Source organism: Bradyrhizobium frederickii (genome assembly GCF_004570865.1).
Taxonomy (GTDB): domain Bacteria; phylum Pseudomonadota; class Alphaproteobacteria; order Rhizobiales; family Xanthobacteraceae; genus Bradyrhizobium; species Bradyrhizobium frederickii.
In genome coordinates, this window is sequence record NZ_SPQS01000037.1 from 1 (window position 1) to 52,029 (window position 52,029).

Genomic DNA, 52,029 nt, shown 5'->3' on the forward strand with positions numbered 1-52,029 from the left:
TGCCGGCCTGATGAACAAGCAGGTCGCCGCCGAGCTTGGGCTCGCCGAGATTACGGTCAAGATCTACCGGGGACACGTAATGAAAAAGATGCGTGCACGCTCGCTGGCCGACTTGATCAGAATGACTGAGACGCTGGGAGTTCGCACTAATCGTCCTGAACAAACCCAAGTATGATTTTACAATTTCATCAGTCGAGCCCACTTTTCGCGCAAGGTGGCTAATGCTTGCAGCCGCTATTTCCGCTCCAGGAGGGCTCGTCTTGTCCACGCCTTTGATTTCCGTCGTTGACGACGACGCCTCAGTCCGTGCGGCGACAGAGAATCTTTTGAAATCGCGTGGCTACATCGCCCAAATGTTTGCCTCGGCCAAACACAGAGGAGCCCGGAGCAGGCTGAAACGCTTTGAGAAGCCGTACGGTTGATTGCGATTGCTGCGGTTTGGAATAACCGGCTTGGTTCCGCGCTCATCGAGTTGTTCACGCAATTCGGCGCTATCATAGGCTTTGTCACCGAGCATCCGTTTCGGCCGCTTGACCCTGCGGATCAGGCGCTCTGCGATCGGACAGTCGAGCGCTTCGCCTCCAGTCAACAGAATGGCGATCAGGCGCCCCTTAGCATCTGCGAGTGCGTGTATCTTCGTGTTGCCCCTCCGCGCGAGCGACCAACAGCCTGCTTCTGCCCCCCTTTTCCGCCCGCTGCCGAGCGATGCGCTTTGACGTGCGTAGAGTCGATCATCTGGGTGTCCGTCGATCGACCGTTGCCGGCAAGCTCCCGGAACAGGTTTTCCCATATGCCGCGCCGCGCCCACCGGGCGAAGCGATTATAGATCGTCGTAGGAGGTCCGTAGGCGTCGGGACAATCGGACAACGGCAGCCGCTTTTCAGCACGAGTATGATGCCGCTGATAATGCGGCGATCGTCTTGCCGCTCGAAACCGCGCACTTCGGTTTGCAGATGAGGTTCGATCCGCTGCTACTGCTCGTCGCTCAGCAAAACGATCACGATCCCAATCCTTCCCCAAAGAGAATCAGTATCGTATTGTCACAGCAGAAAAATTAATGAGTTCTCACCCTAGCACTACTTTGGCAGATTGTTGATTTTGCCGCGCTTTAGAGGATTGGACGAAGCCGCTGTCGCGGCATGTAGGGAGGCATAGCAAGGATTGCCTCCTGTCTGAGAGGATTGCGGGTTTTCGAAGCCCAACCCTTCAGACAGGAGGTTTTCCGATGGCTGAGATCAGCCCACTTCGCCGCCGCATGATCGAGGACATGACGGTCCGCAATCTGTCACCGGCGACGCAGCAATCCTACCTCAACGCCGTAGCGAAGTTGAGCCGATATTTCGGTCGCTCTCCCGACCGCCTCGACCTGGAGGATATCCGTGCCTTCCAGGTTCATCTGGTTGCGACGGGGATGTCCTGGCCGGCGCTGAACCAGATCGTCTGCGCACTGCGGTTTTTCTACGGTGTGACGCTTGGTCATGACACCGTTCCGGAGCGCATCGCCTATGCACGCAACCGCGCAAACTTCCGGTCGTGCTGAGCGCCGACGAGGTCGTGCGCTTCCTGGAAGCAATCCCGAGCCTGAAGAGCCGTACCGCGCTGACCACGGTCTATGCCGCCGGACTGCGCGTATCGGAAGTGGTCCTCTTGAAGGTTGTCGACATCGACAGCCAACGGATGCTGATCCGGGTCGAGCACGGCAAGGGCGGCAAGGACCGTTACGTTATGCTCTCGCCGCAGCTTTTGAGGATTCTGCGGACGTATTGGCGGCTCACTCGGCCAAAGCGATGGTTGTTTCCCGGCCGCGACGACGAGCGTCCGCTCGTCCCGAACGTGCTACACGCCGCCTGCCGTTCAGCTTGTGCGGCGGCCGGCTTGAGCAAGTCGGTGACGGTGCACACGTTGCGGCACACATTCGCGACCCATCTCCTGGAGAACGGGGCCGACGTGCGCATCATCCAGGTGCTGCTCGGCCATGCCAGCCTGGCCAGCACGGCGCGCTATACCCAGGTCGCCACCAAGACCATCAGCAATACGCCAAGTCCGCTGGACCGGCTCCACCTGGAGGTCGTGCCGCCCGGCTGAGCGGGCGCCATGGCTCCGGTTCTGGAAGTGGCGGATATCTTCCGCCGCCACGGCGAAGCGTTTCGGCAAGCCCGTGCCGAGCATCTGGGCCGCATCGAGCGGCGCGTCATGGGCGCGATTACGGCCTGCCGGACGGCTGTGCTCGGCGGCCACGTCGAGCAGTGCGATGACTGCGGCGCCACACGCATCGCCTATAACTCCTGCCGCAATCGGCATTGCCCGAAGTGCCAGGGCGCGGCGCGCGCGCAATGGCTCACCGAACGGCAAGCTGAACTCCTTCCCGTACCGTATTTCCACGTCGTCTTCACCATGCCGGCGTCCGCCGGCGAGATCGCCTTCCAGAACAAGGCTGTCGTCTATGCCCATCCTGTTCCGCTGCGCGGCCGAGACGCTCGCCACCATCGCGGCCGATCCCAAGCATCTCGGCGCTCAGCTCGGCGTGACTGCCGTCCTCCATACCTGATGTGGTGGAACGGCCCGCTCCATCAGCATCAAAGTGCTAGAACGTGGTCGTTGTTCGAACGCCACAAAGGAGGGACCGTTCCGTGAAACAGGTTATCACCATCGGACTGGATCTGGCCAAGCACGTATTCCAGGTTCACGGGGCGGATGCCAAGGGCTCACCCGTGTTCAACCGGAAACTGCGGCGCAGCGAAGTTCTGCGTTTCTTTGAGAAGCTGCCAGCATGCCTGGTGGGGATGGAAGCATGCGGTAGCGCCCACTATTGGGCACGCGAGATCGCAGCTCTCGGTCATGAGGTGCGGCTCATTCCGCCGGCTTATGTCAAACCCTTCGTCAAGCACGGCAAAACGGATGCGGCGGACGCGGAGGCCATCAGCGAAGCGGTGACCCGAAAGACCATGCGCTTCGTGCCGATTAAGACGGCCGAGCAACAGGCTGCCGCGATGGTGCTCAAGACCCGCGCTCTTCTAGTGCGGCAGCGAACGCAGGCGGTCAACGCGTTGCGCGCGCACCTAGCAGAACTGGGCATCATCGCCACCGCCGGCCTGGCAAAGGTTGAGGCGCTGGTCGCGATCGTGCGGGACGAGACAGATGCTCGCGTGCCAATAGCGGCGCGCTTCGCCCTGAGGGCTATTGCCGATCAAATTGAAGCTTCAGCCGACCAGATCGACAGGCTTGAGCGCGCAATCGTCATGGAGGCCAAGCACGACGAGGACATGCGTCGGTTGACGACGATCACTGGCGTCGGTGCCATTACTGCGGCGACCATCAAGGCGCTTGTGCCGGATCCCGGCGGTTTCAAGTCGGCTCGCCACTTTGCCGCCTGGCTGGGATTGACGCCGCGGTCTCATTCAAGCGGAGGCAAAGAGCGGCTGGGACGAATATCGAAGATGGGAAATCCGGAACTCCGCACTCTCCTCGTCGTCGGGGCAACAGCCGTCTTGCGGGTCGCCCGAAACGACGCTCGGGCGCAACCGCGGCTGAAAGCGCTGCTCGCCAGACCGCCGTTCAAGGTTGCAGCGGTTGCGCAGGCCAACAAGACGGCGCGGATCATCTGGGCTCTTCTAAACAAGGGCGGAACTTATCGGCGTCCCGCCGTTACCGCGGTCGACGTCTGATGGACGAATGACCGCCAAAACGATCTGACCGGCGCAGGCCGGCGGAGGGCAAGGTGCAACAACAGGCGATGAACCCATGGGACGAAATCCCGAGACGAGTGAAGCTGCTGGCCCTAATGCGCTCAAGCGCGCATACCTGATTTAGCTCTTCGTTCCGCGGATCTCATCGAGGCCAGCGGCCATCGCCGCGCGCAAAGGCCGGACATATGACCGCACCGTTCCAATGTGTGAAATCGGCTGAAAAAGCTCTTGCCACGCGGGCCGTTCCACATATGGGGCCAGACCCTGCAACACCATCCGCATATCCACTGCGTCGTGCCGGGCGGTGGACCCTCGCTCGACGGCACACGCTGGGTCGCTTGCCGGCCCGGCTTCTTCCTGCCAGTGCGCGTCCTCTCCCGGCTGTTCCGCCGCCTGTTTCTGCAAGAGCTACAAGCTGCCTACGCGGCTGGCCAGCTGAGCTTCTTTGGCGCTCTCGCCCATCTCACCGATCCCGCTGCATTCGCCGCGCGCCTTAATCAACTTCGACAGACCAACTGGGTCGTCTATGCCAAGCCACCATTTGGCGGGCCCGAACAGGTGCTGGCTTATCTCGGCCGCTATACGCACCGCGTCGCCATCGCCAACAGTCGGCTGATCTCGCTTGCCGACGGCAAGGTGAGCTTTTCCTGGAAGGACTATCGGCAGAATCGCAAAGCCAAGGTGATGACGCTTGATGCCGGTGAGTTCATTCGTCGCTTTCTCCTGCACACCCTGCCGGACGGCTTCCACCGCATCCACCACTATGGCCTCCTCGCCAATGGCGGACGCAACGATAAAATCGCCCTCTGCCGTCAACTCCTTGCTGTCCGCAACGCTCCGGCTGATCAGGAAGCCAGCGGCGATCCTCTCGTCAAATGCGAGATCCCCGTCTGCCCACATTGCGGCGGCACCATGCGGCGCGTCGATGTCGTCCCGCGAGCCTGCGCACGCGACCATCCGCTTCGTTGTGATACGTCATGACCAGCGCCTGCACCATCCACCCCTTCCGGGATGACCCTCTCGGTGGCAACATCCGATGTCGCCGTGGCCGCGTTCGTCACCAATCACCCCGTCGTTCGTTCGGCCGCGCATCCCAGCACAGCAAATCGATCGCGGTATCGCGCCCCTGGCCAGATCAATGCGGCCGCTCGTATCAGCTGAATGTCTCGCCGACGCGCGGCGACCACAGGCGCGCCTTCTCCGCAGCCGCACTGGCTGCACTATCCCCATAGCGCCCACAACTCCGCGGCTTCGTTCAATCCGGCTTCTATGAGGTCGCAGCTACGACAGAGCGCGAGGCTGGCCTTTGCCCCGCGACCTCACAGAACCCTCAAGATTCCCGAATCAATTTTTCAATGATTCATGGGTGGTCGGCTCTTGGAGGGCTGACCATGCCGGGATGGGAAGACGAACTCGAACGCTGGCTGATGCCGTTCTTGGACCGGCTGGGTCATAAGACCCGGCAGCGGATGTGTCCTCTATATGTTGCGGGATTGATCGGTCCTGGCGACCGCAAGAGCGTTCAGCCGATGGCAGACCGCCTTGCCACGAGCAGCTACGACCAGTTGCACCATTTCATTGCGGACGGTGTCTGGGACCCGACGCCGCTGGAGACAGAGCTGCTCGATCAGGCGGACCGACTTGTCGGCGGCAGGGATGCGGTGCTGGTTATTGATGACACCTCACTGCCGAAGAAGGGCGAACGCTCGGTTGGTGTTGCGGCTCAATACGCGTCGGCTCTCGGCAAAACAGCAAATTGCCAAACGCTGGTGTCTTTGACGCTTGCGCGCGGCGAAGTGCCCGTGATGGTCGCGTTGCGCCTCTTTCTGCCCGACAGTTGGACAAGCAATATGTCTCGTTTGAAGCGCGCTCGCGTGCCAGCCGAATACCGAACGCCACGGTCCAAGCCGGAAATTGCTTTGGCCGAAATTGACCGCGCGATAGCAGCCAAACGTGCGCTTTGGATGTGTGTTGGCGGACGCAGGATACGGACTTAGCGCACCGTTTCGACAAGGGCTAACCGAGCGCGGGCTGGCCTGGGCTGTTGGCATCCCTCGGCACCTGAAGGTGTATCCGGTCGATGTGAAGCTCATTTGGCCGATTACCAAAGTCCGCGGGAAACCACGAAAGCACCACGTGCCCGATATCTTATCGATTGCGGCAGAACAAATGCTGGCCAGCGCCAAATGGAAAACCGTGAGTTGGCGCAGCGGGACGAAAGGTCGACTGAAAGCCCAATTTGCTGCTCTCCGCGTCCGGACCGCCGACGGCCCTCCACAGCGGATATGGGATAAAGGTCAGCAGCATCTCCCAGGCGACGAAGCCTGGCTCATTGGCGAGCAACGTGCCTCAGGGGAAAAGAAATACTATCTCGCCAATCTCCCTGCGGCGACGGATCTGCGCACACTGGCCGCCACCATCAAGGCACGGTGGATTGGCAGCAGGCCCATCAGCAGTTGAAGGAGGAGCTTGGACTTGATCACTTCGAAGGGCGATCATGGCAAGGTCTTCATCGCCACGCCTTGATGACAATGATTGCCTACGCCTTCCTGCAACATCGTCGCCTCGCATACGCGGGGCGGAAAAAAAAGAATCAACGGGCCTCCGCCCCAGCCAACCATGCCAGCCGTACGTCACGCCATCGTAGATCTCATCCTCCGGCCGCCACCTCAGCACTGCCCATATTGCCGAAAGCAAATCCTTGAAAAACAGCGGCGAAAGCACATTCTGCCAAAGTCGTGCTAGTCATCTGGAACGCAAGTTCGTCACATTAGTTGATAGCTCGAATCTCTATAGAGGAGAGTGCTCGTGGCGAATGCAGGTGAGCGAGGCCGGCCGATCGCGCCGCTGGTTCTTAGCCCGCAGGAGCGGGCGTACTTGGAGAGGCAGGTTCGTCGTCATTGCGTTGCCCGATCGCTACCTGAGCGCTGCCGCGCGATCCTGCGGTGTGCGGATGGCTTGCCAAGCAAGTCGGTAGCTGCCGAACTCGGCCTCCACGAACACACCGTGGCAAATGGCGCCGCCGATTTTTGAAGGACCGCTGTGATGGCCTGCTTGACGAAGCCCGCCCTGGCCGTCCTCGAACCATCAACGACGATCAAGTTCAGGCGGCATCAGGGACAGTTGCGCATCCTGCGTAGCAGGCTCGGCCCAATCATTCGCGACATCCGCCGCAACATCAAGGGCCAGCCGGCACTGGAGGAGGCCTTCGCCCTTCCGCTCGGCTGGGTCGCGCAGATTCATTCGCAGCAGCAGCGCCAGCGCGGCTGGAAGCTTTATTCCTTCTGTGGTTGCCGTCCGTGATGCAAGAAGATTTTTTACTTGCAAGCATGTGATCGAGTGCGCGCTTCTGTGAGGCCTTCATGTGCGGCCCTTCAGATGCCGCCGGCCGGGATGGTGATCTGCGGATCAAGTCCAAATCTTCCATTCGAGCTCGAAGCTCCAGGAATAAAGCTGGTTTTCCTGATCCAGATCTTTCGATCCTTTGCCCATGCAAGTAGTCGTCTTCTCACACTCCCCAACGTACCGGCGTTAGATTGAGACCCGCTGCGGACTGATCGTCATGCAGTGGCCTCCAGCGCCGGATCTCGATAGTTCTCCTTCTTCGTCCAGATGGCGCGTGCCATCTTGTTCGCGAGTGCGACCGCCACGAGCATACGCGGCTTCTTGAGCAGTATGCGGCCCAGCCAGGTTTTCTCGCTTATGGACTTTCGTCCCAGCCAGCTCAGGCGGGACATCGCGCCAATGATCAGGAGCTTACGTATGTCCAGTTGGCCGGCCTTCGACGCCCGGCCAAGCCGTTGCTTACCACCCGATGAATATTGCCGTGGGACAAGTCCCAGCCACGCGGCGAAATCCCGGCCGGATCTGAATGTCTCCATCGGCGGCCCGAAGGCCTCGATCGCCAGCGCGGTGATCGGGCCTACGCCGGGCATCGTCTGCAGGCGCTTTGCCGTTTCGGTCTTCGTAGCTAGCTCCTTGAGTCGCACCAGCATGGCCTGGATCCGAGCGGTCTTTTCAGCGATCTGCTGCAGCATATCGCGGCAGAGGTCGTGCACGAGCTTCGGCAAATCACTTTGCTCTTGGTCTAAGTCGTGAATCTGCTCATGCCTGGGTTTCCTTGCGGAGCGATGTAGCCGTATTCATAGAGATACGCACGCAAGGCATTCGTCAATTCGGTGCGCTGGCGGACCAATTGCTCGCGGTTTCGAAACAGAACCGCCCGCGTCTGCTGAGCCTCGGTCTTGATCTCGACAAAACGCATTTCCGGACGCTGCGCCGCGTCAACGATCGCCTCGGCGTCGGCCGCGTCATTCTTCTGACGCTTCAAGAACGGCTTGACGTAGCGCGGCGAGATCAATTTCACGTCGTGTCCCAGCTTAATCATCTGCCGAGCCCAACAATGGGCCCCGCCGCAAGCCTCCATCACCACTACGCTAGGCGCCTGCTCAGCCATGAATTTGCGAAATTGAGCTCGCGAGAGCTTCTTGCGAAACTTCACGTGCCCCGTCATCGACGCGCCATGGAGTTGGAAAACATTCTTTGCCAGATCCACGCCGATCATCGTATCTTTCGTCACGGTTGCCGTCCTTTGCGCTCAGTGGCTGTGAACCACCCTTATGGCACATTGCGATGCCGTCAGGGATGGACGGCAACCATCCCATCTTCCATGCTCCGGAGGTGGAATGCATCGGCAAAGCCCAGGCCCCCGCGCCTTACGAGTTCGGCGTGAAGGCCTCCGTCGTGACCAACAATCGCCCCGCTCCCGGCGGACTGCTCGTGCTGCACGCGAGCGCAATGCACGACAATCCGTATGATGGGCACACACCCTGCGGGACGCCATCGAGCGCACCGAGACGCTCACCGGCTGTCCGATCGAGCGGGCCTATGTCGACAAGGGGTACCGCGGCCGCCACGCGCAAAATCCCCGTCGCGTCTTCATCTCCGGCCATAAGCGCAGCGTCTTCGGTGTCATCAAGCGCGAGCTGCGCCGTCACTCTGCCATCGAGCCCATCATCGGGCACATGAAGGCCGAAGGCCACCTCGGCCGCTGCTACCTCAAAGGCCGCGCCGGCGACGCCGCCAATGTCGTCCTCTCAGCCGTCGGCCACAACTTCCGCCGCATCCTCGCCCGGTTCAGAGAACTCTTGGGCCTCTTCCTGGAGTTGCTAATGGCGAACGCTCGCCTCTCCAACAGCTCAATCCGGCTTCTTAGCTCAGGAGTTGGCGCCTGGAGCCCAAAGTGCGGTTCATTCGGCCACTGGATCCGGATGCGAAGAAGACCGATGCCGTACCACAAGCGGCGCTCTATCGAGTCGCTTAACTAGTCTCGTATCGAGTCACCTGCGTGCCCCGCGCTCCGTTCCGGCAAAAGGATACCCTGGATAGCCGCTAAAAGCGGAACCTAACAAGGACTTGCAGAACGCAGGCGTGAGCTTGCCGCGGTGGATCACGACGTCTTCGTGACCCGTTGCAGCTCGAGCGTTCTGCCAGAGGCGATTGTAGCCGCGCTGTTCGTTGGATTTCACGTGGCAAGCGGCGAATTCGGCGTCATCCAATGTCGTTAACTGCCACGCATAGACCGGCCGCTTCGTATGGATGTGCACCCACATCGGATTCACCGTACCACTGCGCAGTGGCGTAGGCTGCAGCTTGATCTCGAACAGCGTTCCTGGCTCACCCTTCAATGCGCGCGGTGACTCCAAGGGAGCCAACTCCTCGGCCGCCTGCAACCGTTCGAGGTACTTCTGCGAGGGAAACGCATAGGTCTTCATGCAATCGATCTCGATCGAAGCCTTTCGCGCCTTCAAAGCATGTGCCTGCCCCTGAACCTCCGACAACATCGCCTTGAGGCGGACTATTTTGTCGTGCACTTCGGGCAGTTGCATAGGCGTGAGTAGGCCGCGGCGGCGAGGTTCGTCCAGCGCGGCTACACAGGCCTCAATCTCCGCAGATTGGCTCTGCAGCCGCTCAACCACGATGTCCACGACGTGGTCGGCATCTTCGGGCTTCATGTGGCGCGCTTGCGAAATGGCTCTTTGCTCGCTGCGCAGATCGAATTGCAAGAGTTCGTCCAATCGCGCGAGCAGGCGCGTCAGTGTCTCCTTCGATGGCGGAGCCTGCCATATTGCCAAGTGTTCCCTCGCCGACGATGACATTCTCGTATGCGCCTCTTCCGCGCTCGCGAGTTTCTTCGTGCCCAGATCCGAGAGCACAATAACCTTGGTGGTTCGAGCCGTGTCGGATTCGGGCCTAGCGAGCTGCGGCTCGGGCTGCCCGGCAGCCGAACTCCCCGCACCTCCGGCCTGCCTCCGCTTGCCCTTCCCTTTCCTGCGCGTTGGACTGCCTTCGGCCGCCGGGTCCTTGCCGGCGGCGTCTGCCGGCAACGCAAGGCCAGCCTCCGTTGGCGCTGCGATGATGGCTGGTGTCTTCGGCTGCACTGCTAGGAGGCGCATGACCTCATGGGCAGTGACCCACGCTCCTTCCACGATCTGATCCAACAGATCCAACGGAAGCTCGGGACTTGCTCCCTTATGCCTTAGCTCGGCAACCATGTTGGGCAACGCCGACGCAAATTCCGATAGCCGCTCCATGACCCCTTCCAGAACGGCGCAGTGCTCTGCGTCGAGGGCTTGTCCTTTGCTGTGCAGAACAGCGTCGCCCGTTGAGAGGAATGCCGGAACAACATCGCCCATGAAGGTTCCGAGTAGACGTGCCCGACCGTTCTCACCCAAGAGGATTTGCCTGACGGCCGGGTCGAGCGTGCTCGCGTGCGACTCAATCATGACCCGCGCGAGAAGGACTTGCGATTGCAGATGCACGCACCTCGTATTCAGTGCCCAGCCGGTATGCAGCCTTAGTGTCGCCTGTTCGGTCTGTCGCATTTCGGCCGTTGCACTTGGCAAGCTGGCAGTGGCTGCGCAGACGGACTGCATCCGTTCAGAGCGCAATGCCTTCTTTTCCCACCACTCCGTGCAGGCCAAATAGTGTTTCGCCACACTGGAAGCCGCTCGGATCAGCTGGTCGGGCGGAGCATTGGATTGGCGCATCCGCTCGAGTATCTTTCCCGCATTCTCCCTACGCTGCTCCAAGGCGTAGATAATCGGTGCGGCCAGCGCGTTGCATTCGTTCCCCGCATCCAGAGTCCGGTCACGAACTCGGCGAGCCTGATCTTCGGACAGAATGCTGCGCGCCACATCTGGAGACAGGCTCGCGTAGTAGTCCAGAACTGCTGCGCCTGCTTTGACAACCTGATCGATCAGCTCTTGCGCCTCAGACGAGCTCTGAGCGCCCATGGCAGCACTGTGGCAAGCATCAAGTTCCTCAAGCAGGCCGTCCATATTTTGTTTCGCTGCGTTGATCCCCTCACCGCTTGAGGAAATGGGGACTGCCACACCCGAACCTGAGGGCAGGCTCGCGAGCGCCGCCATTCTATCTTCAGACGCTAAGCGCATCCGCTCCACGACAGAGTTGAAAACTCGGTGGCCTTCCGCAGGGACATTTGGCTCCGAATGCGCACTGCTCGATACCGACGTGGTGTCGGCTCCCGCAGCCCCAACGTGCGGTTCGCCAGGTCGGCCAATGCCCGTCATGTTCCATCTCCCATACGGTCAACAATGCGCAGCGTCCCTGGATAGGCCGCCTGGCTGACGGTTGGCTGACGAAGGATGCTCTCCGAATGCACAACCCGCCGTCCGAGTTCCAATTTCATGGAAGCTGTTGTGGTGCTGAGGCAGCAATAGGGGATGACCCATAAGGTGCGGGATAGTCGATTGTAGCGCCGGTCCGCATTCCGCTGGCTCGCCGTGACCAGTATGGAAATGTGCGCTGCCAGAAATAGCCCTGCCAAAGTCATTCCCGAATACCGAAAGCCGTCGAGCATGGCGAACCGCAGGGTCGATTGTCAGGCTTTCGGCAGCAGCAAAGCTCTTATTAACCGGGAGGAGATGCTATTGTCCGACCAAAGAGTTTCGGATTCAACAATGCGTAGATCTGGCTCGATGTGGAACGTTCCGTCAAGTCGACCTCCTCTTCTCGCGTTCGAGTGAGCAGAACCTACGCTGCGCAAGTCCTTTTCAGAATAGGCCCTCGCCGAGGAGGCTGCCCAGTTGAGCGCACTTACAATACGCTCATAAAAAGAGCGCAGTGAGCGTGCCAAGCACACCGAGCGCCAATCTGATATCGGCAAACTACCGTTAGCCCGTCTCGAAACAGCAGAAAGCGTGAGAATCGGTTCCACCACTAAAATTGCTCCCACCGATCTCACGATTATGCAGATAATTTCGAGCTGCATGTATCCCAGTGCATATATCCGAAGACGAGAAGGATACCGCCGAATGGTATCAGCAGAAACATCGGCAAGAGCGTTGTCAGGTCCCCGCCGGCCTTTCCAAACTGCTTTGAGGCAATCAACGCTGCGAAAGCGCTACTCCAAAGAAAATGGCGTCCACCGCTCAATCTTCAATGCTGAACTCATCGCCTGACGTATCGAAAGCGCTGTCAAGGTGGTTTCCAATCAATGGACAGCATCTCCTGGCTGCCTTGGACGGCTTGAGCGTCGATGTACAGGATGCATGCACATAATCCGAGGCTGGCGGCATGGGCCTGAACACGACCTCGGTCCGGATCAAGGTGGCCTCTCAAGGATGTGAAACCGGAGGTGACGCGATGCCTTGTCGTGCCGCTCACGCTGCGCCTTGATCGGCTGCATCTGACGCTTCAGGCGGCGTTTGGCCGGGCGAACAGCCATCTCTTCGAGTTCCTGGCCGGCGAAGGACGTCGGGGTATCCATGATCCCGGAGGAGATTTTGGCCCTCAGCCCATCGATGCATCGCAAGACGCAGCCCTTCAATATCGTTCTGGAGACCGGCGCGAAGACGATCCATTATCTCTATGACTTCGGTGACAGCTGAGGCCAAGTGATCAAACTCGAAAAATGGTTTGACACCACGTTAGAGGGACATCCCTCCTGCTCGAGGACGTCGGTGGTGCGCCCGGCTATGCCGAATACCTCGATGCCAGCGGCGACCCTACTCATCTGGAATATGAAAATATGCGCCTCTGGGGCCCGCACAGTTCGATCCCAACCTCGTCGCCCCGAGGATGCTCGAGGCCGCCGCCAGCGCATTGTCCAAATTTGGAAGCCGCGGCGTCGCGGCACGCGGCTCACAGATGTCAAGCGTCAATCATCAAAAGGGCCGCAGAGCTACGCTTACAGTCCGCTTCCCGGTCTGGCAAGCCAAGTCGGCAATGAAGAGGCGAGGAACTCAGCTCGCTCACTTCAGCCGGAGTGAGTTTCTGGCTGACGGACCGCAGCGCTTGTCTCGCCGCTTTGGGACCAACCCAGGCAAGCGCGCGCACGCTCGACGGCTTGCGAGGGATACCTGCCAACCGGGCGCATGCTTGACGGCTCCACCATCTGCTTGCCGATGTAGAGCTTACGAGAAGGACCGGACGTTAGATATAATCTAGTATCCAACGGAGCAATCGCGGTTGCTGCCACAGAGCAGATAGCAGCGGACCTCCTCAGCGTCCCGAGGTCCTCACTTAACGAGTAACGCACATTTGCTCTGTATGAAGTCCAACATCAGCGGAACAGGCAGCCGCAATAGTGTGGCCGGCACCGGCCAGAGGAATGACGTTCAGAACTGTCGAACAGCTCAGCTAAATGATCTCGAAGTATCTCCGACGTTCAAAGTCGGTGACCCGGTGTTGAACGGCTTCCCACTCCCAACGGCGCGAGCAAGAAAAAGCTTCAACAAACCTTTCTCCGAAGACATCACTTGCCGCTGCAGACTCTGCAAACCGAGAAGTTGCCTCTGATAGGCTTTGAGGCAGTCTCGCGGACGAACGACACATTTCCGCGCTTGCATCACCGACGATCGAAGCCGGCAGTGCCGGACCTGTCTCGACACCCAATATTCCCGAACCAATCGCACTTGCGAGCGCGAGATATGGGTTCAGGTCTGCGCCAGGCAGCCTATACTCCAGGCGATGGGCCGATGGCTCTCCCGGAATGGCGCGAATTGCGCAGGAGCGGTTGTCAACTCCCCAGCTTGGACAGATTGGTGCCCAGCAGCCAGGTACCAATCTCTTGTAACTGTTGAAGTTCGGCGCAGCGAGCACACAGAACTCATTCATGTATTCTAGTTGTCCGGCGATGAATTGCCTCATAAGCTTCGAGACGTTGCCGCACGCATCACTGTCATAAAACGCATTCTGATTATCCGAGGACATCGAGATGTGAATATGGCCAGACTGGCCGGGCCATTTCTCGGAAACCTTGGCCATGAATGTAGCCATCATGCCTCGCGTTTGCGCCCAGGCTTTAATCATCGACTTGAATATGGTTGCTCGATCGGCAGCTTCCAGCGCATCACAATGACGAAGTGACGCTTCGACCACGCCAGGTCCCGTTTCAAAGTGTAGTCCGCTGAGAGGTAGTCTAGCTTTCTCACAAAGCGCCAAGATCTCATCGAACAACTCATGTTGCGCGACCGAACGCGCAATCGAGTAGCCGAACGGGCCGCGTGTTAAAGGAGCCCATTCGCCGAACGACTTTTCTTCAATCGTGTCTGCGTTCTCCTTAAACAGCATAAATTCAAACTCGAACCCGACAGTGCAGTCGTATCCGTGGTCAGCAGCCCTTCGCAGGACCCTGCGCAGAACACCGCGCGGGCAAATGTTCTCATGTGGGCCCGTGAACTCCGCGAGGTAGAGATATTGATCGCCGAGATGAGACACCGAACGGCCGGTGCCTGACAGAATACGCAGGTCAGCGTCCCCGAACGCTGATAGCGGCTTTTGCGTAAAACTGGCCGGAATGACCCGGTCCGTACAATCCCACGCCAGCACCGCTTCAGAGAACTTGACGACTTTGTCTCCATCCGAGAGATCTTCACCTAAGACGTGTTTGCCTCGCAGAACGCCATCGAAGTCGCTTACGCCGACCATCGCCGCGCGGGCTGGATTCGCTCCGGTCAACCTGGGATCAGTTGGCATTAGTCGCGATCCTGCATCACTAACTCGAAGACCTGGTCCATCCGCATTGCTCGCAACTTGCGATAGTCATTCTCAAGCTGAGTCAAGTCGCTATTCACCAGATAAACGATGCCTGGTGTCGACACCAAGTCGATCGTGGGAACCAGCTCATGACCAATTGGAACAAATGCAATGGCATCCGCGAAGCTCGGGAGCTGGCGGATTGCTTCGAGTCCCGGGTAACCGGCAACGACACCGCCCATATCTGAGATCAGCGAGACGCAAAGTGCGTGAGCCTGCCGCCTGTAGGGCCCCCCGCGCAGCCTCATATATTCACCAAAGCCCTTGGGATCTGCGTAGCGCCAGGCCGTCAGGCTCATATGGTTGTGCCCCAACGCCATCGTTCGTGCTTTTGCCGACATGGTCCCTTGAAGCCTCGCTCCGAAGTCCACCAGAACCGGTCCCCGATGATCGACGATGATCTCTGCATGAGCCGGTCCGTCGACGATCTGTAGCGCCTGCAACGCACGCACCAAATAGTCGGATAGTTCCTGAACGATTGGTTCGCTGCCGTCCAACAATCTCTCAAGCGAGCAGACCGACGATGCCCCCGCAATAGGAACCGTGTCATAGGTCCAGGCCTCCGTAACGAAACCTTCCCCGCCGATCGAGACGGCATTTACGGTGTACTGCTGGCCGTTTATTTTTTCTTGCCCGAGGGCAAAACGATTCAACACTCCGACACGGTTCGTCTTCCCGACAATTGTGCTTAGAGCCCGCTGAATATCAGCATCTGTCGAGCAAAAGAATACATCCTCGGTACCCGTACTGTTCAGCGGCTTGATCACGATCTGATCGAACTTCGCTTCACGCTTCCAGCTCGCGATCTCTACAGGATTGTCGGACACGACTTGTCTGATGGATCGCACGCCTGCAGAGGTCAACGCGCAAGACAATCGCGCTTTGTCACGCCGAGCAGCGGATAGCGCGGTCCCATTTGAGGGCAAGCCCAGCCGCTCCGACAAAGAATCGGCGAGTTCAACTCCGGTCTCGCAGCCCGCGATAACGAACTCCAGTTCCCGGCCATGCAGAGCCTGAAGATGATATTCAACGGTTTCCTCATAGCCCATTCCCTCGCTGGGGCGAATGACTTCATCATAAAGATCCGCATTGAAATGCGATCGGAATATGGGCGCAATCTGTGCAGCCGACATCACATGCACCGTTCCAATTCCATAGCGCTTGAACTCTTCCGGTAGGTATCGACCGGTAGAGTATGCGTCTACGATTACACAATTCCGTTGTTTCATGCGGATCTCCGATACTGCAAGTAGATGTTGCCGACAGCGACAGCCGTAATGAGAGCGTTTCCAATGAACGTATGTGACGAAGGCACGATGCGAGAATCGAAGTACTGGAATAGGAAGGTGATGATAGGGGCGGTTGACAGGACCGTGTTGACGGTGAAGGGCTCTACGCGCCGAATGCCCTGCTGGATCAAGAGCAATGGAACAATGATCGTCGACAGCCCAATTGCTGCGATCGCAAACAAATGCTGCGAGATCTCAGGCACGATAGATGAATAGTCGACCAGTCCCAGCAGCAAGAGAATCGTTCCATAAAAGCGATGCGCCAGGACTTGTCGGCCAGAAAACCCATGGTCGAACAGCAGTTTGACGAGTATATTTGTAAGAGCCAGCGATAGCCCGGCCACGATCGCCAAGACGATGCCAAAGGACGATCGAGCCCCCCACTCCACACCTGCGTTGCCGCTGGCCGAGATCCAAATCATGTAACTGCCGATCGTTGCGATCGTAACGCTCACGACAATATCGGATGCTGGAGGGGCACCCTGGCGCCTGATCAGTGCGTTTAACCACACTGTCGCGGTGGGCCCCAGTGCGACCATGAAGGCGACGACGATCGCAGGTTCGGCGTATTTCAGTCCGATGAATAAGCCGATCCAGCTGATTGCTGTCACGACATTGAGCGCGACGAAGACCAGGAGCGACCATTTCGCCACCGTTGCCTCGTCTCCTTCGTGGCGAGCCAGGAGATTAAATATCAGACATACCGCGGCGAAGGACAGCAGGAGCGCGACGTACACATCCGCTTGCTGAAAGTACGACGCTGCATAAACCTCACCTGCCGCGCTCACGACGACATAAAGCGCCACAAGGAACACTCCCAGAGCGAAGCGAGTCGCCAATCGTCCAGTCTTCCTGTGCCCGCGAAGCGACGCGCGGCCCTCGCAGGACCGGACGCGTACGTTGGCTCCGAGGGAATGTCCTTTCGACGTGCACGGACCACGTTTGGTTTGAAATGTCACAATCCGCCTCTAGCTCTTCTTGGTCCGGTAGTACCCAACACACGCCTCTCCAAACGCCTTGAACAATTGCTTGCTGAGGAGATCGCTTGAGACGTGCCATTCGGGGTGCCATTGCACACCGATTTGCAGCGTCGGGGCGCCAATGACCGAAGCCGCCTCGACCAAACCGTCAGGCGCCCACGCCTCCCGCCTCAGCGCCGGGGCAAGCGCCTCGATGCCTTGATTGTGCAGCGAGTTGACTTGCGCTTCGATCGTCCGCGCGATTGGAAAGAGCGCGCCATCGGAACATATCTTGACGCTGTGGGCGGCGTCGTACTGGCGGTCTCTTGGACGATTTGGCTTCTCGGCATGCATCGCACCACTTTCCGGCCTCCACTCCGCAAGCGATGAGCGGAGCGTGCCGCCGAAATAGACGTTGAGTTCCTGAAGCCCACGGCAGATGCCTAGAATAGGCATTCCGAGCGCGATGGCGCTCTCTATAGTTACGGCAGAGAGCCTGTCCCGCGGACGGTCGAGGATCCCATCCTCAACGTCCTGCCGGTCATCCTCCGTCAAGGACGCGGGCGCTCTCAGGACGGCGGGGTCGATGTTCGATTCATCGCCTGTCAACACCAAGCCGTCGAGCCGGCGCATGATCGCCGGAACGACCTCCTCCCTCGCATCTTCGGCGTCGACCGTCGGCAATATGACGCAAGCCACGCCCGCATGACGATGGAGTGCCTGCAAGTACTTGCGCCGCAACCAGTCGCGATGCACAGCGTCGACCAGAAGACGGTTCGAAGTGACGCCTACCACGGCTCGGGTGATCTCTGGCCGTAGCAACGTCACGCCACCTGCCCTCGTGTGCGAACCTCGGCAACGGACTGCTCATACAACCGTCGATTTCGCTCTTTTAACTGATCTATGACGCTAGGTTGACCTTGAGGTCCCTTGACAAAGAGCCCGCCCCAGGTCGCGGCAACCTTCGCATAGTTCGGATCCTGCATTCGGATTTTCTGAGCTTTGCGCAACAGCCAAAACGGGATGCCCGGCGAAAGGTGATGCTCAAGGTGGTACTCATCCAAATTCTGCCCGAGGATGGCCCGCTCGAGGAAATTTCCTTTCCGATTCCGGGTGAGATAGACGTTCTGCGTCTCGGTTTCGCACATAGGTGAGTGCTCGGCGAGCTCGATAAACCAGCCGAGGACCTGAAACGTGGTGAGATAGGGCACGATCCAAAACAGGACGACGATATGGAGCAGCCCAACAGCATATGATCCGGCCAGGATGCTGATCCAGAAGAGATAGAAGCCATACTTGTCGACAAGTATGCCTGAGCGGCTCTGATCCTCGACAGCTGTGACCGAAAATCGATTCGCCCAAAGATACTTCAGATACGCCACTGTCGCGCCGCCGAAGATCGGCTTCCAAATCATGTTGAAAGCGTACCGCTCCGGAGGCTGCACGTCGTAAACGCCGCTGGCCAGGAAGAACTTCAGGTCGGGGTCCTTGTCCGGGTCTCCAAGATAGGGGTGATGCAAATAGACGTGCGAGATCCGGTAGGCCCAGTGGCGCTGGAACAAGGGATACGACGCGAACAGAATGCCCAGGACGTAGTTCCAGGTCGTGTTCTTCGCGAGCGTACGGTGAGCCGCATCATGAGCGATGGTTGTCAATCCGCGCTGATAGGCACCAATTAGAAGGACGGCCACCGGGTAGAGCCACCATGAGACTGACACAGTCGCGAGCGTGCACGCTGTGATGACAGCGTAATCTTTGGCAATATAAGCAGCTCCCGTTATGTTGTCGGGTCTCAGCTCAGAGAGCTGCTTATTGATCTCTCGGCTGAATTGAACGGCCTCATAGCGTGATGACCTCAATTTCCAAGCATCTGCCTGATTCATGAGAACTTCCTCCTGATCGCCTTGCTGGTTGTCAGATTGCGGAAAGCGCCTTGTCCAGATCGCGCAGGATGTCGTTGACATCTTCGATGCCGACGCAAAGCCGGATCGAGCCGCCAAATATGCCGGCGGCTTCGCGCTTTTCCCGCGGGACGGTGGTGTGGGTCGTCGAGACAGGATGGGTCACGAGCGTGCGGGCGTCGCCTACATTCGAGACGTGATACATCAAGTCGACGTTCTGAATGAACTTGCGCCCGGCTTGTTCGTCCTCCACTTCGAACATGACCATCGCCCCGTGTCCGTATGCAACATTGAGTGTCTGTTCGACGACTTCCCGATCGGCGCCTTCAAAGAGCCCCGGGTAGAAGACACGGCGCACTTTAGGATGCTCCTTGAGAACGTCGGCCACGATCCTGGCATTCGCACAGTGCTGCTTCATGCGAAGTGGCAGCGTTTCAAGCCCCTGGATCAGTTGAAAGCTCGCAAACGGGGCGATCGCCGCGCCGGTATCGCGCAACCAGGTCATGCGAGCCTTGAGGAGAAACTCGCTCTTTCCGAGATCGTCGACATCGCGCACCGCGTTATGCCAGACAATTCCGCCATGCGCATCGTCGGGACGATTGAACAAGGGAAAGCGAGAGGCTCCCCGGTAGCTAAACTCGCCGTTGTCAACGATCAGTCCGCCGAGCGTCGTACCGTGGCCGCAAATATATTTTGTTGCGGAGTACGTCGTAATCGCAGCGCCGAGATCTGACGGCCGGCATACCAGTGGCGTTGTCGTATTGTCCACGACCAAAGGCACGCCGTACTTTCGGCCGATCTCGGCCAGCTGTTTGACGGGGAGCGGAATCAGACAAGGATTCGAAATCACCTCTCCGAACAGGCATATCGTGCGATCATCAATGGCACGTTCAAACGTCTCGGGCTTTCGAGGATCTGCCGTCCTCACGCTGATCCCAAGACGCTTTAATGTGTTGTGGAGCAGGTTCCAGGTATTGCCATATAGATACGGAGAGGCGACGACATTGTCTCCCACTTCGCCACTTGACAGGTTGACGATAGCCAGGAACGTCGCCGCTTGACCTGACGCGACGGCGAGCGAGTCCCTTCCCATATCGACGGCGGCGTAGCGCCTTTCCAGCGCGCGGGTCGTCGGATTGATGATCCTCGTGTAGGTGAACCCGTCGGCCTTGACGTTGTAGACGTCAGCAATGTGGTTTAGATCGCCATCGAGTTCATAAGCCGTATTCTGGTAAATCGGCACTGCGACGGCTTTCGTCACTGCGTCGCGTCGATAGCCCGCATGCAGAACCGCGGTCTCGGCCGAAAACGACAGCTGCGGTTCTCCACCCGTTTGAGCTGGCATCTTTACGCGAGCGTCACATGTCTCTTGGGCCGACATCGGCGCAGCTGACCGACCCTGACTGGAGCGGAAATATGTACGAAATGCGCAGCCCAACTGCACGATCCAGCTGGATTGGATTTCTCCAATGCAACCGATACGGAAACTCCGCGTCGGGAGATGCAGCTTCGAGTAGACATAGAGGTTGTGGGCTGCCAAGTGGCGGTACAGCCCGTCGAATCCTGCCTGGTCCACGATTCCGGAAGGCGCGCCGAACGCGACGCAGACCGGCGATTGCAACTCGGCCGACAACAGCGGCGACACTACTCCTTCGAGTTCTTTGACGAGATCGTCCCTAATCTTCTCATACCTGCGGCGCCTCGCATCAATGCCCTCCTCGTGCAGAATCTCCAGCGCCTTTGTCGTTGCCTGAACGATGTGGGTTGGTGGGGTCGATCGCCACTCACCGCTGCGCTCGAGCGAGAGCCATTGATCTCTCACGTCGAGCACAAACGACCTGCGTTCTTGAACCGCATTCTCGAGCAGCTCGCGAGACGCAATGACAAACGCTACTCCCGGCGGCCCTTCTATGCACTTGTTGCTCGAGGTGACCAGGACGTCAGCTCCACGCTGGCTCAGATCGATATTAAGGGCGCCAAAAGAACTCATCGCGTCGACGATGGTCTTTACGCCACGTCGCCTCGCCTGCTCCACGATCGCGTCCAGCGGATTGACGATTCCGGTTGTCGTCTCGCAATGCACCAAACATAGGTGCGTAACGCCAGGATTTCGGCTCAGATACTCGCCAATTTCTTCAGGATCCAAAGGATCGGTCGCTCGCTTGACGAGCTTCAGCGCTTCGACGCCCCACAACCGCAAGATTCGTAAAATGCGCTCGCCATAGATGCCGTTTATACAAACGAGCGGCCTGTCCGCTCGGGCCACAAATGAAGAGAGCGCGGCTTCCATCGCAAAAGAGCCGCCCCCCTGAATAGGCACCACCGAATAGTCCTCAGCATTTCCCAACAAGCTGAGCATCAGCCGCCTCATGCAGGCGGTCACTTCCTTGAACTCGCAATCGCGCGATGCGAGATCAAGCTGCATCTGGCTCCTGACCGCCAGCGATAACGACAATGGACCAGGCGTCAGCAAAGAGCGCTGTCTCGTCAAACCATTCCTCCTCAAGTTGTAGTGTCAATGATCTGGATAACGCCAGCCACCAGGGAGCCCTGTGGCGAGCATCGACTTCCTAGGTCAACAGCTTCGGGCCAAGCGCCATACGCGGGCGCTTTTCGGGTGGGCGTCCGAAACCCCTGCCGGATGGCAACCTCCGTATCTCATCGCAGATGCGGAGCGATTGCTCATAAAGCTCATCACGGATGCCATTCACACCTCCTAGACATTGGCTTTCCGAGCGCGCGCTCGAACGCAGGTGACGCTGCCGCGCGATCTCATCCCAACTGTCATCCATGTGCAGACTTAAGCGCCGTCGGCTTCTAGCCGGCGCGAAGCAGTAGGTCGATGACCGACCTTACGCGGTGGACCTGCTCTATTCAGGCAAACTCGGCGTTAGGAAAACGATGCAGTCGGATGTCATCGCGCCTGGATGCAGAGCATGCCACGACACACTTGATGATCGTTGTCGGCAGCGGCAGTCTGATGCGTGGGCTTGAGACTCGATGCATTCGCACTCCGTCGCTTTAGGAGGATTTCGGACGCCAATCACTGTCGTTGTCCATTTCGAGATCGTACAACTTGACGTTAGGGGCGTTTCAACCCTCTCCGGCCATTTTCTCGTGTGAATTTTTCCTGACCGTACTCGCATCGGCTCGCGCAACCAGACGTAGATGGGAGGGCGTGGAGATTCACAGCGAGCTGAAACAATTTGAGAGTTCGACATCAGGACACTCGGCCTCCGCCTGCGACCGCATACCGCAGGTAAGGATGGCTCAGTCTTCCCGTTCTCGTATTCCTCGCCATACCGCAGATGGAGGTACCGAGCTTCTCCGCCATGCGGGCCGAGATCCTCCTCGATAGCTGGCACCTGGAAAGTGTACGCCTCGCCGCACATGACCACCGCTGTCAGGTGTCGTTGCGCTTGAATGAAGCGCCCCTGGCAGGCTGAGATCGAGTCCGGCTTGAAGGTAATCTGAGCGACCTTGCGATTGCTGTCGCTTTAGCAACGAACAGTTCGACACCTTTCGGCGAGGCCGTGACGCAGAACATGTCGTCCTGCTTTGCTCGGACCAGGTCGATTCGACCCCAGGTGAGTGGCACGTGTGCCTCTGTGAGCGTGATCGTTAGGCTGGCAGCATCTCTCGGTTCTGCACGCGGCTTCGCGGCGCCAAAGTCTCACGGACAGCCACCGCCGTGGCGAGCGTGCCGCGGTTGACGGCTTGTCCAAACCGTAGGCCCGAAGGTGAACGGAGTTCCATCGCGTCCAGCACTCAATGAGCGCAAAAACCTCGGCAGTGAGGCGGTTTGGTTCGCCGAATCGCACCTCGCAGCCGTTCTGCTCGCGTTGGCCCCTCTCGCGCCTGCTCGTTGATGGCGAGCTCGCGTTCGACGCGGTCTACCGCGCGGTCGGACAGGTTGACGGTTGACCAGAGCGGATCATCAAGAGATCGTCCTTGTCGCTTGCCATGGATAAGCTCTCTTGCCATTCGGCCGCGCCATGGCCGCCTTCATGGCGATCAACGACGGCAGGCGGAAGGGAGCAGAACCCCAAGCGCGGCGAAGGTCGGTAGCGCAGCGCGGCATGGCTAAGGTTCGCGGCTGCTTTGTCTCGCAATGCGAAGGCGCGGGTGTAGGCAGGCGTTGTCCGCCGTCGAGCGGCGGGCCACGGAAACAAGCTTGCCGAAAGCCGGCATGGCCGCGACATGAGGGAGTCGTGGTCGACTGCCAAGTTCGGGTTCTGGAAAGCAAGTACCCGCTCGCCGGATGCGGCCAAGCCCGGAAACCGACGCCCCTCATACTGCGCGAGAGATCGAATCCGGCCGAGACGCTGCCCGGCTCGGCTTTAACGGGAGCTCGGCGTGTCGCTGGCCGCACGCGCAGCAAGAAGCGCCAAGCGAAAAGTCAACTTACTGGAAGTCGGACTTCCTCTCTGGACTTTGTTGTCACATCGTAGATTCTGATCTGGAGCATGGGACGGCGCATTGAGCTCCTCCGCTCCCGCCCATGCTCCATCTCTGCTCGCGTACTCGGTTTTGAATTGACCATCCACTTCGAGCATAACCGGAAGCGGGCAATCGACGAGTGGGTGCGACCATTTTGTTCCTTTAGAGCCAAAAGTCCGATCGCAGGTTCGCGTGAGCTGGATCGCCTTGGCTCGAGCCTGCGGGATATTGTGCGAATCGATGGTGCGACGCGAGGGATCTCTAACCATCAAGAATTGACCGCGCCATCAAGACATCCACTACCGCTTCCGCTGAATGCTCTAGGGTCTGCTCCATGGTCCTGAGATGAACCTCCGGTGTCGTTGGTGCTTCGTAGCACGAATCGATCCCGCTGAAGTTCTTGATCTTGCCGGATTTCACCTTTGAATACAGGCCTTTTGGGTCCCGCCGGGCGCATTCCTCGAGCGGCGTATCGACAAAGACTTCTATGAACTCTTCCTTGCCAACCAGGCTGCGCACGCTGTCCCGTTCGGCCCTAGTGGGCGAGATGAACGAGCAGATCACGATCAAGCCGCTGTCCGCCATCAACTTGGCAACTTCGCCGACACGCCGGATGTTCTCCACGCGATCCGTCTCCGAGAAGCCGAGGTCGGCGTTCAATCCGTGCCGGAGGTTGTCGCCATCTAGCAGCATGGTATGCCGCGACATCGCAGACAGATTTTGATCAACAAGGTTGGCAATTGTCGACTTTCCCGCGCCAGACAGGCCAGTGAACCAGATGACGCAAGGCTTCTGATTCTTGAGCGCGGCGCGCTCCCTCCTGTCCACGGATAGCGCTTGCCTAGCAATATTGGTGGCCCGCCGTAGCGGGAAGGCAATCATGCCGGCCCCGACCGTACGATTCGTGTAACGATCGATGATAATAAATGATCCGGTCTTTCGATTGAGGTCGTAAGGATCGAATACGGCGGGCGTTGCGGTCACAACATCGCAGAAGGCGATCTCGTTGAGGGAAAGCGTCCCGGCGGCCAGATGCTCACAAGTGTTGACGTCGATTCGATGCCTAATTGTGGTAATGCTGCCAGAAATCGTCTGCGCTCCAATCCGCAGGACGTAATTGCGTCCGGGAGCGAGCGGCTCCTTGTCCATCCAGATCACATAAGCGGCAAGCTGGTCGGCCACCTTCGGTCGGTCGTCCGGTCGCGACAGAATGTCGCCACGACTGATATCGGTTTCGTCTTCTAGTGTAATGGTAACCGCATCCCCGGCTTCGGCGGCGACAAGGTCACCATCGTGGGTCACGATCCGCTTGACGCGCGTGGTCCGCCCCGACGCAGCGACAACGATCTCGTCTCCTGTCGAGATCCTCCCGGAAGCCACCGACCCGGCGTAACCCCGAAAATCCGGGTTTGGCCGGTTTACCCATTGGACGGGAAAGCGGAAAGCTTGGCTTGCGGTGCCAGACTGGATGTCAATGCTCTCCAAATGCTCGAGCAGGCAGGGACCATGATACCAATTGGCATGAACGGAGCGGTCCACGACGTTGTCGCCGTAGCGGGCCGAGATCGGGATCGGAACAATCGAGGTGAAGCTGAGACCGGCGGCAAAGGCCAGATAGTCACGGGCGATCCGATCGAAGCGCTCCTTGTCATATGCGACAAGATCGATCTTGTTCACTGCCAGCACGACATGACGAATGCCGAGCAGCGAGCAGATAAAGGAGTGGCGGCGGGTCTGAACCATCACGCCTTTGCGGGCATCGATCAGGATGATGGCGAGCTGGGCATGCGAGGCGCCGGTAGCCATATTGCGGGTATACTGCTCGTGGCCGGGAGTGTCGGCCACCATGAAAGAGCGCCGTGGCGTCGTGAAGAAGCGGTAGGCGACATCGATCGTGATGCCCTGCTCCCGTTCGGCCTCCAGCCCGTCCACGAGCAGCGCGAAGTCGATGTCATTGCCGGTGCTACCATGCTTGATGCTGTCGCGTTCCAGCGCCGTGAGCTGATCCTGGTAGATCATCTTGCTGTCGTGCAGTAATCGGCCGATCAGCGTCGATTTGCCATCGTCCACCGAGCCACATGTGATAAATCGCAGCTGATCCTTTGTCCTGACCGGGACCAGTTCCGTTGCCGGATTCGTAAACATCAAAAGTAGCCTTCCCGCTTCTTCTTCTCCATTGAAGCGGCTTCGTCGGTATCAATTAGGCGACCCTGGCGCTCCGACACAGTCGTAGTCTGCATTTCTGCGACGATATCTTCGATCGTCGTCGCATCGGATTCAATAGCCCCGCTCAAAGGATAACATCCAAGCGTGCGAAAACGGATCATCCGCATTTCCGGCGTCTCGTCGCCGTTAAGCGGCAATCGCTCGTCATCGACCATGATCATCGCACCATTTCGACGCACTATCGGTCTTTGTTTTGCGAAGTAGAGCGGTACGACCGGAATCTTCTCAAGCATGATGTATTCCCACACCTCGAGCTCGGTCCAGTTTGACATCGCAAACACGCGCATGGTCTCGCCCTGGCAGATCCGTGTGTTGAACAGGCTCCAGAGCTCCGGCCGCTGGTTACGGGGGTCCCATACGTGTCCGGCCGAACGGAAGGAGAGTATCCGTTCTTTTGCGCGACTCTTTTCCTCATCGCGCCGCGCTCCGCCAAAGGCGGCATCAAATCCGTGGAGGTCGAGCGCCTGCTTCAGCGCGTCGGTCTTCATCACCTGGGTATGGAGCGCGGAGCCGGAAGCGATCGGATTGATCCCGCGCGCGATGCCCTCCTTGTTGACATGGACGATAAGGTTGAGCCCGAGTCGCCTGGCTGTCGCGTCCCGGAAGCAGATCATCTCGCGGAACTTCCAGGTCGTGTCAACGTGAAGCAGGGGAAAAGGCAATTTTGCAGGATAGAACGCCTTGATCGCAATGTGCAGCATTACGCTTGAGTCTTTTCCGATCGAGTAAAGCATGACCGGCCTTTTGAACTCGGCGACCACATCACGCATGATTTCAATCGATTCAGCTTCGAGGCGGCGCAGATGTTTCGGTAGCATATGTCTTCTTTTTCGATGCAGGATCTCTGGTCTTCGCCGCTCTATGGCTCCAGGCTAAGTGGGGATATCCGCCGCTGAAACGACCGGCCACGACGCATGGCTCAAATAGCTCAACCCCACAGGCGACTTGCAGACGCGGGAGCATATCGCATTAGGCCGCTGGTGCCGACGGCGCCTGCGTCACACCTGATCGGGAGATCAGCTCGTGCGGGTTAAGGATCTTGGCTAAATCAACCCCCGTGTTTTGTTCGCAACCATTCAGATCCCCTAGCGGAAATTGAGGATCCGCTCAAGCCGAGCGACTTCGCCTCGCAACATCTCAATAGCCGCGTCGCAGTTGCGAATGCCATCCAGCCCCGCAGCTCGATCAGCTTCTGACGCCAACAGCGCCTCTTGCAACTGGGCAGCCATCGTGTGGCCCGGCTCTCCAGCGCGAGATGGGCCGGATAATGCTCCCGGCTTGGTACTTCGCAAATCCCACCACGTTCGGAACATCTGACGATAAAGTTCGGTTACCTCCCCTCCCTTATCCAGGACTCCGGCTTGCCGTGCATGTACCAGTTCCTGCTCATATCCGAGTTCTAGCAAAAGCTCGGCGCCGACAAGATCGGTCACGGTTTGCATCTCTTCCACGCTCAATTGAGATTGCCATGCCGTGACAGAGCTTTGATCGACGGCGTTTCGTTCCAAGATTTTCCGGTCTCCGAAGCTGCTCGATCGAAGATAATCTGCTTGTCTCATCCCCGCCGATGCGACGGCCGCAGGATCACAGCCGAGCCCCGTCAACAGACGCCGGATTTCCTCGTCCGGATGCGCCACGAGCAGTTCGTATTGGACGAACTGTGTGTGCGGCCGAGTGCGGTGCGCGGCGAGCTTGGGAAGGCCCAGAACCACATCGGCGAGTGAAGTTATGATGCCGTCGGGCAGACGGAGCATGAGATCGACGAGACTGGAGACGCTGACCGGATGCGAGCATTCTGCGTGCAGTGGGATACCCCACGTCGATTTCAGTGAAGCCGCGATGGCATAGGGATTTCGCATCAGAAGGATGTGTGGCGCTTCTGGATAAACAGATTCAAGAAACTCAAGCGCCATCCAATAGCGTGGTGTCTTGTCTAGGATGATGCGCTTGCCCGCTTGTGCCAGATACTGATTATATGCTGCATCGGCGAAAGCGCGGCTGGGGATCGTGCGATCTATCCGCCCCAGGAATTCGGAAGTCGCGGCCTCAATCAGTGAGCTACCCGCCGGATGGCGCTGATCCACCCTGCCAAATGATTCAAGCGCCAGCATCAACCAGGGTTCAGGCGAAGCCAGAATGTCTGGATGGTGCTGGAGCAAATGCGCCAGGAGTGTCGTCCCAGACCGTGGAAGACCGAGGAGAAAGCACACCGCAGGCGAACGGCCAAAACCAGCGCTCATCGTTCAGACCTTCGTGCTTGAAAAGTGAACCCTATCGGCGCTCGCTCGATGGAGCGATACAAAGCCAGCCGCAAAGCGCTAAAACGACAAGAAATTTGTCTGCCACTCATGACTTGAGAACCGTTCAGTTCGATCGATCGGCTGGATCAAAGGACACTGCAATCGCACCCTCGATTGCTCGACAGTTGAAACGAAGTCGCGCGCCAGCTCAATTGCACGAAGATTGATTGCGGATATGGGAAGGTTGGAACGCACTATACGGACGTTTGCCGAAGACCGCCCGCGGCACATGGAAGGATATTACGTATAATCACAAACTTCCTGTTGCTGAGGCATTGAAGACGTAAATGCGACGTGCACCTCGCTGATGCTCCGCATACACCAAAGAAGTACGGCAAAAGAGCGATCAGCTCGGCGAGCGCGGCAAAGAAGCAGACCATGACATCTCACTTGGCAAGGTGCAGCAATCTTGTCAGCGCGTATCGCTCCCGGCGCAACTGTGAATGCTGCCCTTGGTCCGCCAAGACACTGAGCCGTAGCTCCGGCCAGCCTGTTGTACGCCAGCCCATCCGTCCGAACTATACCAAATATTTGATTTTCCTGCTCTTGGCGCGTTGCCCTCCCTAATCGGCGCTAAGGAGGCTTGTAAACGATGGAACCTGACTTAAGATGCCTCCGGAGATCCAGCAAGCGCGGTTGGCCGCATCTCTACTGACGGAGACGAGATTGTCCGGTCATTTATGTGGGAGATCAGATCGATCCGTGCGCTCCAAGAACTCTTGCCAAATTAAATGTGCTTGGCATCACTCGGCTACGGTGGATGATCCTGATGGCTTTAACCTATTTGGGCAAAAGAAAAGGGTGTACCGTTCAACCTGGTATCACGATTGATGCACGTCGGCCCTTACTTTGTGACAACCCACTCTAAGCTGCTAGAGAAAAACGGTTTGCTGCGGCGTAAGTCCTCCGCAAACGATGCCCGGCGGACAGATGTCGCTGACGGCCAAACGCGCAAGCATCTCGCGACTTTGGAGCCACGACAGGCAGCGCTGGATGAGCTCGCATTTGATGAAAGTGGCGTTGACCGATCAAGCGAGTTCATTCCCAGGGCTGCTACACTGAGGCTTCGCCTGGAAAGGGCCCGCTCTGGCATTCAGAAGATCAAACGCACGACTGTCAGAAATGGAGCTCGCTAACATGAGTCTCCCATCCTTCGAATATGTCTTGAAGCAGCGCGGTCGAACGTGGTTGTGGTTCGTTTACAACGCCGAGGGCGCTCAGGTGATGACGGGTTCAGGCCGTAACCGCTCGGCCGCCATCTATCAAGCTAACAGAGCGCTTTTTCAATTGCTGTTAAGCGCGCCATATCGCCTCGGAGCTCGAGCTAGCCAACAGGCTCGGCGAGGTCCGCTTACACCCAAACTTTAGCCTAGCATGAGCTTCGAGGATGCCCCATTTGCGAGTTTGTTTCCATTTGGCTAAAGTGGTCAGCCGATGTGTTCGGCCCAGCGCGTAGACTACTCGTCGAAGCTGAAGAAGCTGATGGCCGAACGAATACTAGATTCTGCGTGTAGGGGATTCGTGTGCGACTGGCCATCTTCTCAAAGTAACGCGCCTAGGACTGGGCGTTTTGGCCCCATCGCGGGCTAAGATTATGTCTTCACTGGCAATCATACATTGCAAGCGGCTGTCGAGAGCGCCTTGCAAAAAAAAATGATCAAAGATAGGGAGACGACGGAGCCCGTTCCGCGACATTGAAAGCCATCCAGCATGTGCGTGAAAAACTCTCTCAGCGCGGGTCGGCAAAGCCAATGTGCAATAGCCGCCCTACCGCACTATTAGCCAGCGTTTCTGAGTTAACGCTGATGCCCGAGTCCGATTCCGAGATTTAAGGCCTTCTGGCGTAGCGCGCCGACGCTGCGTTTGGTCATTTTTGCTATTTTTATGACCGGCGTCCGAGCCTTCGAATGGACTTTGAGCTCTTTGATATCCGCCTTCGTCCACTCGCGCCGCTTAACGCGTTTCTTGGTTGCTTTTTTCACCATGAATGCTCCTTCTGAGTGGAGCGCTTGTAGCATAGTTTTTTCGGAGCGACGACCGTTAAAAAACGGACAGTCATCGGAACTCGCGCCAGTTATTAGCTCGGTCATGCTTTCGGAAGACAAGGCGTCTGGACTACTGCACCTGTTGATAAACTTCGCACAGACGCTGTGTTGAGAGGCTTCGTTATTGAATGCAGCCCACTCGACGTCTTTCTATTCGAAGCTAAGCAGGACGGTCCGTGATTTGTATATGCCTAGAGCGATCAAACACCGACGCCCTATGACACATCGTGACGGTCTCTTGCTATGGTCACCTCACGGCGATTTAGCGCGCGCTCGTTAGTAAGTGCCAGAGCTCCCTCGGGGCGCGAGAGAATACTAGATCGGTGTCGCCTTCGTGTCCATCGTCCGGGAGCAGCTCAAGGCGTCGAAGTGCTTGAAGACATCAGGTCCTCCATCCTCAGGTCGGTTGAAGCCATATCATCCCTTGATCGTGTTGAACCGCTTCACAGTACCATTAGCCACTGCATTATCTCCAAACTGCACTTGCGCGACCTAATCGGGGTAGGTGGCCATCACCAAGGGATTGAGCGGCAAGCCGTCAGGCTGATAACCCTTGCGCCGGCTCAATCGCTTGCCAAGGAACGCTTTCTGCGCGCGCTCGTTGGCAGCTGCTAAGACACCATCGGTGGCTACTCATCTTCGGGCTCTTGCGCGGTCTTCCGCTCAACCTGCCCCTGCATAGCACCCAGATCTAGCAGTTCGAGCCTCTCAAGAGCCTTCCTTCCCTCGTCGGTGATAATCCAGCACCCGGCCTCTCGCTCGACCAGCCTTTGGCCGAAAATATCGAGTTGCGGCGCGCGGCTCGCGATGCGCTTCATACGCGCCGGCCACTCTGGGCCGCTGCTGTAATAGATCGCCAAATACTGTTTAACGACTTCGATGCTCGCCCGTCCGTGCGGCTGGCCGGCAAGTATCTTCAGTATGGACAGCTGAAAACTCACGCGCGCACGCCATCGAGTCGAGGAAAAGCTCCATAATACTTATCCTGAGCGAAGCCACAGCGCCGTCCTGCCGTTTTTCAAAAGAAACCTTGCACCATAAGCCTAATGAAGCAGGATACCCACCTGCCGTCGACGACAGCCTGCATTGCCTGGTCGCCAGCGCACAACGGCTTCGCCGTAAGCAAGTTTCTCAACGGCATCGGCGACATCCTGCCCAGAGCGTTTTGAAGCATGGTCAGCGTAGGTAACCGCGTTGGCTAAGCGTGTGACGAGGTCTCGACTGCCGTCTTTGATCGATTTGAGATCAAACTACGTCGGTGGTACCCGCGCTGTTGCACATCTTGCCGAATGACATCGCTCACTAAACGCACCGCCCGCTTCTTTCGCTTCCAACTGCCGTCCAACCCTACGGGGATCGCAAACCCTCGCGGAACGACCAAAAGATCGCGCCTTCCATTCAAATAAATATCGAACATGTCGTCCTCGTTTGACACGAGCGTAGATCGCCGGTCTATACATTTGGTGACATCGAAGCAACAGTTGCGCTCAAAGACTCTACGCGAGTTTTCTGCAAAATTCGCCCGTACTTGAGCGTGCCTGGGGCAATCCCGCTGCTCCTTCACGTGCTCCGCATCGCCGAGAATACAGGAGCCGTCGGACGCCTTATCATCGCAAACAGATCCTCTTAGGTGTCGTGAGACGACCGCCCGCCGACTTGACGCCAGCATCACCAGTTGTACTCGAACCGACGGTCGACGCGAGCCTGTCGGGGATCACGCTTACATTACAGATTGACCCACGTTTCAATTCGCGGACTTTGCGCGAAAGTCAGGCTAACCAGCCCATACCGGCGGCAATGCAGGCGGGGTTCGAAGCTCTATCACATCGGCGAAGACCGTCCAATCGCGGACACTCTTTTGCTTGCAGAAATCGGCCTCAGCCTGCTGTGCAGCAGCACTCAATGAGGCAGCATCGACCTTGAACGCTGCCTGACAGGCACGATGTTCGTGGCCGGTATCGTCACAAACGGTCTTAATGAACCGAACATTAAATGAAGGCATGACACGCTCTTCTTGTGGGTTTCCTGATCCACCATTCTGCCTACTCGCGCCACAGGCGTATTTGATCTGCCTCAAGCAGCACCCCAAGAGGTTGTCCGCTCCTTCATTGAGTACTGTTGAAACTTTGGCATCGCCGCCCGAGCGCTCCCGTTGTCCCGCAGACCACGCGAGATCTATTTGTCAAGCTGCGCGGATCGCACTCCGTTGTGAGCCGCGGGGTAACGCGTTCTGGTCTGCTCATGCCCTCGACCAACAAAATTGAGTCGCCGATGACTCGAGGAATGTCTTGAACAGACGATTGAGTGCGGCATGCGCCGTCACGCCAGAAATGCCGACTATTGATCACGATCGATCCCATACCCAACCGCCGGCAATATCGAGATTCGAGAGGCCGCGAACTTTACACGCGGTACTTGGTGGTCTCAGGAGGCGTCGCCGCAAACACCAGGTCATTGCGCCAGTCACCGGCCAAAGCCATTTCTGACCCGCGCCGGCGGCCGCGGCTATCGATGGTGAAACCTACGCGCACGTGATCGTGGGCCATGCGGCGAACCGACCCGATCTCCCTTCTGACGGTCCATGCTGCGGCCGCGAGAGCAAAGCCGATGCCCACGCTTGTCGCAGCAGACGTTTCGATGAGCCAAGGTCGTCAGGACTTCAGCGCCAAAGCCCATTTCTGGGATCTGCCCGGCGAGGCCACCGACAATGCGAGGCAAGCGATCAATCGACGATCTGCTTGCCGGCTACCGCAGCACTGGGACAAATGCTGTCGTGGCCTATTCGAGCGTGCGCATCAAATCAACCAGGCTACACGCTTACGTGTTTGCAGACCACGCGAGGTCGCGGCGGATCGCTCGACTTGGGCATGTCGCCTGCCAATGAAGCCTATGCGGCTCGAAGCCGCAGCTCGAGCTCGGCCATTTCTGGACGCGCATCAGCTCTTTTTGACCTGTATCAATACAGCGGCGATTGCCTACTGATAGAAGTAAGCTTCCTGTCCAATATCACACACATGGCAGACAGAGAGACATGATGCGCCATCAGCTTTTCATGTCCAGATACCGGCGACAGTTCAAGGAGCGCTGCCGGATGTACCCAAGCGGTGTGCCGATGACTGCACACAACAACCTGCGCCGCGTGCTAGGCGTCCACTTCATCGACCCGCGTACAGGCGCGATGATCGGCGCCAAGCGAAGCCAGGCTTATCCGAATGGTGTGGCTGACGTCATCAGAACCGAGCGCCCCACGCTGCCGACGTGGGACAAGGAGATTTCCCACGAACGAGGGATGTTTCGAAATGAGAGACCACAGGGACATTCGTTCCGCCGCAGGTCGGGCTGCTGGGGCGGAAGTCCAGTTAATTTTCTGCAGAACAGCGGTTAATACGAGCCGCCGACGCCTTGAGCTGATCCACATTGATTCGACCGAAGCCCGGGAGTTGCTTCGCAGCGCCAATCCTAGTATCTCGGCTGGCGAGCAGATCATGTCCCGACACGACAGGTTCAACGGCGCCACGGCCGACAAAAGCCCGGCCGCGATTGGCGCAATCGAGAGCGCGCCGCCTCGGCAATATTGCGCTGAGCCTGCTCGCGGCGGCCAAGCCATCTCGTGCGAAGTGTTCAGAAGGTTGCCTGAATTTGTCAGCCAGCAGCGATGAACACCGTGCAAGATCTACTGGCGACCTGACGTGGGAGCGGCTCGAAACGGCACCGCCCTGGAATCGGGATCTGGAGATTGCCGTGATCGAGGGTAATACCATTCACCGGGTGGTCTTTCCTTGCCGGCGGGCCTTCAGCGGCTGGATCAATGCCAAGAGCGGAGAACACATAGCCGTGCGGCCGACGCACTGGCGCATATGGCCCAGATAGCTGCGGCCATCCACGCAATACATTGGTGTGAGTTGAAGCGCATTCTGCTCCGGTGGCCTCTCGTGGGAAACAATGAAAAGTCGATCGAATGATAGCGTCTCCCAGAAAAGATGTCCGACCACGCCTGGTAAGCCTATGGCGCTGCCGCGGCTGCCGACGCGCTAGCTCTCATGCTCTGCCTGGCGCTAAATCCATATGTTCATGACCTCGCGTTCATGAACATCTACCTTCCAGTCCTCGTTTTGCCGCTTTCGTCGCGGCTGCGGCCCAGGCTAACGTCGCTCCCCGCTCTGCAGCCTCATGATCGGCGTGGCCATTCCTGTGAAAGGCCTAATCCCGCAGCCATGATCGATACCGCGGAATTCGCGGGCACCATGATCGTGATTGAGAAGAGGATCATTCGCTCGTTCAGCGCCTTAGCAGTGCGTTTACTTGGTTGCTCTCACGTGGTCGAATGAATGTATCGACGTCGAGGCCGCAGCTCTACCGCGTCGAGCACGGGCGCTACATCGAACGTTGTCTGACCAACGGCGAGCGGCCCATAATTGGCATCGGCCCATCGTGGTCGGCGAACGAAGCGACGGCTCGATCTCCGTCGGTAAGGCCAAAGTGCGCGCCGAACGGTTCTTCACCGGTTTCATCCGAAACCTCACCGAGGCGGGCGCAGGGACGGCGGTTGGAAGAGCTACAATCTGAACTCGTGCACGTGTCGCGACCGACCGCCATAGGTGAGATGGCATCGTCTATTGACAGTGAGATCAACCGGCCGCGCTCCGCAATTACAAACTGCATGCGGGCACAAAGGCTCCGCTCGCGCGCACCGCGCCGGACGCCAACTGCAATGGTGATGCACTCGAACGCGCGGCGCAACACGCTCTACGCGCCAAAGATATCATCAAGCGCCCGCGGGACTTCGTTTCCAGGGGCGAGCACACTGTGGAGAAGCCGCTCACGCTCCTTGAAGAAGCTGTGGCCTTGGCCCTAGTCGGCCCCAAGGAGTCGGGCGTACGCGTGATGACCCGCAGCGACCGCGACATCATTGTAGACAAGATCCAGATTCAGCAGGTCGCGCTAAACCTGATACGTAATGAAATCGAGACCATGACTCCTGCCAGCGCCGCGAAGTTGCCAACGTCGACACGTATACCGTTGCTGATAAGGGGCCCGGCATCAAGCGCTGATATCGCCGACCGACTGTTCCAGCTCTTTGTCGCGACCAAAAGCCATGGCGTGCGCGTGAGGCTATCAATCTTCCGGACGATCATCGAGTCACATAGCAGCCATATCGTCGTGGAAGCGACTCCGAGTAGCAGCACGATCCTTAAGACGGCATTTGCGGAGCTTAACGAAGAGACATGATTGGGCGGCGAATTCTTGTGATCGACGATGACGCCGCAATGCGGGACTCGCTCGCGTTTCTTCTTGATGTAAACGGTTTCTACGTAGCAACCTATGAGACGGCGACCGCGTTTTTTAATGACGTCGCGAGCGGTCCAGTCGATTGCATCGTGTCAGACATCCGTATGCCGGGTATGAGCGGTCTCGAATTGGTCAGAAAAGTGAAGGCCAATCGCGTCGACTGCCCGGTTATCTTGATAACTGGTCATGCCGACGTATCGCTCGCAGTCGAAGCGATGAAAGCGGGTGCGGTCGACTTCATCGAAAAGCCGTTCGAAGAGGAGGTACTGTTGCGCGCGATCAATAGTGCGTTGAAAGCGCGGCCAACGAAACCCGCCGATGACGCAGCGAAACTGCAGGCGGAAGCCCGCCTCGCGGACCTCTCCTCGCGCGAACGTGACGTCCTGCAGGGACTATTAGCCGGCAAGATCAACAAGGTGATCGCCCATGATCTGGGCATTAGTCCTCGGACAGTCGAGGTTTACCGTGCAAACCTCATGGCCAAGGCCAATGTCCGCAGCATGTCCGAGTTGATGCGGATCGCCATTACCGCGGGACTCTAGCAGGGACGCACTTGGTGCGAATGGCCTATTCATGCATTCAAGCTGCGCAGTCCAGACGACGAACGGAGGTTGTCAGGTGCACAGCGCGGAGCCGATCATGTTTTCGGTGATGGCTATTGATGCAACACAAGCTGCTGGTTTCTTGGAATCACGACGGCACATGAAGCAGATCAATGCGGTGCCCAAGTTTGTGCTCCGATGAACAGCAGGTCTGACCGCCCGAAGACCGGCATAATTCGGCAATATATTGGTCCGTCCTCCAACGGAGCTCCCAGTGCGGGCTTCCGTGAACTCGGCTGGGCTACAGTGCGGTCTTCGAAATCAAACGATGACGTGGGTTGGAGGCGCATGATCATCAAGCCCGTCGATGAGGTCGGCCGCCGTACATCGATCCGTGTTTGAGAAACCAAGGGACCGCGCCGGCCCCATTCAAGACGCCCTCCTCATCGGACTTACGTATAAACACTTAGGGGCTTCTACCTAGGGAAAACAACCAAATTTCCCAGTTCGTCAGGAACAGACAATCTGCGTCACATCGACGTTCGCAAGATAGGGTCCCCCAATGCACGCCTAGGCCGCCAGTTTTACCAAGAGCTGCCGCCATCGGACCAGCGTCTTGCGTGGGCAACTTCAACACTTCGGCTAAGTTGCTATACGCCAGCTCAAATCGGAGCGCGCTACTTTTTCGCGTCGAACGGCGCGGACGAACGCGGCGCAGCGAAGGACGCCGAATTCGGCTTAGGAGATCCTCTGAGCCGCAGAAACGCTTCCAGCCTACATTGTGCCTCCAGGAGCACCGCAATGATTATCGATCTTTTGCTTCGAGAGCATCGCAACATTGATCTGCTTCTGGTCGCTCTTGAACACGAAGTGGAGATTTTTGAGAAAGGGATCCGTCCTGATTATGAGGTCATTCGCGCGATTATCAGCTATTTCGAGGTTTATCCCGAGGTCTACCATCATCCACAGGAAGACTTGATTTTTTCCAAGCTCAAGGCTCGCGATCCGGATGCAGCTGCAATCGTCGGCGATCTCGCGCTTGAACACCAGGAAGTCGTCGACCGTTTGCACCACTTCGCGCGGGCTATTGACGCCATCCTCGCGGATCGTGAACTTTTTCGGCAGGACGTCGGCGATATCATACGTGACTTTATAGTACGCGAGCGGCACCACATGAAGTGGGAAGAACGAGATTTCTTTCCGGCAGCTCTGAAGGCTCTCTCGGCTCAGGATTGGACCGAAATCGCTTCCGGTCACACCGATCATGGAGATCCACTGTTCAGCGAGACAGCGGCAGCAACTTCCGATGCGCTAAGAGCGCATATTCTGCAATTGGAGCAAGAAGCTGAGGCCGAACGGAGCTCGGTCGCGTTTGCGTGCCCCAAGGCCGCCCCTCAGTGACACGGCGCCGAGATGGACGGGCTGTACTGATCGCTGCCGTTTCACAGCAGTAAGTGGACCTCATGTTCATCCTGTCAAAATGAAAATGGGGGGCTCGCGGGCACGTAGGCTGCCGTACCGCCAAAACAGCGTTTGCGCAATATAATCGCTTGCTCGACCACCGGTGCAAACGCGCGCCGGAGTCTTCCTGAGCTCTGGTCCGGCATGTTCCAGAATGTGACGGTCGCAGGTCGGGCAGTTGCGCAGTGATATCGCGCGAAACGGACGCCCCCCATGTCCACGGCCCGATAAGGACAGACGATTGCGGCCGCGCGGGTGCGCGCGAAGCAATTCCACGCGTTGACCCAACCCGGGACGTTCCGACTCATCCGACGGCAGCCGCTTCGACCCACTGCACGCCAACTGGGAGGCACTGCCAAGCCCGGATACGTTCAGCACCAACAGCAAGGCGCTTGACGTCGCTGGCCACGACCAGTAGCCGCCCACACGGGCTCCCACGTTACACCAGATATCCGACGTCCTCGCATTTCTCAGCGTCAGTTCGCGAGTTGGATTATCAAGCCTGGCTTAAGTCCTTTAGCTGTATGGCGTAGCCCCATCGGACAGTCCGCTTCGTGCCTTGAAATCGAGCAAATGCCCCGAATTGCATCCGGGTCGGCTTTCGGGATTCGGCTACCCGTACATTCCTGCATTCAAGAAGCACAACGCAAAATCGACGAATTCACTCCGCTCGACAGCGTCGAGGACTACCTCCAATTCGAAAGGATCACGGAAGCTTTTGGTTGATGCTGGATCCATACGCGTCGGCATCGATCACTTTGCCGTGCGCCACGAAAGTCTTGCCGGGGCCAGGCACGAAGACAGGCTAAGCGCAATTTCCAGGGCTACACTGGTGATTGCGCGGATTGATCTCGGCGCCAGCGCGATCGAGCGCATCCAACAAGGGCTTGACGGGAACGCTATCTCGGCAAAGGACTGCCTTGCTCGTATCGCCGGGGATCGGCTCACCGCCGGGAAGGGCTGTTTGCTGAGGCAGGAGGATCGCTTCCGTGCCGAGATCACGATCGACTCATGTGCGTCATGGCAGTCGATCTCTTGGAGGCATTCCGTCGTTACGCTCTGGATCGAAGTTCGCCACCGTCGATCGTTCTCGAATCGACAGCCTTATCACGGATGGCGTCGTGGTGATTGAGATCGTCTGCTCTCCATCGTTGATGGCGCAGAGTTCCTGGCCCGGAGCGTCGCCTCGGCGTCCGACGCTCATCTTCCGCCGCGCGGGGCTACACATAGCGGGGCGGTCTAACTCTGTGCGCCGACCCGAGTCGGGTCAGATCCGAAATCGCTCAGTTAACTGGCCTATATTGGGGCAGGACCACGCTCACGGCTCAGGAGCACCCTATCGGCACCGCCGCATCTTCAAGCTCGTGACATCCTCCGCGTGGTCCGGTCTCAGACTCTCACCAGAGGCTCAAGCCGAAACCCGACTATGGGATGGAAACGGTGGACCAAGGACTGCCCCTTAGGCCAGGTTCAAATCAATAGCAACCGCTCATGCATTGCCTATGCTTACGAGATCCTTGGAGCCGGGTTTGCCGTATCGTCTCGCCGGTGTCCGTGCGGTTTCGAAGCAGGAAAGCGCACCGAGTTTGCGGTGGGTGCCCTGCGGTGACCGCCCCGCAGGGGATGTCCCGGGTTCTGTTGAATTTCTGAGGAGGTCGGCGTTGCCCACCTTGAGCCGGTAGGCTCGGGGTGCTGATTCCACAAAGGAGAGCAACGCCATGACGAGAGATATCACACCGGCTGGTTCGCCGGCGACTGGGGTTGTGGACGAAGCGTTTGCGGAAGTGCGGGCGAGCTTCGATCGGTTCTGCCTTGCGGCGGGGATCGAGGCGCTCGGCACGATGATGGAGGCGGATGTGACGGCGGCCTGCGGGCCGCGCCACGGTCGCGATGCGGCGCGGCGGGCGCACCGTTGGGGCCGAACGCGAGGACGGATCGGTTTCCACGGCGGCAAGATTGAGGTCGAGCGGCCCCGGGTCCGGGGCGTGGACGGCCGCGAGATCACGATCCCGAGCAGGGAAACGGCAGCGCAGGAGGACTGGCTCGGTCGCTGGGCGATGAACCTGATGCTGATCAACGTGTCGACGCGCCGGTTCGGCCGCGCCGTCCGACTGCCCGAGGGGGACGTGCCGGCACCGCCCGGATCTGGGATTTCGAAATCGGCGGTCTCGCGGAGGTTCGTTGCGCTGTCGGCGGCGCGGCTGGCCGACTTCATGGCTGCCGATCTGTCCACGCTCGACCTTCTGGTGGTCCAAATCGACGGGCTGCATCTCGACGACGATCTCGTGCTAGTCGCCGCGATCGGGGTTGACGGCGAAGGCAACAAGCATCCGCTGGCGCTGGTGGAAGGGGCAACCGAGAATGCCGCAACGGTTCAGGCCCTGCTGGACAACCTGGTCTCGCGCGGGCTCGACCCGACGGTGCCAAGACTGTTCATCGCCGACGGCGCGAAGGCGCTGTCGAAGGCGATCCGCCGCACCTTCGGTCCGGCCGCAGCGATCCAGCGCTGCCAGATCCACAAGGCGCGCAACATCATGGAACGCCTGCCGAAAGAGCATCATGCGGCCACCATGCGCCAGGCCTGGGAGCTCGATGACGCCGACAAGCGAAAAATTGATCCGCAATCTCGCGCGTCGACTCGACCAGCAATGGCCCGGCGTAGCGGCCAGCATCCTCGAAGGCCTCGACGAAATCCTGACTGTCGTCCGGTTGAAGTTGCCGAAGGAGCTTCGTCGATCGCTCGCCTGTACCAACATCGCCGAGAACATGATGGGCACCATTCGCCGCGTCACGCGCAACGTCAAACGCTGGCGGGATGCCGGTATGGCCTTGCGATGGGTCGCGGCCGGCATGATCGAGGCTAACAAGGGCTTCCGACGATTGAAGGCGCATAACCAATTGTCGGTTCTGCGTGCGGCTCTTCAAGCTCGCCACAATCGCATGACGATCAACCCCGTTGCCCACGTCACGAGGGCCGCGTAACATTCATTCCGGCAACGTCGGCCCGACCTAGTTCAACAGCGATCGGGACATCCCCGCCCCGCATCACTGCCCCTCGTTGCCGTGTAGTCGTTCCCGACGCGCTCATGAGCGACAAACCTTGGTGTAGATATATAAACCTCAGACTATACAGTGGCATACCACGGCATAATTGAGCTACGCTGAGCTTGTGCTTCAACTCGGCTCAGCGATGCGTCAGTGTCGCTCCTCCAGACTTTCGCCCGGCCCGCCTAGGCGGGACCGGGCATTTTTTCTGTTCCCAGTGCTACCTCCATTATCGGGCGCGCAAATGACCACCTCGATGAGAAGAGACCCAAGCCCGGATCAACGGCCTGGCGGATCGAATGCAGCGCGTAGCTCGCGGGCGGCAGCGACCATGTTCGCTAGCGCCGGCCGGACCTCTTCCCAGTTGCGCGTCTTCAGCCCGCAGTCCGGATTGACCCAGAGCTGCGAGTCGTGCAGCCGCGTCAGAGCCAACGCCATCAGCTCCTTCATTTCGCCCGTCTCCGGAACGCGTGGAGAGTGGATGTCGTACACGCCCGGCCCGATCTGATTTGGGTATTCGTAGTTCCTAAACGCGTCGAGTAGTTCCATTTTCGAGCGCGACGTCTCGATCGAGATTACATCCGCGTCCATTGCAGCGATCGCACCGATGATGTCGTTGAACTCCGAGTAGCACATATGTGTATGAATTTGCGTTTGATCAGCGACGCCCGATGAGCAGATCCGGAAGCAATCCACGGCCCAGTCGAGATAAGCCGTCCACTCCGATCGACGCAACGGCAATCCTTCTCGAAGTGCAGCTTCGTCGATCTGGATCATGGTCGCACCAGCATTCTCGAGATCGCGGACTTCGTCTCGGATCGCGAGCGCAATCTGGCGGCAGGCCTCGCTTCTGGGAATATCATCGCGAACAAAGGACCAGTTCAAGATCGTCACCGGACCGGTCAACATCGCCTTCATCGGCTTCTTCGTTAATGATTGCGCGTAGCGCCACCAGTCCACGGTAATAGGCTTCGAGCGCACTACATCGCCAAACAGGATCGGTGGCCTGACGCAGCGCGAGCCGTAGGACTGCACCCATCCGCTCCTGGTAAATGCGAAGCCGGCAAGTTGCTCGCCGAAGTACTGCACCATGTCATTGCGCTCGAACTCGCCGTGCACGAGGACGTCGAGACCGATGTCCTCCTGCCAACGTACGGCGCGCGCAGTCTCCTCCTTGAGGAACCTGTCGTATTGCTCGTCACTTATCGCGCCCCGCGCATGCGCCGCACGCGCATTCCGGACCTCTGTGGTCTGCGGGAACGATCCGATCGTCGTGGTAGGGAAAGCCGGCAGTCCGAAACGATCGCTTTGGATCTCTGCACGACGGGCAAATGGGCTCGCGCGCCGACGCATGGTCTGATCGATCGCTTTCATCCGGACAGCGACATTAGCATCACGGATTTTTGGCGAAGTCCGGCGAACAGTCGCGGTACATTCCGACTGGGCAAGAGCTGGCGCAACATTCTGGTCGCCTGCGAGTGCCCGCGCCAGGATCGCAAGCTCCCGCATCTTCTGGACCGCGAAAGCAAGCCAGCTCTTGACGTCGGAAACGAGCCCGGTTTCAAGTTCAACATCGACCGGCACATGAAGCAGCGAGCAGGATGGGGCAATCTGTACACGGTCCTTGCCGAGCTTCGCAATCGCGGGTTCGAGCCGCTGGCGCAGCGAGGACAAATTCGACCGCCATACATTCCGGCCGTCGACGACACCGAGCGACATGACGAGATCACTTCGGCCGCCAGCGATGATCTGGTCCAACAACTGTGGCGCTCGAACTAGGTCGAGGTGTAGTCCGGCAACTGGCAGGCTCAACGCGGTGTTCAGATTGTCCCCGAGGTCGCCGAAATAGCTGGCAACTAAGATCTTGATGGCCGGCACCTCCTTGGCGAGCCGATCATAGGCATGTCGCAAAGATTGCCGCGCCCTCTCATCCAGATCAAGAACCAGGCAGGGCTCGTCGAACTGAACCCAATTTGCTCCACGTTTGGCCAATTCCTGCAGAACTTCGATATAGGCCGGTAACAGTTCATCCAGTAGTGAGAGTGGCTGGAACGCAGGATCGGGACTCTTGCCGAGCTTTAGGAATGTGACCGGCCCGATCAGGACAGGGCGGGTCTGAAAGCCAAGGGCCTTGGCTTCCTCATACTCCTCGATCGGCTTGCGAGAGCATAGCCTGAAAGTCTGTCCTCTGCGAAACTCGGGGACCATGTAGTGGTAGTTGGTATCGAACCACTTGGTCATCTCCTGCGGGGGTGCGCCAAATCCGCGCGGTCCGTGACCGCAACTCGCATCCCGATCGTCGCATTGTGATCCGCGGGCCATGGCGAAGTACGTCTTCAGCGAAACGGATTCGGCTTTTGAGGCGTAGATCTCCGGGATGGCGCCAACCATGACACTTGTGTCGAGCACCTGATCATACAGCGAGAAATCGTTTGATGGAATGACCGTGACGCCGATAGATTTCTGACGAGCCCAGTTCGCGGCACGCAGGCCAGCTGCGTCCTCCAGCAACTGCTGTTCGCTGCTTTTTCCGGCCCAGTAGCTTTCTAGAGCGAGTTTGAGCTCGCGCCTTGGACCGATGCGTGGCGTTCCGAGCGTGGCAACGGGAAGGGAGAGAAGAGACATAGCGTTAACCCCGTGTTGGGGGCAGAAGGCCATGGCGGACGCAGGCAGGGGAAGTCGCGCAGTGCGACGGCTGCTTGGCGCACCACCGGGACACCCCGCCCGTGGACGAATATATTGTCGGGGTAGGTCTCCTGGCTCGCGGGTCATCGCTGCTGTCCGGCCTTCCCGAAGCCGCGCAGGCTTCAGTGACATCGTTGGACAGCGGCTCGCCACTCACAGTTGCGGGGGCAGCGCCGGCATCTTCACCGGCTTCCCTCTTAGCTCCGGATCAAGTGCGACCGGAGAACCTCGACGACTTGGATTATCGAGAAGACAAGTCTTCCGTCAACCTCTCAGATCATGTCTCAAGCTGGTGCTGCGACATCCGCTACGCGAATGGCCGCGCATCTTGATGCGTTGAGCCGATGTAAGCGCTCTCAAGTCAGCAATATCGGAATGACGATCGCAGCTGCCTGCGGGCCGCACGCCAGATCGGTGGAAGGGACAAATGCGGCTTGCCCGGTCGGGACTGCTGCCTCGAGCAGAACGCATCTCCGGCTTCTCAGCGCTTCTTTGAGCAAGTCCACCATCCAGCCACCTTCTCGGCCAACAGGATCCGTGTTGAACAGGCCCAAGCTGGCGAAGCCAGCAACATACCCGGCCAGCACGTTGATGTGCGGTTCAGCAAGACTCCAAATGTTCGGCGGTAAAGATCGGTTTCGCCTCGTCGCCATCGAGTGCAAAGCGCTCCTAACTGAGGCTATTCTCGAAGCGCCGCATGTCGCGATAGGAGCGGCAGACGCACCATGGCCGATGGCCGCAAATGGCCAAACGCATGGCAGAGATCGAAAGCCACATTCTGGCAACGATGCCGAACCAAACGGTTCAATAGCGGCAAACAATTCTCATCAGGAGCTTGGTACCGAGGTGTTCCGCTGCGCCATCGAACGATCCGGTGCGGGACGAGGATGCATAAGCCGGGCTGGATAGCGCTGAACGGAAACATCGAGACATTGACCAGTCGGAAAGTCGACAAAGAGGACACAAAAGCGGTGCGAATTGCCGTCTATTACCTGGCACGAAGAATGCAAGTCTTCGGCATGCCCAGTCTCCTCCTGCTGGGCATGTCCAGCACAGCAACTTGAGGCTGTCGCCGGCAGTGAAGTTAGTGGCGCGTGACATAGAGGGGAGCGCCTGCTCGCATGGGACACCATCGGTCTCCCCGTCGCGTCGCCGCTAACTTCTTGCGCTCGCGCATAACAAGTCGAAGGTTGCCCGCTTTGAATGACGTGTGGATGACACCAAATAGGCCGGCAGTTATGAGAACAGTGTCTAGAAGACGCGCGTTATGGTTTTGTCTCGGTCGACCCCTGATCTGCCTGGTCGGGCTGGCTGCGATGAGCAACAGTGTTCGCGCCATCGAGAGCCCCCATATCGAAAGATTCAAGTCAACGTGGCGAGCGCAAGACGGTGAGACAATAGAACAAATTATCTCCAACGTCTCGAAGGTGGCACAGTTCGTCCCTCGAATGTGGGGCGTCGCTGAACTCGACGAAAACGACTATGTTTTCGTTTTGTGGACCAGACACCCTGACGATATATTAGACGAACCGTACTTTATCACCTGGAGGATCGCGCTCGACGGCACGTTTCAACTTGCGTCGACCTATGCAAAGCCGATCGAATTGGGCTGGCACGCCCTAGCACTCTCGTTGATCGCCACTGAAGTCAAGGAGAGTGAAAGGGACGCAAATCTTGGCTTTCTGCATGATCCGAGCAACTTCAACTTTGTGACGACCACGCAAGGCCGCCTCGGCGATCTTCTGCGGCAGGGCCGCTGCACTATCGTTGAACCTGTTGAAGTGGACTACTTGCCGAAGCAGAAGGACAAGCCGACCGAGAAGGGTGATCTGTGGCGCGCTTTGCTTTTGGTGAACTGTGATATCCCAGGACCCCGTTTTTTTACACACAACGGGGTCATCACTTTCGAGAAGAGCGAAGGGCAAGATTGGGAGCCGCAATCCCCCTTTGCCAAGCGTATCGCGGCCTTTCCTCCTGGCTCCTGGTTCGCTCGCATGGAGCCATAGGAGCGGGAATAGTAAGAGAGGAGCGAAAGCGCGCTTGGTAAACGGTCGGGCAGAGCAAGATCGCGCCGCAGCTTATTTACCGCCGATCGCCTCAGAGCAACTGCAAGACATTCAGCTCGAAAGTCTCGGTGCTTACGCCTTCGCAGCAGTCGCGAGCCTTTCCCGCAGCCCTCAGCCCGTCAGGAAAAATCGGGCAGCACGATTACTCGGGTGTTTTGCTAGGAGTTGGCCGCAGCGGCGCGTGCCAGCTAGCGAAATTTTGCCCCGACTCAGTGAGAGGATAACAATCTGCCGGGGAACCAGCCCTCCATGCTACTCCTCAAGGGACGGGACATGGAGAAGCCTCGGGCCCGATCCGGCGTGCACGCGGCGCATCGCGCCCGGGCTGGTGAGCATGCCGATACCGAGGCGGCACGATCGAATGCTGCGACGAAACTCTAAAAGGGTAACGGGGCAGTGTTAGCGGGCCCGCATGCCCGCTGAGCACCGGCGAGGGCCCTCGGCGAGGAGCCCCGGAGCCGTGCGCGAGGCATCGAGGACCGAACTGAGTCAGGTCGCCCACGGTCGCGAGCACGGTAAATTGCGCTGTTGGTACTGTCCGGAGATCGGAACGGGTCTGAAACTCCAGCAGGCAAGCCGAACCCGACTGGTTCGCGGTCGAGGTCCACTTCAGTCGTTCTCCTTCCGCCGTGTCCGATTGATGACGCGTTGTGCCTGGAATCAGACACGGGAGGCGCGAACATTCACCCCGGCGCGGCACGGGCCAAGTGATCTCGCTCGATTCAGACACAGCCGGCAGACCATAATTGATGGCACATCGATTGCTGGGGACATGCCAAAGAGCCGCAGGGGATCGCCGACCTCGCGGTTGCCAAATCAGGAATTCACCACGTGGTTCGAGCCGGCGGGGCACAAGTGTGACAAATCGTCCCTTGGAGGAGACATGGCAAAACCAGCGCTGTCGTCACCCGTTGGAGACATAGTGCAGCAGAGGTGGATCGATCTCGCCGCCGCATATCCGTTGCTTTGCCGGCTCCGCCTCAACGACAGCATCGACAGCCATATCTCTGTCAGTCTTGCCGACCCTCAACACCTTTTCTTTGAGTCAATGCGTTCGGGGGTGGTTTGGACTGGCAACCGTGAGTAATCGCATCAAAGTCAATATCAGCTGCGACAGTTTTGACGATCCCTGCCAACTGGCTATCAATCCGACTGGCTTCGCCGTGCGCGCGTAATCAAATTCAATGAAGTGCGGCAGCGATCGGCTCAAGACACCGAGGACAGCTTTATGAACGCTCCACCAGAGACGATCACTCCAGTAACCGACGTGACGGCTGCGACCTGGGATAATCTGTCGCCGCTGCTGGTTGATATCCGCGCGCGTCGAAAGGAATTCGCCCGAGCGCAGAAGATTCCAGACGAGATCATCGAGGGCTTCAAGCGGGTTGGCGTCTATCGAGCTTTGGTCGCCAAGCGATTCGGCGGCGAGGAGCGAACGCCGGCCGATTTTTGTCGCCTGATCGAGCGTATTTCCCAAGTCGACGGCTCCGCCGGTTGGGTCGCCAGCTTCGGCGATGGGGCTCGCTACCTCGCTGCTCTTCCGGAGGACACGCTTCACAAGGTATACGCGAATGGACCGGACGTGGTGTTGGCAGGTGCGCTTTTTCCGCTCCAGCCCGCCAGGCGGAGCACCGACGGGTTTGTCGTGAACGGCGTATGGCCATTCGCCAGCGGCTCACCGGGCGCAGATCTGATAGGCGTTGGGATCACTGTGGAAGACGATCCGACCGGTGGCCTTGCGCGGGTAGCCGTGATACCGGCCGAGAAGGTGACAATCCGCCCCAATTGGGACGTCATCGGTCTGCAAGGCACCGGCAGCCACGACGTCGTTGTCAACGATGTCATTGTGCCGGAGGAATGGACCTTGATCCGCGGCGGTCCGCCGACACTCGACGCGCCGATCTATCGTTATCCGTCCATGACTTTCGCTGCCCAGGCGCATGCGATTGTCGGCATCGGTATTGCACGCTCGGCGCTAGACGAGGTGATCGCGGAGGCCGGAAGCCGCACCTCAATCACAGGAGCGCCCGTCATGGCAGAGCGCGGCTATGTCCAACTGGAGATGGCCAGAGCCGAAGCCATGCTGCGTTCCGCCCGTTCCTTCTTCTATGAGGCCACCGAGGAGCTGTGGGAGGAAGCGATCAAGGATGCGGTAAACCCGCGCACCGCGACCCTGATGCGCCTCGCCGCGACAAACGCCGCGCGGCAAAGCGCTGAGGTCTGCAACATTGCCAGCGTTCTCGCTGGAAGTGCGTCGCTCTATACAACCAGCAATCTGGCGCGAGCGATGTGCGACAGCTTCGTGGTTGCCCAGCACGCAGCTTTAAACGAGGGAACCCTCCAGAGCGCCGGCCGACTCCTGCTCGGAAGTGCAGCACAGCCGGGATTTCCATGAAGTGGTTCATCCACGTTCCGCACCCCTCCCACAACTGATTGCCGCACCGCGATATCATGCTGTCTGCAGCTACAAGACTTAGCGACCTGCCGGCCTTCTTTAAAGGAAGAGGCGAGAGAGAGAGAGAGAGAGAGAGAGCCTTTCAGTCGGGCTCTTCTCAAAAAGACAGCTCCATATCCGTGGAGCAAGCAGCCTTCCCCGTCGCAAACATAACGAGCGCCCTCATAGGTCTCTGCGCACCCGCCTCGATCATTGTCATGTCGTGCACGATCTACACGCAACAGCCGCAACGGCTCGCGGTTCGTCTCACAAAGCTTCTAAGTGGCGTTTTGATTGGGAGCGAATTCGCGGCGCGATGTCGGCGGACTGGGAGATCATTCGGCTGCGCCAGGAGAACGGACGACTGCGCATGGAGCGCGACATTTTAACGCTGGTGATACCAGTCGGAAGCCAACAAGGTCGGGGTGATGAACTGACGATTCATGATCGCCAACGCACGCGATCTTTTGGACGAGACGAACACACGACATCACACAAGAAATATGACGTGCAATGTATCTGGAGCGCTCGCGCGTATATGCCCATCCAAAAACGGTATGCGGGACGCATGTCGACCGATGGCGGATCACTTGCTATCGGCGAGAGATCGGCGGCTTGAGTTTTATTCGAGTCAGCTCAAAAGACCTTGAATCGCACGTAGCGTCACGTTGTACCATTTTGCAGTAGCTGACGCGGATGCCCGACAAGCGGACCGGGCCGCTGTTTGCTGTCGACCTCGGTGAGACGATGATAGTAGTGCGGTCGATGTGCATACGGCAGAGGGGGACGCAGGTGCGCCAATCACTGCCTGCGGATCGCTCGAACGCGCTCCGAGTGCTCGCAGGAATAACAAGGTACTTTCCCAGGCCCCGGGGACGGTAGGGCGCTACGTTCTTCGGCCGGCACGTTGATGCCATGCGAACAGCCGCCGCGGACCGTCTCTATTCGGGCCACTCACTAGATCAGCATGACTTTGACGATCCTCAGCACAACGGACAATACCTCCTCCAGCGGTGCGAGCCAGTGTTGAGCTGCATTCCGTCAATATCGGTTTGAAAAAAGGAAATGACGCCAGACTTCTGCGACCATTGATCATTCCGTAATTAGAATTTGCGGCGAACGTTGTGCTGCAAATAACCGTCGGCAGCGCTCCCTCTGTCGACGACTAACTTCCGCCCGGCCATCGAAATGAGGCCGGGCGTTTTTTTTGCGTCACTGAATGACAGTTTTGGAGTGTTCTGGCCCGCGGTGTTTGATGATTGCGAAGGGTTAGGGAGAGAAACAAACGTAAGCGATCGGGCATGAGTTATGGAGAGAACCGTTCGCGTCATCTTAACGCTCTATCCGTTCGACGATCTCGTCGATCCCTGCGCGTGATGATGGCGGTCGACGATCCGACCGTGTGCCCGGACGCAGTGCACGGTGCTCCCCGAGATCGAGCGCTCGGTCGGCCGCCCCATCTGTCCCGGTGAGCTCTCGCGTCCGGACTTTCTCGCGCTACGGCTTCGACGTCGTGCAGGTGGGTGACAGCAGGGATATGCGCGCCTTCTGATCAGGAAGGGCGTGATCAGAGAAAACTTCTGCGCGAGATCACGTGAAACTCTGAACCCCAATTTGAATGGCCTTCGCGCAACCGACCGACTAGTATCAATCCATGTCTCGCCGTGTGTGTCAAACTGCTACTATCATCCTGCCGCTGCTGTCGGTCGTCGCGAACGCTGCGCCAATTAAAAAGGGGCCCATCCGGTTTGGCAAGGCTACGGCTTCCTGCCCGGCTATCGCCAGCCGCTGAGCAATAGCATTCCGCTCTACAAGCAGAAGGACTTGATGCGCCGGCTCTCGCGCGCCGACCGGCGCCACTTGTATATTGACCCGGTTCCTCAGTATTTCGGTTGGGACGGCGAGTGGCACTATTTCGGCCAACCCGGCTTCCGCGGCGGCCGCTACAACGGAGGCAGTTTCGGGCCGTGCTCGACGCGGACGCCGATCGGGCCGATCTGGAATTGCGGGTGATCGGGCCGCGCAGCTAGGAGAAACTTCGCGCCATTGCGCCGGGATCACGTCGCGGCGTTTACTGACGTCCTCTCCCGAGTTCGTGATCGCGTTGCCGCCACACAGGCACGGCGTGCTCGCAGATTCGATGATCAGCTCCGCGTGCGGCAAATGAGCAGGCAAGTAACCGCGATTGGGATGACGATCTTGATCCGATCCGGCGCGAGATCGGCCGCCGATGATCGCCGCCGCCCTCTACTACGCCGCGCCCAGGACGCCCTGCCTGACAATCGGCTGCTGCAGTTATGCTGGACGCCTTGCGGCAATTCTGTTCTGGAATGAACACATACTTCAGCTCGCTTTCCCATTGACACAAGAATAGCGACGCCAATCGCGTGCTGAAATCCGCCGATCTCAAGGAATTACGAGAACCGATGCAATTGTACTGGCAGTTGCTCGAAGCAGTGCACCCGCTTCCTAGAAGACCAGGCCATACAGCAGCCGTTCGAACGATTCAATGCTTCGAGCGCCGGCTGCAGGGTTAGAAACCCACCACCCGCCCGATGTGGACGTCGTGCGCCGGGTCTGTAATGGCAACCTAGAAACGGGAGCGCCCGTCCGGCCACCGATATCCGCTCAAATGATCACCCGTTGTGCAGAATTGGGCGGCTAAGCCCGCCGGTCAGGTTTTCCAACGATGAATGAGGCCCTCGATGTGAATCGTCACTAGAAGCGCGTATTTTTGAGCAATACATCACCCTCCACCGCGCGGGGATAGTGGGAAGCCACTTCGAATGATGGCAACAGGTCAAGAATAGCTTGCAGGGACAACTGCCCTTCGTAGAGCTCGCGGTCGCTATATTCCGTGTAGACGAAGCGCGTGTTGCCCAAGGTCTGCATGCCGCCAGCGATGACATCGGCTTCGGCTCCCTGGACATCCATCCAGATGAGATCGATCGTATTCAGCTTAGCTTCGCTGCACCAATCGTCAAGCCGCCGCGTTTCAACCGAAACAGGGCGATCGAACCGAACCCAATCATACACAGTAAGATGGTTCTTCGGGCGGCGTATTGAGCCGGAGAGGTCCCATTCCTTCGCATCACCGTCTGCATTGCTTGGATGGAAGTCGATCATCCCGTTTCGATCACTGATCGCGATTTCAAGCAGCTTCACCCTATAGAGGGATGGGCCCAGCTTCTTCTTGAAGCGCGCGATCGCTCTGGGGTCCGGTTCAAAGCAGTAGAGCTGAGCTTGCGGGCAGAGGCTGAGAAACTGTTGCGTATCGGTCCCGTCATTGCAGCCGATATCCAGGATGACGGGATTCGGCTTCTGAAGAAGTGAAACAATGTGCTGGTGTACTTCGACAGACGACACAGGTGCTTTTCCCATTTGGCGCGGAGATCGGATGAATTTCGTCTTTGACGCCGCAATCACACGCCGGACGCGCCGGCACAATGTATATCAATGTATATGATTCATATACGCGTCGGTCCCCTTGATCCATGACAGCGATTTGGAGGCTATCAACATCAAAAGGGACGCCTGTCGGACCGGGGCCTGCAGCGACTGCCCTGCAATGCAAATTGCCGCTCGATCTGGGGAGACGCGCCAACTGCGAGCTAGTATCCGCTTTTCTTGGAACGTGAGTCGTGATTCAAGGTCGGGATGATACCCGAAGCAAGAGAAGTCCGGCTTTCAAAGAAAGATCGCAAGGTGCTTGAGGCGTGTTGTCGCTCACCGATGACATTGCAGCGCGATTTGAAGCGGGCGCGGATAGTCCTGTTGGCGGCGGACGGGTGCAGCACCCGGTCGATCGCCAAGGAAGTTGGGGTCTAGCCGCGGATTGTCAGCCTCTGGCGGCATCGCTATGGACCAAGGCCTTGAAGGGCTGCAAGACAAGCCGCGGCCCGGCAAGCAGCCGATCTATACGAAGACGACCGACAAGCGGATTCTGAAGCTGCTGGATAAGCCGCCCCCGCAAGGATTTGCGCGCTGGACCGGCCCTCTGCTGGCCGAGGCGCTCGGCGATGTTGACGTCCAAAATGTCTGGCGGTTCCTGCGCAGCCACAAGATTGACCTCCTGGTGTGAGAGCAACGACCCGAACTTTACGGCCAAAGCCGCCGATATCGTTGGCCTTTACGTCGCCCCGCCGGCGAAGGCTATTGTGCTCTGCGTGGACGAGAAGCCCTCGATCCAGGCTTTGGAGCGAGCGCAGGGCTATCTGAAGTTGCCCAATGGCCGCGCCTTGACCGGCCAGAGCCACGATTACAAGCGGCATGGCACCACAACATTGTTTGCAGCGCTCGAAATCGCCACCGGAAAGATCATCGCTACGCATTCAAAACGCCGTCGCCGTGTCGAGTTTCTCGATTTCATGAACAGCCTCACCGCGGCCTTTCCGGGCCGGAAGCTTCACGTCATCCTCGACAACCTCAACACCCACAAGAAGAATGAGAACTGGCTCAAGGCCCATCCCAATGTGCAATTCCATTTCACGCCGACCAGTGCGTCGTGGCTCAATCAGGTCGAGGTATGGTTCTCAATCTTGCAGGGACAATCGCTCAGCGGCACCTCCTTCACAAGCCTCAAGCAGCTTCAGGAACACAT

General features: G+C 58.5%; 28 protein-coding genes, 12 pseudogenes and 1 riboswitch. Of the genes and pseudogenes, 21 read left to right on the forward strand and 19 right to left on the reverse strand.

Going from position 1 to position 52,029, the window contains the following annotated elements; all coding sequences use genetic code 11:
- A partial coding sequence (locus E4K64_RS35840; RefSeq protein ID WP_235884906.1) for a LuxR C-terminal-related transcriptional regulator occupies positions 1-175 on the forward strand: 175 nt, incomplete at its 5' end.
- 165 nt (positions 176-340) lie between these two features.
- Here the strand turns inward: E4K64_RS35840 and E4K64_RS35850 are convergent.
- The gene (locus E4K64_RS35850; RefSeq protein ID WP_430642560.1) at positions 341-790 is read right to left on the reverse strand and encodes a transposase; all 450 of its coding nucleotides are present in this window, start codon (positions 788-790) and stop codon (positions 341-343) included.
- A 435-nt stretch (positions 791-1,225) separates the two neighbouring features.
- Here E4K64_RS35850 and E4K64_RS35855 point away from each other — a divergent pair.
- From E4K64_RS35855 to E4K64_RS35885, 7 genes and pseudogenes are all read left to right on the forward strand, one after another.
- Positions 1,226-2,085, forward strand: a pseudogene (locus E4K64_RS35855) (tyrosine-type recombinase/integrase).
- Positions 2,086-2,094: 9 nt separating this feature from the next.
- Positions 2,095-2,545 (forward strand): annotated as a pseudogene (locus E4K64_RS35860) (IS91 family transposase); the annotation flags it as partial.
- 85 nt (positions 2,546-2,630) lie between these two features.
- Positions 2,631-3,665: an IS110 family RNA-guided transposase gene (locus E4K64_RS35865; protein WP_126261834.1), complete on the forward strand. Its 1,035-nt coding sequence runs from the start codon at positions 2,631-2,633 to the stop codon at positions 3,663-3,665.
- Between the two features lie 267 nt (positions 3,666-3,932).
- Positions 3,933-4,667: pseudogene (locus E4K64_RS35870) on the forward strand (IS91 family transposase); the annotation flags it as partial.
- A gap of 374 nt (positions 4,668-5,041) precedes the next feature.
- Positions 5,042-6,391: pseudogene (locus E4K64_RS35875) on the forward strand (IS701 family transposase).
- 103 nt (positions 6,392-6,494) lie between these two features.
- Positions 6,495-6,790, forward strand: a pseudogene (locus E4K64_RS35880) (helix-turn-helix domain-containing protein); the annotation flags it as partial.
- A pseudogene (locus E4K64_RS35885) lies at positions 6,786-6,971 on the forward strand (IS5/IS1182 family transposase); the annotation flags it as partial. The pseudogenes E4K64_RS35880 and E4K64_RS35885, both read left to right, overlap by 5 nt.
- A 275-nt stretch (positions 6,972-7,246) precedes the next feature.
- Here E4K64_RS35885 and E4K64_RS35890 read toward each other — a convergent pair.
- Positions 7,247-8,250 (reverse strand): annotated as a pseudogene (locus E4K64_RS35890) (IS110 family RNA-guided transposase).
- 101 nt (positions 8,251-8,351) lie between these two features.
- Between E4K64_RS35890 and E4K64_RS35895 the strand changes: the two are divergent.
- Positions 8,352-8,901, forward strand: a pseudogene (locus E4K64_RS35895) (transposase); the annotation flags it as partial.
- 124 nt (positions 8,902-9,025) lie between these two features.
- Here E4K64_RS35895 and E4K64_RS35900 read toward each other — a convergent pair.
- Positions 9,026-11,278, reverse strand: a complete 2,253-nt coding sequence (locus tag E4K64_RS35900; RefSeq protein ID WP_126261835.1) for a hypothetical protein — start codon at positions 11,276-11,278, stop codon at positions 9,026-9,028.
- Positions 11,279-12,363: 1,085 nt separating this feature from the next.
- On the opposite strand from E4K64_RS35900, the pseudogene E4K64_RS41390 reads away from it, so the two are divergent.
- Positions 12,364-12,450 (forward strand): annotated as a pseudogene (locus E4K64_RS41390) (plasmid pRiA4b ORF-3 family protein); the annotation flags it as partial.
- A 204-nt stretch (positions 12,451-12,654) separates the two neighbouring features.
- Positions 12,655-12,939, forward strand: a complete 285-nt coding sequence (locus E4K64_RS41395) for a plasmid pRiA4b ORF-3 family protein (RefSeq protein WP_235884907.1) — start codon at positions 12,655-12,657, stop codon at positions 12,937-12,939.
- A 410-nt stretch (positions 12,940-13,349) separates the two neighbouring features.
- Here E4K64_RS41395 and E4K64_RS35915 read toward each other — a convergent pair whose 3' ends face one another.
- The 11 genes from E4K64_RS35915 to E4K64_RS35970 form a co-directional block, all read right to left on the reverse strand.
- On the reverse strand, positions 13,350-14,687 hold the full coding sequence (locus E4K64_RS35915) for a glutamine synthetase (RefSeq protein ID WP_126261836.1): 1,338 nt from the start codon (positions 14,685-14,687) through the stop codon (positions 13,350-13,352).
- Positions 14,687-15,976 (reverse strand): ATP-grasp domain-containing protein, encoded by a 1,290-nt coding sequence (locus E4K64_RS35920; RefSeq protein ID WP_126261837.1) that lies wholly within the window; start codon positions 15,974-15,976, stop codon positions 14,687-14,689. The genes E4K64_RS35915 and E4K64_RS35920 overlap by 1 nt, the downstream gene beginning before the upstream one ends.
- Complete coding sequence (locus E4K64_RS35925) at positions 15,973-16,842, reverse strand: DMT family transporter (protein WP_235884900.1); 870 nt, start codon at positions 16,840-16,842, stop codon at positions 15,973-15,975. The genes E4K64_RS35920 and E4K64_RS35925 overlap by 4 nt, the downstream gene beginning before the upstream one ends.
- A gap of 162 nt (positions 16,843-17,004) precedes the next feature.
- The gene (locus tag E4K64_RS35930) at positions 17,005-17,823 is read right to left on the reverse strand and encodes a gamma-glutamyl-gamma-aminobutyrate hydrolase family protein (protein ID WP_126261839.1); all 819 of its coding nucleotides are present in this window, start codon (positions 17,821-17,823) and stop codon (positions 17,005-17,007) included.
- Entirely contained in the window at positions 17,820-18,878 is a 1,059-nt protein-coding gene (gene rtxC / locus E4K64_RS35935; RefSeq protein ID WP_126261840.1) for a dhydrorhizobitoxine desaturase, read from the reverse strand. The genes E4K64_RS35930 and rtxC overlap by 4 nt, the downstream gene beginning before the upstream one ends.
- 31 nt (positions 18,879-18,909) lie before the next feature.
- Positions 18,910-21,321 carry a 2-aminoethylphosphonate--pyruvate transaminase gene (locus E4K64_RS35940; protein ID WP_235884901.1) on the reverse strand — a complete coding sequence of 804 codons (2,412 nt, stop codon included), beginning with the start codon at positions 21,319-21,321 and terminating at the stop codon, positions 18,910-18,912.
- 2,276 nt (positions 21,322-23,597) lie between these two features.
- Positions 23,598-25,481 (reverse strand): sulfate adenylyltransferase subunit CysN, encoded by a 1,884-nt coding sequence (gene cysN, locus E4K64_RS35950; RefSeq protein ID WP_126261842.1) that lies wholly within the window; start codon positions 25,479-25,481, stop codon positions 23,598-23,600.
- The gene (cysD, locus tag E4K64_RS35955) at positions 25,481-26,380 is read right to left on the reverse strand and encodes a sulfate adenylyltransferase subunit CysD (protein ID WP_126261843.1); all 900 of its coding nucleotides are present in this window, start codon (positions 26,378-26,380) and stop codon (positions 25,481-25,483) included. Before cysD ends, cysN begins: the two co-directional genes overlap by 1 nt.
- A 267-nt stretch (positions 26,381-26,647) precedes the next feature.
- Positions 26,648-27,802, reverse strand: coding sequence for a nodulation protein NoeE (gene noeE, locus E4K64_RS35960; protein ID WP_135167445.1), 1,155 nt, complete (start codon positions 27,800-27,802; stop codon positions 26,648-26,650).
- A 1,856-nt stretch (positions 27,803-29,658) separates the two neighbouring features.
- A complete protein-coding gene (locus tag E4K64_RS35965; protein WP_126261845.1) occupies positions 29,659-29,847 on the reverse strand; it encodes a hypothetical protein in 189 nt (62 codons plus the stop codon).
- A gap of 689 nt (positions 29,848-30,536) precedes the next feature.
- Entirely contained in the window at positions 30,537-30,848 is a 312-nt protein-coding gene (locus E4K64_RS35970) for a hypothetical protein (protein ID WP_235884902.1), read from the reverse strand.
- 105 nt (positions 30,849-30,953) lie between these two features.
- On the opposite strand from E4K64_RS35970, the gene E4K64_RS41685 reads away from it, so the two are divergent.
- Positions 30,954-31,076 (forward strand): hypothetical protein, encoded by a 123-nt coding sequence (locus E4K64_RS41685; RefSeq protein WP_283810192.1) that lies wholly within the window; start codon positions 30,954-30,956, stop codon positions 31,074-31,076.
- Between the two features lie 605 nt (positions 31,077-31,681).
- Here E4K64_RS41685 and E4K64_RS35980 read toward each other — a convergent pair.
- Complete coding sequence (locus E4K64_RS35980; RefSeq protein WP_126261847.1) at positions 31,682-31,909, reverse strand: hypothetical protein; 228 nt, start codon at positions 31,907-31,909, stop codon at positions 31,682-31,684.
- Positions 31,910-32,309: 400 nt separating this feature from the next.
- Positions 32,310-32,453, reverse strand: a complete 144-nt coding sequence (locus E4K64_RS40725) for a hypothetical protein (RefSeq protein ID WP_167772428.1) — start codon at positions 32,451-32,453, stop codon at positions 32,310-32,312.
- A 485-nt stretch (positions 32,454-32,938) separates the two neighbouring features.
- On the opposite strand from E4K64_RS40725, the gene E4K64_RS35985 reads away from it, so the two are divergent.
- The 5 genes and pseudogenes from E4K64_RS35985 to E4K64_RS36010 all read left to right on the forward strand — a co-directional run bounded on the left by E4K64_RS35985 (position 32,939) and on the right by E4K64_RS36010 (position 40,181).
- Positions 32,939-33,292: a hypothetical protein gene (locus tag E4K64_RS35985; RefSeq protein WP_135167446.1), complete on the forward strand. Its 354-nt coding sequence runs from the start codon at positions 32,939-32,941 to the stop codon at positions 33,290-33,292.
- A gap of 1,421 nt (positions 33,293-34,713) precedes the next feature.
- On the forward strand, positions 34,714-35,136 hold the full coding sequence (locus E4K64_RS41400) for an ATP-binding protein (protein ID WP_235884903.1): 423 nt from the start codon (positions 34,714-34,716) through the stop codon (positions 35,134-35,136).
- Positions 35,133-35,738, forward strand: a complete 606-nt coding sequence (gene fixJ / locus E4K64_RS36000; protein WP_126261849.1) for a response regulator FixJ — start codon at positions 35,133-35,135, stop codon at positions 35,736-35,738. Before E4K64_RS41400 ends, fixJ begins: the two co-directional genes overlap by 4 nt.
- 801 nt (positions 35,739-36,539) lie before the next feature.
- Entirely contained in the window at positions 36,540-37,139 is a 600-nt protein-coding gene (locus E4K64_RS36005) for a hemerythrin domain-containing protein (protein ID WP_126261850.1), read from the forward strand.
- A 1,778-nt stretch (positions 37,140-38,917) separates the two neighbouring features.
- Positions 38,918-40,181 (forward strand): annotated as a pseudogene (locus E4K64_RS36010) (IS256 family transposase).
- Between the two features lie 342 nt (positions 40,182-40,523).
- Here E4K64_RS36010 and metE read toward each other — a convergent pair.
- On the reverse strand, positions 40,524-42,869 hold the full coding sequence (metE, locus tag E4K64_RS36015) for a 5-methyltetrahydropteroyltriglutamate--homocysteine S-methyltransferase (RefSeq protein ID WP_126261851.1): 2,346 nt from the start codon (positions 42,867-42,869) through the stop codon (positions 40,524-40,526).
- Positions 42,870-42,973: 104 nt separating this feature from the next.
- Positions 42,974-43,175, reverse strand: a riboswitch (cobalamin riboswitch).
- A 110-nt stretch (positions 43,176-43,285) separates the two neighbouring features.
- Positions 43,286-43,582 carry a hypothetical protein gene (locus tag E4K64_RS40730; protein WP_135171746.1) on the reverse strand — a complete coding sequence of 99 codons (297 nt, stop codon included), beginning with the start codon at positions 43,580-43,582 and terminating at the stop codon, positions 43,286-43,288.
- Between the two features lie 663 nt (positions 43,583-44,245).
- Between E4K64_RS40730 and E4K64_RS36020 the strand changes: the two genes are divergently transcribed.
- The 3 genes and pseudogenes from E4K64_RS36020 to E4K64_RS41405 all read left to right on the forward strand — a co-directional run bounded on the left by E4K64_RS36020 (position 44,246) and on the right by E4K64_RS41405 (position 49,442).
- A complete protein-coding gene (locus E4K64_RS36020; RefSeq protein WP_235884904.1) occupies positions 44,246-44,935 on the forward strand; it encodes a nodulate formation efficiency C protein in 690 nt (229 codons plus the stop codon).
- Between the two features lie 1,288 nt (positions 44,936-46,223).
- Complete coding sequence (locus tag E4K64_RS36025) at positions 46,224-47,390, forward strand: acyl-CoA dehydrogenase family protein (RefSeq protein WP_126262205.1); 1,167 nt, start codon at positions 46,224-46,226, stop codon at positions 47,388-47,390.
- Between the two features lie 1,693 nt (positions 47,391-49,083).
- Positions 49,084-49,442 (forward strand): annotated as a pseudogene (locus tag E4K64_RS41405) (hypothetical protein).
- 705 nt (positions 49,443-50,147) lie between these two features.
- Here the strand turns inward: E4K64_RS41405 and E4K64_RS36040 are convergent.
- Entirely contained in the window at positions 50,148-50,795 is a 648-nt protein-coding gene (locus E4K64_RS36040; protein WP_126262203.1) for an FkbM family methyltransferase, read from the reverse strand.
- Positions 50,796-51,086: 291 nt separating this feature from the next.
- Here E4K64_RS36040 and E4K64_RS36045 point away from each other — a divergent pair.
- A pseudogene (locus tag E4K64_RS36045) lies at positions 51,087-52,029 on the forward strand (IS630 family transposase); the annotation flags it as partial.

Bases quoted from the DNA above. Each gene is read 5' to 3' on its own strand.
- E4K64_RS35850 (WP_430642560.1), bottom strand. From the start codon at position 790: ATGGGAAAACCTGTTCCGGGAGCTTGCCGGCAACGGTCGATCGACGGA.
- E4K64_RS35900 (WP_126261835.1), bottom strand. From the start codon at position 11,278: ATGACGGGCATTGGCCGACCTGGCGAACCGCACGTTGGGGCTGCGGGA.
- E4K64_RS35915 (WP_126261836.1), bottom strand. From the start codon at position 14,687: ATGCCAACTGATCCCAGGTTGACCGGAGCGAATCCAGCCCGCGCGGCG.
- E4K64_RS35920 (WP_126261837.1), bottom strand. From the start codon at position 15,976: ATGAAACAACGGAATTGTGTAATCGTAGACGCATACTCTACCGGTCGA.
- rtxC (WP_126261840.1), bottom strand. From the start codon at position 18,878: ATGAATCAGGCAGATGCTTGGAAATTGAGGTCATCACGCTATGAGGCC.
- E4K64_RS35940 (WP_235884901.1), bottom strand. From the start codon at position 21,321: ATGCAGCTTGATCTCGCATCGCGCGATTGCGAGTTCAAGGAAGTGACC.
- cysN (WP_126261842.1), bottom strand. From the start codon at position 25,481: ATGTTTACGAATCCGGCAACGGAACTGGTCCCGGTCAGGACAAAGGAT.
- cysD (WP_126261843.1), bottom strand. From the start codon at position 26,380: ATGCTACCGAAACATCTGCGCCGCCTCGAAGCTGAATCGATTGAAATC.
- noeE (WP_135167445.1), bottom strand. From the start codon at position 27,802: ATGAGCGCTGGTTTTGGCCGTTCGCCTGCGGTGTGCTTTCTCCTCGGT.
- E4K64_RS35965 (WP_126261845.1), bottom strand. From the start codon at position 29,847: ATGGTGAAAAAAGCAACCAAGAAACGCGTTAAGCGGCGCGAGTGGACG.
- E4K64_RS41685 (WP_283810192.1), top strand. From the start codon at position 30,954: ATGAAGCAGGATACCCACCTGCCGTCGACGACAGCCTGCATTGCCTGG.
- E4K64_RS35980 (WP_126261847.1), bottom strand. From the start codon at position 31,909: ATGCCTTCATTTAATGTTCGGTTCATTAAGACCGTTTGTGACGATACC.
- E4K64_RS40725 (WP_167772428.1), bottom strand. From the start codon at position 32,453: ATGGCCCACGATCACGTGCGCGTAGGTTTCACCATCGATAGCCGCGGC.
- E4K64_RS35985 (WP_135167446.1), top strand. From the start codon at position 32,939: ATGATGCGCCATCAGCTTTTCATGTCCAGATACCGGCGACAGTTCAAG.
- fixJ (WP_126261849.1), top strand. From the start codon at position 35,133: ATGATTGGGCGGCGAATTCTTGTGATCGACGATGACGCCGCAATGCGG.
- E4K64_RS36005 (WP_126261850.1), top strand. From the start codon at position 36,540: ATGATTATCGATCTTTTGCTTCGAGAGCATCGCAACATTGATCTGCTT.
- metE (WP_126261851.1), bottom strand. From the start codon at position 42,869: ATGTCTCTTCTCTCCCTTCCCGTTGCCACGCTCGGAACGCCACGCATC.
- E4K64_RS40730 (WP_135171746.1), bottom strand. From the start codon at position 43,582: ATGGCGACGAGGCGAAACCGATCTTTACCGCCGAACATTTGGAGTCTT.
- E4K64_RS36020 (WP_235884904.1), top strand. From the start codon at position 44,246: ATGAGCAACAGTGTTCGCGCCATCGAGAGCCCCCATATCGAAAGATTC.
- E4K64_RS36025 (WP_126262205.1), top strand. From the start codon at position 46,224: ATGAACGCTCCACCAGAGACGATCACTCCAGTAACCGACGTGACGGCT.